The sequence below is a fragment of the Streptomyces sp. NPDC005202 genome, assembly GCF_040608235.1.
GTDB lineage: Bacteria > Actinomycetota > Actinomycetes > Streptomycetales > Streptomycetaceae > Streptomyces.
Genome location: NZ_JBEXHW010000004.1, coordinates 373,657 through 430,204 on the forward strand (window position 1 = coordinate 373,657; position 56,548 = coordinate 430,204).

Genomic DNA, 56,548 nt, shown 5'->3' on the forward strand with positions numbered 1-56,548 from the left:
ACGCCGGACTGTTCCCCGGCAGCTTCTGGCACCTCGGCGGCGACGAGTACCAGGCGCTGACCGTGCGCAACCCCGAGGCCTCCTATCCGCAGTTGGCCGCCGCCGCGCGGGCCGCCTACGGCTCCGGCGGGACCGTGGCCGACTTCACCACCGGCTGGCTGAACGACCGCGCCGACACCGTCCGCGTCCACGACCGCACCCCGCGGGCCTGGAACGACGGCTTCTTCCGGGGGACGTCGGTGCAGCCCGCCAAGGAGATCGAGGTCGCCTACTGGACCGGCAAGGAGATCGGCGCCCGCCAGCCCGTCGAGTACCTCGGCGCCGGCCGCAAGGTGATCAACTACAACGACGAGTACCTCTACTACGTCCTCGGCCAGCCGCAGACCTTCGTCTATCCGACGGGACAGCGAATCTACGAGCAGTGGACCCCGCGCGTGCTGCGCGGCACACAGGCGGTGCCCGCCCGGTACGACGCCCAGATCCTCGGCGGCTCCTTCGCGGTGTGGTCCGACCGGGCGTACGCGCAGACCCAGGACCAGGTGGCCGCCGGCATACGCATGCCGCTGCGGGCGACGATCCAGAAGCTGTGGGACCCGGGGAAGCCGGCGCTGTCCTGGGCGGAGTTCAAGGCGCTGGCGGGCCGGCTGGGCTGACCGTACCCGCCGAGGAGTGAGCCTGGCTGAAAACCTCCGCTCACCCCTGCTCGCCCGGCTCCGTCCGGTGCCCCTGTGACACTACCGGGCGGTCGCACGCAGTAAGGGGAAATGCGGGCTCCGTAAAGGTCGGCGCCCTGGCGAGGGAGGCGTGGATGAGCCTGGTGGAACTGATCGCGCAGGCCGACGAACGCGGACTGGCCGCCAGCGGGTTGGCTTGTTTGGATCGGTGTGTCCCCCTGCTCGGCGGTGACGACGAGGTGCTGCGGCCGCTGTGGGCGAGCCTCGCGGACGGCGCCGGCGGCGACTGGGCCGACCGGCTGGAGCAGGCGCGCGGCGCGCTGGACGCGGCCGGCCCGGAGGAGCCCGCGGAGGACGAGGCCGCGCTGCTGGCCCGCCGGATGCTCGCCGCCGCGCCTGCCGCCCGGGCCGCCGCCGAGGTGCGGGTGTGGGCCGACGACGCCTGCTCGGTCGCCTCGCTCCAGATCCACCGGCTCCTCGACCCCGCCGAGGACGCGGCCCCGGTCGACTCCCGCCGCGAGGGCCGTACGGAGGGCATGTCCCCGCTCGTCGCCGCCGAACTGCGCCGCCAGATCACCGTCCTGGAACTCCTCGCCGGCCACGGCCCCGCCGGGCTCCGCCAGGCGCTGGAGGTGGCGACGGAGGGGCGCAGAGTGCTGCGGGCCGTGGTGTCGCGCCGGGCCCGCGGGGCGGGCGTAAACCCCGGCCCCTGAAAGAGTCCTGTGACCGTCCTGCGGGCGAGGTGCGGCGGTCCTGCACTGGTTGCGGAAAGCGGCCGGATCCGGGTGACGGAATGCCCGCTGACCTCGCTCTTCCCTACGTGACCCATGTGACAGCGCAGGATGTGACGACTCAGCAGCAGACCAGGCCGCACGCCGCCGTGAAACCGGTGCGGTGGGCGGCGGACACCGTGGCGGCGATGCGCGAGGGGGCGCGGCTGCGCCTGGACTACTCGGCGCAGAGCCTGTGGCGCGTCGACCGGATGATCGAGGAGATACGCCGGGAGGGCACACCGTACGCCGCCGTGGAGAGCGTGCTGCGCGGCTTCGGCGCGTACGCCGGTGAGGTGATCGTCCGGCAGACCGGCGCCGAGTGGTGGGCGACCGGCGGCGAACACTGGGTCCGCACGCCCGACGGGCGGCTGTGGGACCCGATCGACGAGGCCCGGCGCTGTTTCGCGGGGCACGGGTCCCTGCGGTTGCTCTGCCGGGACGCCATGGGCGCGGCCCCGAGCTGAGCCCGAGGGCGCGCGGCTCGCCCGCGCCTCCGCTGCCCGGGAGCCGTTCGTCGTGGCTCATCAGCGGCCTCGGAACCGATGGGTGTCGAAGGGGGCGAGCCCTGCTGCGAACTCCGCTCCGGGGCGGGGACCGCCACTGACAACGGGCGTGGGTGGGCGGGCAGACCGGCCGTTCACGAACCGCGCCTTCCGCCGGCACCACACCTTGGCGAACCGGAGCGGGCGTCACCGCCGCAGCGGAAGAACGGGCTGACCACGGGCGCCCCGGCGTCACGCCCACGGCCCCGCGCATGCACTGCCAAGGCAACGGCCGGGGCCGCCACCCCCCACAGGAGAGGCCCCGGCCGTCGCGCGGTACGGGCCGCGCGGCGGCCCGTACTTCCTACAGCGCCATGAGTGCGTTTTCTGTCACACCTCACCCCACATCAGTTAGTTGCGCGTTGTACGGTCATGGACGAGCACGGGTTCACGCCGTAACGTGCCTTTCGCGCCGGGCGCGGACGGTGCATGATCACCGCAACCACCGGCGGCTTGGCGGCCGCAACGATCGACTGAGGAACCACGGGTGCTGGGGGACGACGCGGAGCTGACCGCCGCGGTGCTTGCGGCACAGGACGGGGACGAAACCGCGTTCCGGACTGTGTACCGCGCCGTGCACCCGCGGCTGCTCGGATACGTGCGGACGCTGGTCGGCGACCCGGACGCCGAGGACGTGGCGTCGGAGGCCTGGCTGCAGATCGCCCGTGACCTGGAGCGCTTCAGCGGGGACGCCGACCGGTTCCGCGGCTGGGCCGCCCGGATCGCCCGCAACCGCGCGCTCGACCACATACGGATGCGCGGCCGCCGCCCCGCGATCGGCGGCGACGAGACGGAGCTGACCGGCAAGGCCGCCGAGTCGGACACCGCGGGCGAGGCCATGGAGGCCCTCGCCACCGACAGCACCCTCTCGCTCATCGCCCAGCTCCCGCAGGACCAGGCCGAGGCCGTCGTGCTGCGCGTGGTCGTGGGCCTCGACGCCAAGACCGCCGCCGAGGCGCTCGGCAAGCGGCCCGGCGCCGTGCGCACCGCCGCGCACCGCGGTCTGAAGCGGCTCGCGGAGCTGCTCGGTGACGATGCGGAAGCGGCCGACGTGCTCGATGCGCTGCCGCACCCGAGAGAACCGCGAGGCCGCGCGGTGACGTCCGCCGGTGTGACGCATATGCGCGCCCGGACGCAGAGGGACATGTGATGGCCGACGAGCAGTACAGATGGCTGGACCGCGACACGGCGGAGCGTTTGCTGCGCGGCGAGTCACTGGACACCGTCGATGCCGCCGCCCGTGACCAGGCAGAACGGCTCGCCAAGACGCTGAACGCCCTGTCCGTCGAGCCCCCCTCGGTCGACGCCGAACTCCCCGGCGAGGCGGCCGCGCTGCGCGCCTTCCGCAAGGCGCGCGCGGAGCGGGCCGATGCGCACACGGCCCTCGGCCCGCACGCCCCGGCCGGGTCGGCCGACGCGGGAGTCGTCCGCATCGCCGCCCACGCCTCCGGAACCCGGCGCCCCCACTGGGGCCGCTCCGTACGCCTCGCGCTGTCCGCCGCGCTGGCCGTCGGTGCGGTCGGCGGGGTCGCCGCGGCGGCCACGACCGGGGTGCTGCCGACGCCGTTCCGCAGGGATGAGCCAGGCCCCGCTGCCTCCGCCTCGGCCGCGGTGACGCCCGACCGCCCGCTGGTCTCGCCCTCGCCCGGCGGCACCCTGGGCGGCGGCTCCGGCTCGCCGGCGCCCGGCGGCACCCCGGGCGGTTCCTTGGTCGGGGGCGCTGACCGCGACACGGCCCGCGGCAGCGCGGGCACCGGCGACGACACCGCCTCCGGCGACGGTGACAGGTCCGGCACCTCCGGCGGCGGGTGGAGCCGCCTCGCTTCCACCTGCCGCGATCTGAGGGACGGCAAGGGGCTGGACTCCGACCGCAAGCGTGTCCTGGAGAGCGCGGCGGGCGGCTCGTCACGCGTGTGGAAGTACTGCAAGGGCATCCTGAAGGCGGCCGACGCCCGCTCCGGCGACGACGGCAAGGGCAACGACAGCAACGACGGCAACGACGGCAACGACGGCAAGGACGGCAAGGACGGCAAGGACGGCAAGGACAGGGACGGCCAGGGCGGGGGCGGCGGTCAGGGCGACCAGGGAGGCCAGGGCGGTGACGACGACGGCCACGACATAGGCGGCAACCGCCCCGGCAAGGGCGTCGCCATTCCCTCGTCCCCGGCCTTCGGCCCCGTGCTGCCAAGGCAGACGTCCGCCTCTCCGGCCCCCTCGCCGAGCCCGACGTACAGCGCGTTCTGACCCTGCGCTGCCCCCAGAGGCCTGTGACCTGCGGTTTTGCCAGTCGCCCAAATTTTTTCGCGCCGGGTGTGACGTTTTCGGCCGCCGTGGCGCAGTAATGAGTGAGCCGACTGGTCATCGGCCGTCGCACAGAGCCGGGGTTCCCCCCGTACCCACGGCTCGTGCATCTGGCGCGGGCGGGACACGTTCCCCCGGTCCCGCCCGCGCGCCGCATCCCTGCCTCCCGGCGGGTCGGGCGTCACCAGGAGACGACGACCTTGTCGCCGACCCTCACCTGCGCGAACAGCTGCGCGATCGCCGCCTCGTCCCGCACGTTGACGCAGCCGTGCGAGCCACCGGCGTAGCCGCGGGCCGCGAAGTCGTACGAGTAGTGCACGGCCTGCCCGCCGCTGAAGAACATCGCGTACGGCATGGGGGAGTGGTAAAGCGTCGACACGTGGTGGCGCGACTTCCAGTAGACGTGGAACACACCCTCCCGGGTGGGCGTGTACTGCGTGCCGAACCGGACCGCCATCGTCGAGACGGTCCGCCCGTCGATCATCCAGCGCAGCGTCCGGCTGGTCTTGTCGATGCACAGCACCCGGCCGGTCAGACAGCGCGGGGCCGGCGGCGCGGCCGGCTGTCCGCCCATCAGGTACAGCTCCCACGTGCCCGGCTCGTGCGTCATCCTCAGCAGCCGCTGCCAGGTGACGGTGTCGGTCCTCCCCGTCTGCGGCAGGCCCCGCTTGCCCTGGAAGCCCTTGACGGCCTGCTCGGTCAGGTCGTCGTACGTCCCGGTGGGGCCGTCGAACAGCCAGTCGACCTGGCGCAGCCGGGCCTGGAGTTCACGCACGTCGCGGCCGGTGTCGCCACGGGACCACAGCACCGGCGCGACCGGCGCGCCGGTGCGGCTCGGGGCGGTGCTCGGCCTGCTTCCGGCGGGGGCGCGGCTCGTGGGCGGCCGGGTGGTGGGGATCTCGATGTGCACCGGCGAGCGGTGTTTGCCGTCGGAGTCCGGGCCCTGCACCGTACAGCCGTACACCGCGGCCAGCGCGACGGCCGCGGCGATGGCGGCGGTCGATCTCCTCATGCCCCCGATACGCATACCGCCCCCCGCTGTCTCACCGGTGCCCACTAGTACACCGGGATGTCTCCCCACGCGTGACGGGCGGCGAACCACGGTGCAGGGTGGGGAGCACACGGTGCAGGGTGGGGAGCACACGGTGCAGGGTGGGGAGCACACGGTGCAGGGTGGGGAACACATGGATGAACCGGTCTGTGAGCAAGGTCCCAGCGTGGGGCACTCCACCCGACGCACGGCCGCAGCTACAGTCCGTGGCAAGGGTCGGCTGTACTGGCGAGTAACCAAGAACGCGGAGGCACACACCATGGCGCGCGAGTCGGAGTCCGGGCTGCCCATCGAGCCGGTCTACGGACCGGACGCCCTTGAGGGCTGGGACCCGGCCGAGAAGCTGGGCGAGCCGGGGTCGTACCCGTTCACCCGCGGCGTGTACCCCACGATGTACACCGGGCGCCCCTGGACCATGCGCCAGTACGCCGGCTTCGGCACGGCGGTGGAGTCCAACGCCCGCTACAAGCAGCTGATCGCCAACGGCACGATGGGCCTGTCCGTCGCCTTCGACCTGCCCACCCAGATGGGTCACGACTCCGACGCGCCCATCGCGCACGGCGAGGTCGGCAAGGTGGGCGTGGCCATCGACTCGATCGACGACATGCGGGTGCTGTTCGACGGCATTCCGCTGGACAAGGTCTCGACGTCGATGACCATCAACGCGCCGGCCGCCCTGCTGCTGCTCCTGTACCAGCTGGTGGCGGAGGAGCAGGGGGTGCCGGCAGGCCAGCTCACCGGCACGATCCAGAACGACGTGCTGAAGGAGTACATCGCGCGGGGAACATACATCTTCCCCCCGAAGCCCTCCCTCCGTCTGATCGCGGACATCTTCAAGTACTGCAAGGCCGAGATCCCGAAGTGGAACACCATTTCGATCTCCGGCTACCACATGGCGGAGGCGGGTGCCTCCCCCGCGCAGGAGATCGCGTTCACGCTGGCGGACGGCATCGAGTACGTCCGCACGGCGGTCGCGGCCGGCATGGACGTCGACGACTTCGCCCCCCGTCTTTCGTTCTTCTTCGTCGCCCGTACGACGATCCTGGAGGAGGTCGCCAAGTTCCGCGCGGCCCGCCGGATCTGGGCGCGGGTGATGAAGGAGGAGTTCGGCGCGAAGAACCCCAAGTCGCAGATGCTGCGCTTCCACACGCAGACGGCGGGCGTGCAGCTGACGGCCCAGCAGCCGGAGGTGAACCTGGTCCGTGTCGCCGTCCAGGGCCTGGCGGCGGTGCTCGGCGGCACCCAGTCCCTGCACACCAACTCCTTCGACGAGGCGATCGCCCTCCCGACCGACAAGTCCGCGCGCCTGGCCCTGCGCACGCAGCAGGTCCTGGCGTACGAGACGGACGTGACCGCGACGGTCGACCCCTTCGCCGGGTCCTACGTCATCGAGAAGATGACGGACGACGTCGAGGCGGCCGCCCTCGAGCTGATGCAGAAGGTCGAGGACCTCGGCGGCGCGGTCAACGCCATCGAGCGCGGCTTCCAGAAGAACGAGATCGAGCGCAGCGCGTACCGCATCGCCCAGGAAACGGACAGCGGCGAGCGGGTGGTCGTCGGCGTCAACCGCTTCCAGCTCGACGAGGAGGAGCCGTACGAGCCCCTCCGCGTCGACCCGGCCATCGAGGCCCAGCAGGCGGAGCGGCTCGCGAAGCTGCGCGCGGAGCGGGACCAGCCGACGGTGGACTCCGCCCTGGCGGCCCTGAAGAAGGCTGCCGAGGGCGAGGACAACGTCCTGTACCCGATGAAGGACGCCCTGCGCGCCCGGGCGACGGTGGGCGAGGTGTGCAACGCGCTGCGGGAGGTCTGGGGGAACTACGTGCCGTCGGATGCGTTCTGAGCTGGGCAATTCGTCCGTGCGGGTGACCGGGGGGCGGAATCCGCACGCCCTCGGTGCGCTCGTGGGCCCCGAAATGGAGGATGCCGTGCTGTCCTGCAACACGAGCTGACGTTGGGCGAGGCCGCCGACCTGCTCTCCCGTGCACTGCCTGGGCACCGCGTGGAGATTCTCCAGGGGAGGCTCACTGTGACACCGCCGCCGGACGGCTCGTGACGGCACATACTCCGACCCCCAGCGCTTCAAGCGCGGCCAGAGCGTGACCGTGCCGGAAACCGTCGGCGTCCGCGTCGCACTCGCGGTGGACACCCTCATCGACGGCTGACCGCGCCGTCTCGCCACCCGAAACCCGGAATCGGAGTGTCGTACCCGCGTGCGACACTCCTTTTCATGTTCGGCGTCATCGATCTCCCCACCTACCTGGCGGGCCTCCTCCTCATCGTCCTGCTCCCCGGGCCCAACTCCCTGTACGTGCTCTCCGTCGCCGCCCGACGCGGCATCCGGGCCGGGTACACCGCCGCGGCCGGGGTGTGGTGCGGGGACACGGTGCTGATGACGCTGTCGGCCGCAGGAGTCGCCTCGCTGCTCAAGGCGAACGCCGTGCTCTTCGGGATCGTGAAGTACGCCGGGGCCGGATATCTGACGTGGCTCGCCATAGGCATGCTGCGGGCCGCGTGGGGGATGTGGCGCACCCGGCACGAGCGGGTCGCCGCCGACGAGGCTCCGGCCGCCCCCGCTCCCGCCGAGGAGCGGCCCTACCGCCGCGCCCTCGTCATCAGCCTCTTCAATCCGAAGGCGATCCTGTTCTTCGTCGCCTTCTTCGTGCAGTTCGTCGACCCGGGCTACGCCTACCCGGCCCTCTCCTTCGTCGTGCTCGGCGCCTTCGCCCAGCTGGCGAGCTTCCTCTACCTCAGCGTGCTGATATTCAGCGGTACCAGGCTGGCCGCCGCCTTCCGCCGCCGCAAGCGCCTGTCGGCGTGGGCGACGTCGGCGGCGGGTGCGCTGTTCCTGGGCTTCGCGGTGAAGCTGTCCCTCGCCAGCGCGTAGGCGGAAGCCCCCTTGGTGGTCGCGGGAATCGAGGCGCGGTATGGGATCGACTGAGCAGGTCGGTCCGTCCGCTTCGGTCAGCCCGCTCCGGTCAGCGCGCCGTCGAGCGCCGGCCGGAGCGGGCGTTGCGCAGCGCGCGGGTGAGGACCGGCGGCAGCAGGTCGGCGACGATCCGGCGGCTGCGGCTGCGGCTGCGGCTGCGGCTGCGGGGCCGGCCCGAGGCCTGCTGCGGGACGGCCGGCGCGGACGGCGGCGCGGGCTGCTGCCGTACGGTCGGCTCGGCCGCAGCGGGTTCGGCGTCCGCGTACCGGGAGGGCGGGAAGGGCGGGGCCTGCATGCCCTTGGACTTGAGGCGGACGATGCGGTGCCCGGCCGCCTGCTGCACGCTCAGGTGACAGTCCTCCCGGCCGCGCACCATCGCCAGCAGCTCCTCCTGTACGGGCCCGGGATCGTCCCAGGTGCCGTACAGCTTCTGCGTGCTCAGACAGATGGGGCGCAATCCCCTGGTGAGCACGGCCTCCCAGACGGCGACGGAGACGCCGGGCGTGTGCTCCGAGCGGAAGTCGTCCAGGACGACGACACCGCCGGGCAGCAGCGCCTCGCGGGCGGCGCCGATGTCGTCGTACACGTGCTCGTACAGGTGCGAGGCGTCGATGTGGACGAACCGGCAGGAGCGGGGCGCCACTTCGGCCGGCACCAGCGAGCTGGGGCCCTGCAGGACGCGGGGCAGCTCGTCGTGGAAGGCGAGGTAGTTCTTCTCGAACGCCCGCCGGGTGAGCGCCCCGTACGACTTCGCCGACTCCGCCCGGTTGGCGTCGTCGGGCGCGTCGCCCTCGAAGAGGTCGCACACCGTGTAACGCTCGCCCGGTCGCAGACGGCGGCCGAGGAAGATCGCGCTCTTGCCCATGTACACCCCGACTTCCAGCAGGTCGCCCCGCACTCCGGCGGACTCCTGCCGGTGCAGGAACCAGTCGAAGAGCGTCTGGTCGAGGACGGGGAACCAGCCGGGTACGTCGTCGAGCCGGCGGGGCGGTCGGGTCGTTTCTGGTGCGGCGGTCATGAGGTCGGAGCACTCCCTTGCGCGGACGGACCTGTGCGGAACTGCACAGCGCCTGCCCGGAGGAGCTCGGCCAAACGTGCGCCCAGGTGAACTGCGGGCCAATTCCTGTGCGTCATGTGTGCGGCGTGCCCTTCGGTTCGGGTGCGGACCACGCGGGACCCGCCGACAGTTACGTGGTGCGGCTGACGAGCCGGCCGTCGTGCCTGCCGCCGATCTCGAAGACACCCGTCTCCAGCAGCAGCGAGGTGTCCTCGTCGATGACCAGGTGGCTGCGCCGGTCCGCGACAGCCAGCTCGACCGCCGTTCCCCGGCGGCCGGCGCTGTCCCTGGCCGGGCCGCGCAGCCGGACACCGGGAATCTGAGCGAGCAGGTCGTACAGCGCGGCGCGCGGCCGGGGGCTTGAGGGGGCGCGGGAGAGCAGCGCGTCGATGCCGTTGAAGAGGGCCTCCCGGACGCCCGGTTGCGGCCTGCTACCGACGAGGCGGGCCTTGAGGGCGGCCGGTGTGGTGGGCAGCGTGCGCAGCTCGTCCCAGGTGATGTCCTTGCCCGCGACGCTCCAGCTCCTCCTGCGGCCGTACGGAGGACGGCCGCACCCGGTTATGGACGGGCGGGTACGGGAGCGTTCGGCCCGGGAGACGGTTTTCGGACAGTCGGCGGGCCGCCGACTACAGCCGCGGCTTCGACAGCGCCGTGCGCAGCTTCGGCGTCAGCCGCTCCTCCACGTACCGGTTCAGCAGCCAGGCCAGCAGCAGCATCGCGGCGACCGTCAGCAGGAAGGTGCCGTACGACGGTATGCCCAGGTCCCGGTGCAGGGCCTTGATGACGACCCAGCCCAGGTGTTCGTGGACGAGGTAGAAGGGGTACGTCAGTGCGCCCGCGACCGTCAGCCAGCGCCAGTTCGCCCAGCTCAGCCAGCCGAGCGCGATCGCGGCGACGGCGAGGAATCCGAGGGTGACGACGAGGACGATGCCGTAGGAGCTGCGGTAGGAGAAGGCGTGGACGCTTGGGGCGTGCCACAGGCGCTGGACCGCGTAGTGCTGGCCGATCAGCCAACTCACGGCCACGATGCCCCAGGCGTACGCGTCCCGCCGGTCCCGGTGGACGAGGTAGAGGCCCACGCCGCCGATGAAGAACGGTGCGTACTCGGGCATCAGGACGATGTCGAGCAGCGGCTGCTTCGCGCCCTGCGCGATGGCCGCGGCGAGTGTCCAGCCGGCGCAGAACAGGATCACGCGCCGGCGGTTCGCGCCCGGCAGCACGATGCACAGCGCGAACAGGGCGTAGAAGCGGATCTCCGCCCACAGGGTCCAGCACACGCCCAGCACCCGGTCCACGCCCAGCGGCTGCTGCAGCATCGTGAGGTTGACCAGCGCGTCGCTCGGCGACACCGCCTTGTACGTCACCACCGGCAGTGCGAAGACCGCCGTGACGAGGATGATCGCCGCCCAGTACGCGGGCAGCAGCCGGGAGGCGCGGGAGGCGAAGAACGAGCGCAGCGGCCGGCCCCAGCCGCTCATGCAGATGACGAAGCCGCTGATCACGAAGAACACCTGCACACCCAGGCAGCCGTACGCGAACAGCAGGTGCAGCATGGGGAACTGGTGCTTCGGCGAGGTGCCCCAGGCCTGCGCGACCTCGCCGTCCCGGCCGCCGTAGTGGTACGCCGCCACCATCAGCGCGGCCACCAGTCGCAGCCCGTCGAGCGCGCGCAGCCGGGTCTCCCGGCGCTTGGGCGGCTTCGGCGGGTCCGGCGGCAAAGGCGTGTCGGCGGCGGGCGGCAGGACGGTGCGGACCATGGCGCCCGTTGAGGTCCCTCGGGTGTCCTCGGGCGTGTCGATCACAGGCTTCCCCTCAATGGGACTCAGACGGTCCACAGCACCCTAGAACGCCTGTCTGACGTGTGGGTGTTGACAAAGGAGTCCTTCGACGGGCCGTCCGCAGGAGTTCACCTGGGTGTCGTTTCGGTGTCCGGGGTTCTTCGGAATCGCCGCAGGAATCACGGGCCGGGTCATGGCGACCCGGCCCGTGTCGAGGAGTGTGGCAGTCGAGGAGCGCGGCTCAGCGGCCCACCGCACGCCCCAGCGAGCGCGCACGGCGGGCCACCCGCCGTACCGTCGCGTTGCGCGGGATGAAGGCCAGCTGCGCGGGGACGGCGCCGGGCAGGGCCAGGGAGGTGAGGCGGCGGCGTTTGAAGTAGCGCCGGGTGCGCGGGGACAGGTGCCGCGACAGATACCTCTCCGCGTCCGCACGCAGATCCGGGTAGATCTTCGGCTGCATCGCGTAGGAGACGGCCCGCACGAGGCCGGTCAGCGCCTCCACGTCCATGCCCTGCCGCTGCTCGGTGACCGCCGCGCCCTCGCCCAGGTCGGGCAGCAGCGCGTCGACGATGGTCACCGGCACACGGTTGCTGTTCTCGTACGGCGTCAGCCGCTCCAGGAGCGTGCCGGTGCCGGTGCGGGCGACCGGCAGGCCGTACAGCGCGGACGCGGTGAGCAGCGCGGTGGAGAAGCAGCCGACGACCAGCGCGGGACGCATCCGCTGGTAGAGGACCTCGGCGAGGACCGGGGTGTCGAGCACGGTGAGCTCTGCGCCGAGCTTCTCGGCCTCCTTCTCCAGGGCGCGTGACCAGCGGGCCGGGGCCGAGGGGTGCGGTTTGAACACCACGCGCGTGTGGCCGAGGTGCACCGCGCCCTTCAGCATCCGCACGTGCAGCTCTTCCTCCTCCTCGGCGGTGAGGATGCCGAGCGCGGAGAGGTACTGGCCGAGCAGCAGGGCCGGTTCGTCGACCCGGGGCAAGTCGTCGCCGGTGTCGACGAGTTCGGCCAGCACCTTCACGAAGGCGTCCGTCGGCACGAGCTCCGGCTCGACGCCGAACTCGGTGAGCAGCACGGGCTTCAGGCCCGGCACCAGGTCCAGGTGCAGCAGCCGGTCGATGCGGGTGCCGACCAGCGGGTCGATCTTGTTGCGGGTGGGGCCGTAGCTCATCAGGCCGTCGGCGTAGACGGTGATGGGCGCGCCGGTGAAGATCTGCGCGACGCCGAGCGCCGGGTTGACCTGGATCGACTCGACGGCCAGCGCCACGTCGTCGTCGCCGAGATTCCACAGCAGCCGCAGGTGCCGCTCCCACAGCGGGACGTCGTCCAGGCGCGGGGCCCAACCGCCCGGGTGGAAGGGGGAGATGGTCTCGTTCCACGACACCACGTCGTCGAACCGCTCCCGCAGCCGCTCGAAGCCCGGCATCTCGTCCAGGCCCGGGGTCGTCTCGGGCGTCGCCGCGTTGTTGCAGACCAGCAGGATGCGGCGGTCGGCGGGCCGGAAGCAGTCGGAGTCGAGGGCGGCGGCGAGGGTGGCGGTGCCGTACAGCGTCGACGCCAGGAAGATCTGCGTGGTCACGCGGCGACCCCCGTGGCGGCCGGACGGCGGCGCAGTCTGCGCAGCCGCGTCGCGCGCTGGACGTCCATGGAGTCGAGCGCCTCGTCGAGGATGTCCTGCGGCATGCGCCGCAGGGCGCCCGCGCTGAGCGACTTCAGTTTCCGTGCCACCGGCGGCTCGAACCTTTCGATGGAACCCAGATGATGGGAAATGATGGCGCAATATGTACGGACGGCCTTGGGCAGGAGTTTGTCCGCGTCCCGGTCCTGGGCCGTTTCCTCGATGACCTGGTCGAACGCACGAATGAAATCCAGTTGGCGCACATCCCCGATCTGGGTGAGCGAGGAGGCGACACCGCGCCGGTAGTAGACGCCGAGCAGGCCCACCGTGGCGAAGGATTCCGCCTCCCGGTGCAGCTTCCAGATCCACGGCCGGTCCTCGGCCGTGCGCAGACCGTCGGTGAAGTGCAGCAGCCCACGGTCGACCAGCCGGCGGTGATAGATGCCCGCCCAGGCGTACGCGTAGTCGACCGACGTGGACCGGTCGGCCGGCAGGATCGCCTCCCGCGGGTTCATCACCACACCCCGCCGGCCGTGCGGGACGCGGTGGATGGTGCGCGCCCGGGCGGTGCACTGCACATGGTCGGTGCGCACGAAGTCACAGCCCAACTCCTCTATGGCGGCGAGCAGTTGGGGGTAGTAACCGGGGGCGAGCCAGTCGTCGCCGTCCAGGAACGTCAGGTACTCGCCGCGCGCCTTGTCGATCCCGGTGTTGCGGGCGGTCGCCAGCCCTCCGTTCTGCTCGTGTCTGACATGCACCGCACCCGGCAGCTCGCGCTCCGCGCGCGCGAGAATGTCCGGTGTCTCGTCGCGCGAGCAGTCGTCGACGAGAATGAATTCGAAGTCCTCACGTGCGTTCGCACGCAGGCTCTTCAAGGTGTCGGGCGCGTATTGCTGCACGTTGTAGAACGGCACGATGACGGAGAGCTTGACCACGCAGGTGACGTTAAAGGGCAGCCCGTCATCCGTCTTTACCTCCAGCTTGATGCTCGGTGAACGACGCGTGGCGAAGCCGTGAACCCGACCTTTTCGTGGGCCGATCCGGGCCCGATTCGCCATTCGTCGATGTGCTGTTAACCGTTTGTTGCATTCGGGTTGGGCGGAACCTAGGAATGCCTTCCTACGGTCTTCGACGTGCCAGCAAGTGCAACGAAGGCCCTGCGAGTCGCCGTCCTCGCGGATTCCGACACCCGGTGGAAATGGGGCGCGCTCACCGCGAACCGCATCGCTTCCGGCGGAGCCCGCGACTCCTCCGAACCGGACATCCGGCTCGACGGCTACCTCCTGCGGGGCCGAGCCACCCCCACCGCCCGCCAGCTGAAGGAAGTCGGCGTCCGCGCGGACTCCCTGCGCGAGGTGACCGCGGTCGAGTTCCTGCGCGCCATGGCCGAGAGCGCCGCGAGCGAGGAGCCGTACGACGTCCTCGTCCTCGCCCTCGTGGGCGGCGGCGTGCAGGCGATGCTGCACGGACTGAAGCGGGTGTGGGAAGGCCGGAAGGAGCGGCCCGTCGTCGTCACCGGTTACGTCGGCGTCGTCTACGAGAAGCTCGCCGACGGCCTGCTGCTGCGGCACGGCGCCGACCTGGTGCTCGCCAACTCCCGCCAGGACGCGGACCGTTTCCGGGCCGTGTACGAGGGGGTGGGCGCCGACGCCTCGGCGGTCACGGAGGTGGCGCTGCCGTTCCTCGGCGGCGCGCCCTACACCGGTGAACACGACCCGTACACCGTGGTGTTCGCCGCGCAGCCCTCCGTCCCGGAGAGCCGCAAGGACCGTACGTACCTGCTGAACCGGCTGATCCAGCACGCGCGGCTGCACCCGAACCGCGAGGTGCTGCTCAAGCTGCGCTCCAAGCCGGGCGAACACACCACGCACATCGAGGAACTGCCCTACCAGAAGCTGGCGCAGAAGACCGACCTGCCGCCCAACTTCCGCCTGGTGTATGGACACATGGGCGAGGTCCTGGACCGCACCGACCTGCTGGTGACGGTCAGTTCCACCGCCGCCCTGGAGGCGCTGCACCGCCGCATCCCCACCGTCGTCCTCACCGACCTGGGCGTGCGCGAGGTGCTCGGCAACCACCACTTCGTCGGCTCCGGCTGCCTCGCCTCCTGGGACCAGCTGGACGCCGGACACCGCCCGGCGCCCGACGAGGAGTGGGTGGCCCGGCAGGGCGTCGCCGCCGACGGGTCGTACACCACGGCCTTCGACGCGGCCCGCAAGCGGATCGCCGAGCTGCTGGACCGGCCCGGGGGGCTGCCGCCCCTCACCCCGTACTACACACCCGCGACGGCGCCCGGCTACCTGCCCGGAATCCTCGCCCGTCACCACCTCGGTCCCGACGGCTCCCCGCTGCCGGGTGCCCCCGCCGCCGACAGGGAGCCGGGCCCGGTCCGGCAGATCGTCCGCCGCGCGGCCCGCGGCGCCTACCGCCACGGCGTGCAGCGCGTGGCGCCCGTGATCCGACGGCTGGGAGAGCTGTGAGCGACCGGATCGCACGTCAAGGAGTGGAGCCCATGTCCAACCCGGTAGCGGGCCACGGCGCCCCGGTGCGCCGCGTGCTCGCGGTGATTCCCGCGCGCGGCGGCTCCAAGGGCGTGCCCGCGAAGAACCTCGCCCCCGTCGGCGGGCTGCCCCTGGTGGCCCGCGCCGTGCGCGAGTGCCGCGCGGCCCGGCTGGTGACCGACGTCGTGGTCTCCACCGACGACCAGGCCATCGCGGCCGCCGCCCGCCAGGCCGGCGCCGAGGTCGTGCTGCGGCCCGCCGCCATCGCCGGCGACACCGCCACCTCCGAGGCCGCCGTGCTGCACGCCATGGACGCCCACGAGGCGCTGCACGGCGTCCCGGTCGACGTCGTCCTGCTCGTGCAGTGCACCAGCCCGTTCCTCGTCCGTGAGGACGTCGACGGAGTGGCGGCCGCCGTTGTCGAGAACGGCGCCGACACCGCGGTGACCGTGGCGCCCTTCCACGGCTTCATCTGGCGGGACGCGGCCGACGACCCGGCAGTGGTCGAGCCCGCGCGTGCCGACGAGGCCGGCGGCGGCACGAAGGTCACCAACTCGACGGCAACCGAGGGCGGTTACGGCGTCAACCACGACAAGTCCTTCCGTCCGCGTCGCCAGGACCGCCCCCAGGACCTGCTGGAGACCGGCGCCGCCTACGCGATGGATGCGGCCGGCTTCCGCGAGCACCGGCACCGCTTCTTCGGCCGTACGGAACTCGTGCGCACCGACCCCGCGCGCGTCCTGGAGATCGACGACCCGCACGACCTCGCCCGCGCGCGGGCGCTGGCCCCCCTCTTCGACGCGGACCGGCCCGGTTCGCTCCCGACCGCCGACGACATCGACGCGGTCGTACTCGACTTCGACGGCACCCAGACCGACGACAGGGTGCTGATCGACTCCGACGGACGGGAGTTCGTCTCCGTGCACCGCGGGGACGGCCTCGGCATCGCGGCCCTGCGCAAGAGCGGCCTGAAGATGCTGATCCTGTCCACGGAACAGAACCCGGTCGTCGCCGCCCGCGCCCGGAAGCTGAAGCTCCCGGTGCTGCACGGCATCGACCGCAAGGACCTCGCGCTGAAGCAGTGGTGCGAGGAGCAGGGCATCGCGCCGGAGCGCGTGCTCTACGTCGGCAACGACGTCAATGACCTCCCGTGCTTCGCCCTCGTCGGCTGGCCCGTGGCGGTCGCGAGCGCCCACGACGTCGTGCGCGGCGCCGCACGTGCGGTCACCACCGTCCCCGGTGGCGACGGCGCGATCCGAGAGATCGCCAGCTGGATCCTCGGCCCCTCTCTCGATTCCCTCACCAAGTAAGGACATCTCCTGCCATGAGCACCAACTCCCGTATCCGCACCCTGGGTTCGCGTGAGGTCGGCCCCGGCCGCCCCGTCTACATCACCGGCGAGATCGGCATCAACCACAACGGCGACATCGAGAACGCCTTCAAGCTGATTGACGTGGCCGCCGAGGCCGGCTGCGACGCCGTCAAGTTCCAGAAGCGCACCCCGGAGATCTGCACCCCGCGTGACCAGTGGGACATCGAGCGCGACACCCCCTGGGGCCGGATGACCTACATCGACTACCGCCACCGCGTGGAGTTCGGCGAGGACGAGTACCGCCAGATCGACGAGTACTGCAAGCAGAAGGGCATCGCCTGGTTCGCGTCCCCGTGGGACACCGAGGCGGTCGCCTTCCTGGAGAAGTTCGACGTACCGGCGCACAAGGTGGCCTCCGCGTCCCTGACGGACGACGAGCTGCTGCGCGCCCTGCGCGCCACCGGCCGCACGATCATCCTCTCCACCGGCATGTCGACGCCGAAGCAGATCCGCCACGCGGTCGAGGTCCTGGGCAGCGAGAACATCCTGCTCTGCCACGCCACGTCGACCTACCCGGCCAAGGCCGAGGAGCTGAACCTCCGCGTGATCAACACGCTGGAGCGGGAGTACCCGAACGTCCCGATCGGCTACTCCGGCCACGAGACCGGCCTGCAGACCACGCTGGCGGCGGTCGCGCTGGGCGCGGTGTTCGTCGAGCGCCACATCACCCTGGACCGCGCGATGTGGGGTTCGGACCAGGCCGCCTCCGTGGAGCCGCAGGGCCTCCAGCGCCTCGTCCGCGACATCCGCACGATCGAGGCGTCCCTGGGCGACGGCGTGAAGAAGGTCTACGAGTCCGAGCTCGGCCCGATGAAGAAGCTGCGCCGTGTCGCCGGCGTCGTCGCCGAGGCGGAGATCGCCGCGGCGGCGGGCGAGCCGGTCGCGGTGTGAGACCCAGCCACTTACGACGGGACGGTCGTACGTCGATGAGCCCCCGCGCCGGGTCGGCCGGCACCACCCCCCACAGCTCCCGCACCCTCGCCTTCGTCGAGAGCCCGGTACAGCTGCTCAACGTGCTGGAGTGGGCGCACGCCCACGCCCTCGAGGCAGACTGGACGGCCTCGGGTGCGGAGCTGGTCCCGGCCCAGACGCGGCGCACCGCGGACCCCGGTCCGCCGCCGGCCGGCGCGGGGCTCACCCTCGTCGTCCTGTCCCCGACCGACCCGATGACCCGCGGCCAGCTGCGGCGCATGTCCGAGCTGGCCCGCGACGAGGGTCACGAGGTCCGCTGGGAGGAGGCACGGGGCGGGACGACGGCGCCGTTCCACACGATCGGCGGCCTGACCCCGCTGCTGCGCAGAGCCGACCGGGTGGTGATGGGCGACCCCTTCTCCCGCTACGTCCAGCTGCTGCTGACCATCACGAAGGCCCGCGACCTGGTCGTCGTGGACGACGGCACCGCGACGATGGAGTTCGTCGCCCAACTGGCCCGCGGCGAACGCCTGGTCCGCTGGCACCGCAAGGGCGGCCGCCCGGGTCCCCGGGACCTCCTCTTCGCCCCGGTGTCGTCGTCGGCCCGTCGCCGCCTGACGCCACGGGAGGGCCGCCGGGTGGAGATCTTCTCGTCGATGCCGATCGACGAGACCCCGGACGGCGTGACGGTCACCGCGAACGACTTCGGCTGGACCCGCGCCCGCTTCGGCCCGCCCCGCATCACGGGGAGCGCGGACATGGTGGGCACATCCCTCGTCGAGACGGGCGTGGTGGACGGCGAGCGGTACCTGGCGGCCGTCCGCACCCTGGCCAGGGCACACGGCGCGACGCGCTACTTCGCGCACCGCCGCGAACGCGCGGAGAAGCTGCACAGGCTGGCCGCGGAGACGGGACTGGAAGTCGTCCGCCCCGACCTCCCCCTGGAACTGATCGCCCGCCGGGGCCCCATCGGCCGTACGATCCTCAGCTTCCCCTCCACGGTCGTCCACACGCTCCCGCTGGCCCTGGCCGGCACCGAGGTGAAGGTCGCGGTCTGCGACATCGACCCGACCTGGCTGACGGAGCACGCGTCCCCGCGGGCACAGGGCTTCCTGTCGGGGGTGACGGGAACGGCCCGGGACGTGCACCGGTTGGCGGCGGTCAGCGTGGTGTAGCCGCCGAACCGGACGCCGGACCGACCGTTGAGCGGGTTTCCGGGGCCGGCGGAGGCGGCTTGCGGGCCAGGATGAAGGCCCGCGGGCGTTTTTCGTCCTCGTTCGGTTCGCGGAGGATCTTCGCGTGGAGCTCGAAGCCCGCCTCGGCCAGGGTGCCGGCCACGGCGTCGGGGGCGCGGAAGTAGTAGTCCAGCGACATGTCGTGGCCGAAGCGTTCGGAGAGGTGCAGGTGGTCGTCGTCGCCTGCCTGGAAGGCGAGGAGTACGCAGCCGCCCGGCAGGAGGGTCCTGTGGAACTCGGCGAAGGTGGGCGGGAGGCGGTCGGTGGGGATGTGGATGATCGAGTAGAGGGCGGCTATGCCGGCCAGGGTTTCGTCCTGGAGGTCCAGCGACGTCATCGAACCCACGTGGAAGCGGAGACCCGGGTGCGTTCGGCGGGCCAGGGCGACCATGCGGGGGGAGAGGTCGACGCCGAAGACCGGCAGGCCGAGGGCGTGGAGTCGTGCGGTGACGTGGCCGGGGCCGCTGCCCAGGTCTGCTACCGGGGAGGGGGCAGTGCGGGTGGCGGTCGCGGTGGTGCGGACCAGGTCGGCGAAGGCGGTGAGGAGGGCTCGGTCCAGGGGCTTGTCGGCCAGGCCGTCCGGGAAGCGGTCGGCGTAGTCGTGGGCCATGGCGTCGTACGAGGCTCGGGTGGCGTGCAGGAAGTCCGGGGTCGAGTCGGCGTTCGAAGCGCTCACGCAGGCGCACCCTACCGGCGTGGCCGTGGCGCCGCCCGCTCCTCGGGGATTGTCGCGCCCCGTGCGCCGCACGCTCCCGGGGGTGAGGGGTATGCGCAGGCGGAGGCCGGCGGGTGGTTTGAGGCCCGCCGTACCCCAGTAGGCCGAACTTCGTCAGCGTCCCGGGCATCCGTTCCTCGCCGCAGCCGCAGCCGCAGCCGCAGCCGCAGCCGCAGCCGAGCCGAAGCCGAAGCCGAAGCTGCAGCGGCCGCCACAGCCGCTTGCCTCCATGGCGTGGGTACGGGCCCTCGCCCCGGGCCTCACGGCTGCCGCCACCCGCCGCCGCGCCGTCCGGCAGGTGAGCAGATCGGTGTGGCTCGGGCGGCACGTGGTATGCGTGGAGGAGGAAAAAGTGGGAGGGTGTCGGAGTGTGACCGAGGTCACTCTCCGTCGGGTTTCATGATCCACTCGCTCGGAAAGCCGGGCGAGTTTACCCATCCCAGTTGATACCCATGCGTCGGGCGGCCGGTTTTCTTCCCCTAACGGGCTGAAGTTTTGTTGATCGCGGGTCAGTTGACCGTCCAGGCGTCCTACCCTTCAGAGGGTGAAGCAACTGATGTCCCCAGAGTCCGAGGCCGATCTCCCGGGTGATGCCGTTCTCCCCGGCACGCTGTCCGAGGCGCTGCGCGCCGAGCTCGTCGCGTTCCGACGCGACCTGCACATGCACCCGGAGCTCGGCAACCAGGAGTTCCGCACCACCGCCGCGATCAAGGAGCGGCTGGAGAAGGCCGGGCTGAAGCCGCGTGTGCTCGCCGCCGGGACCGGACTCGTCTGTGACGTCGGTGCGGACACGGGGGAATGGAGCGGCGGGGCGGACATGCTCGCCCTGCGCGCGGACATCGACGCCTTGCCCATCCCCGACACCAAGAGTGAGTGCCCGTACCGGTCCACCGTGCCCGACCGTGCCCATGCGTGTGGGCATGACGTGCATACGACCGTCGTCATGGGTACCGGGCTCGTGCTCGCCGAGCTGCACCGGCAGGGGCTGCTGCCCCGGCCCGTGCGGCTGATCTTCCAGCCCGCCGAGGAGGTGCTGCCCGGTGGCGCCGCCGACGCCATCCAGTGCGGGGTGCTGGACGGCGTGGGGCGGATCATCGCCGTGCACTGCGACCCCCGGGTGGACGCCGGGAGGATCGGGTTGCGGCAGGGGGCCATCACGTCGGCGTGCGACCGGCTCGAGGTCGCGCTCGACGGGCCCGGCGGGCACACCGCCCGGCCCCACCTGACCACCGACCTCGTCACCGCCACCGCCCGGGTCGTCACCGACGTGCCCGCGCTCGTCGGCCGGCGGGTCGACACGCGCGCCGGGCTCGCCGTGACCTGGGGACGGATCGAGTCCGGGCACGCCCCGAACGTCATCCCGCAGCACGCAGAGCTCTCCGGCACCGTACGCTGCCTGGACCTCGACGCCTGGCGGCAGGCGCCCGACATCGTGGTCGCCGCGATCGACGAGGTCGCCAACCTGCACAAGGCCAAGTCGGAGATCACCTACGTGCGCGGGGTGCCGCCCGTCGTCAACGACCCGGTGGTGACCGAGCTGCTGCGGGACGCCATGGTGGCCCGGCGTGGGGAGGGGTCCGTCGAGGGCACCGAGCAGAGCCTCGGCGGCGAGGACTTCTCCTGGTACCTCGAACGCGTGCCCGGCGCCATGGCCCGGCTGGGCGTGCGGACGCCGGGGGAGCGGACCGTGCGCGACCTGCACCAGGGCGACTTCGACGCCGACGAGTCCGCGATCACCGTGGGCGTGGAGCTGTTCACGGCCGCCGCGCTGCTGCATCCGACCCGCTGACGGATCTCGGCCTACCGCCAAATGGCACGCGGAAAGGTGCTGGTGGAGGGGTGCCCTGATCGGTGCCCCTTCGTCCGCCTGTGTCACCCGGCCGTAATCGGCGGCACGCAAACGTAACCGGATGTCGGCACGGTTCGATAACGGCCCGGAGAAACCCCGTTCCCCTCCACTTCTACGCGCGTTACTGTGCGCCGAAATCGCCACCTGAGGCGGCACATGGGGAAGCGGGCCGGCGACGGTGCCGTGGGGATGAAGGGTGCTTGCTGTGCGTCTGAACTCTCGGAGGACCAGGTTCTCCCAAGCCGCGGTGACCGTAGCGGTCATCGCACTCGCCGCCGCCGGGTGCGGCAAGTCCAGCACTGAGTCGTCCGGCGGCTCCTCCGAGTCCGGCAAGTACTCGGGCAAGGGCATAGGTCTCGCGTACGACATCGGCGGCAAGGGCGACCAGTCCTTCAACGACGCCGCGTTCGCCGGGTTCCAGAAGGCCGAGAAAGAATTCAAGATCGGCGGCCGGGACGTCGAGCCGAACGACAACGAGTCCGACGCCGACAAGGTGCAGCGGCTCGAGCAGCTCGCCAAGGCGGGCTACAACCCGATCATCGGCGTCGGCTTCGTGTACGCGCCGGCCGTCAAGGAGGTCGCGGCCAAGTACCCGAAGGTGACCTTCGGCATCATCGACGACGACAGGGTGAAGGCGAAGAACGTCGCCGACCTGGTCTTCCACGAGGAGCAGGCCTCCTACCTCGCCGGTGTCGCCGCCGCCAAGGCGACCAAGAAGAACCACATCGGGTTCATCGGCGGCGTGGACATTCCGCTGATCCACAAGTTCGAGGCCGGGTTCGACCAGGGTGCCCGGTCCGTCAACCCGAAGATCAAGATCGAGTCGCAGTACCTGACCCAGACGGCCCAGGAGGGCGGCTTCTCCAGCCCGGACAAGGGCAAGGACGCGGCGAGCGGCCAGATCGAGGCGGGCGCCGACGTGATCTACCACGCGGCCGGCCTGTCCGGTCAGGGCGTCATCCAGTCCGCGGCCGAGCACAAGGTGTGGGCCATCGGGGTGGACTCCGACCAGTACCAGCAGGCCGCCCTCGCCAAGTACAAGGACTGGATCCTCGGCTCGGCCCTCAAGAACGTCGGCGGTGCGGTGTACGAGCTGACGAAGTCCGTCGTCGAAGGCAAGCCGCTGAGCGGCGAGGTGCGCGGCGACCTCAAGTCGGGCGGCGTCGGTTTCGGCGACTCCAACCCCAAGTACAAGGCGATGAAGGACGTCGTCGCCGCCGTGGACAAGGCCAAGCAGGAGATCATCGACGGCAAGGTGACCGTCAAGACCCAGTGAGTGGTCTCCTGAGCCGCCCAGCGCCGACGAGGGAGCCCCCGGCCGATGCGGGCCGGGGGCTCCCTCGTTCACGGTCGTCCGCGAGCGCTGAGCTCGCTCGGTGAGACCGACGGATCAGACCGGTTCGTCCGTCTCGATGTAGATCTTGTACACGCCGACGCCGGAGCTTACCGGGTCGGTGGTGCAGACAGCCTTCGACGTCTCGCCCTTGCGGGTGTTGACCCACTTGCCGTAGACGGTGGACGTGGTGCCGCGCGGCCCGACGCACACCACCTCGACGCGGTGGTTGCTGAAGCCGGTGATGCCCCCAGTGCACTTGCCGTAGCCGGTCGCGCCGTCCGCCGACACCCAGGTCGAGCAGGTCGACGCGGCCATGGCGGGTGTCGCGATACCGACCACGGTGCCCCACAGGACGATGCCGGTGCCGACCGCGGTGGCGGCGAGCTTCTTGAGTTTCACGATCCTCCCCTGGATCCCCAAGAGATACCGCAGGCGGGTCTGACTTGCGGGGATGCGCATCTCGATCACGGACTCTGCCGAGGGACACCGGTGAAAAGATCAAACCTGGGAAGGATCTTGAAGGCGCGGAAGCCTGGTACTTGACACCGCGCCGATGCGCGGCCGGCGACCGCGTGTTTGCAGAGCGGACGACTTCCGCGCTTCGGGGAGTTGCTTGCGCGAGGGATCAAAACGGTCGGATAACACTCTGGCAAGGTGGGGTTCTCTGGTATGTCTACGCGCGTTACGCTGCGGCGGAACCAGCGCCTGGTATGGGCGCTTGCACAAAGGAGTCTCGTTCCATGCGCCGGGTGTCCCGTATCGCGGTTGCAGGCGCTGCAACCGCAGCCCTTGCCGTCACCATGTCTGCCTGTGGCAGCAGCAGCTCGTCCAGCTCTTCCGCCGGGGGCGGCAAGAGCAAGGGCATAGGTCTCGCGTACGACGTCGGCGGCAAGGGCGACCAGTCCTTCAACGACGCCGCGTACGCGGGCCTGACGAAGGCCGAGAAGGACTTCGGGGTGAGCGGCCGGGACATCGAGCCGCAGGACGGCGAGTCCACCGCCGACAAGGTGCAGCGGCTCGAGCAGCTCGTCAAGGCGGGCTACAACCCGATCATCGGGGTCGGCTTCGTGTACGCGCCGGCCGTCAAGGAGGTCGCGGCCAAGTACCCGAAGGTGACCTTCGGCATCATCGACGACGACAAGGTCCAGGCGAAGAATGTGGCGGACCTGGTCTTCCACGAGGAGGAGTCCTCCTACCTGGCCGGTGTCGCGGCGGCCAAGGCGACCAAGAAGAACCACATCGGCTTCATCGGCGGCGTGGACATCCCGCTGATCCACAAGTTCGAGGCCGGCTTCGTCCAGGGTGCCCAGTCGGTCAACCCGAAGATCAAGGTCGAGAAGCAGTACCTGACGGAGACGGCCGACCAGGGCGGCTTCTCCAGCCCCGACAAGGGCGAGAACGCGGCGAACGGCCAGATCGACGCCGGTGCGGACGTCATCTACCACGCGGCCGGCCTGTCCGGTCAGGGCGTCATCAAGTCCGCTGCCGAGCACAAGGTGTGGGCCATCGGGGTCGACTCCGACCAGTACCAGCAGGCTGCCCTGGCGAACTACAAGAACTACATCCTGACCTCGGCCCTCAAGAACGTCGAGGGTGCCGTCTACAACCTCGCCAAGTCGGTCATCAAGGACGGCAAGCCCGAGACCGGCGTGATCCGCGGCTCCCTGGCCAACGGCGGCGTCGGCCTGGCCGACTCCAACCCGGCCTTCAAGAACAACGCCGACCTGCAGGCCGCGCTGAAGAAGGCCGAGGAAGGCATCAAGAACGGCACCATCAAGGTGAAGTCCTCCTGACCCGACCGTGTCAGGTGCCGGTAACGACCGGTCGGTCCAAGGCATGGCCAAAAGAGCGCTGTAATGGCAGCGTTACGGCCACCCGAACGGGGCGCCGGGAGGATGACCTTCCCGCGCCCCGTTCGCGCGGCAGAATGCTCGGAACGGATCGAGTGCGATCAGGTCCGGGCACTATTTAAAGCAGGGGCGCTACGCGCGTAGAGCGGCCCCTTTCCCGAGGAGAGTGCGCCATCGACGCGTCCAGCAGCCCTCCGCTCACCGCTCAGTCGACAGTCGCGGTAGAGCTGGCGGGCATCACCAAGCGATTCCCGGGTGTCGTCGCCAACCACGACATCCACCTGACGGTCCGCAAGGGAACCGTGCACGCCCTGGTCGGCGAGAACGGCGCCGGCAAGTCGACCCTGATGAAGATCCTCTACGGCATGCAGAAGCCGGACGAGGGCACCATCGCGGTCGACGGCGAGCAGGTGACCTTCCACAGCCCCGCCGACGCCATCGCCCGTGGCATCGGCATGGTTCACCAGCACTTCATGCTGGCCGACAACCTGACCGTGCTCGAGAACGTCGTGCTGGGCAGCGAGAAGCTGTACGGCATCGGCGGCGGCGCCCGCAAGAAGATCAAGGGGATCTCCGAGCGCTACGGCCTGAACGTCCGCCCGGACGTCCTTGTCGAGAACCTCGGCGTCGCCGACCGGCAGCGCGTCGAGATCCTCAAGGTGCTCTACCGCGGCGCCCAGACCCTCATCCTCGACGAGCCGACCGCCGTGCTCGTCCCGCAGGAGGTCGACGCGCTCTTCGGCAACCTGCGCGAGCTGAAGGCCGAGGGCCTGTCCGTCATCTTCATCTCGCACAAGCTGGGCGAGGTCCTGTCGGTCGCCGACGAGATCACCGTCATCCGGCGCGGTACGACCGTGGGCACCGCCGTCCCCTCCGAGACCACCCCCCGCCAGCTCGCCGAAATGATGGTCGGCAGCGAGCTGCCCACCCCGGAGACCGCCGAGTCGACGGTGACGGACAAGCCCGTGATCGAGGTCAAGGGCCTCACCGTCTACGCCAGCGGGCCCCCCGCCCTCGGGGAGCTCGCCGAGCCCACGGGCACCGGGCTGCTCACGGAGGAGGTGGCCGAGGCCGACGGGGTGCGCCGCATCCTCGACGACGTCACCTTCACCATCCACGCGGGCGAGGTCATGGGCATCGCCGGCGTCGAGGGCAACGGCCAGACCGAGCTCATCGAGGCGCTCATAGGCCTCAAGTCGGCCCACTCCGGCAGCATCTCCTTCCTCGGCCAGGACATCACCGCCTGGCCCACCCGCAAGCGCCGCGAGCACGGCATCGGCTACATCCCCGAGGACCGCCACCGGCACGGCCTGCTCCTCGAGGCCCCGCTGTGGGAAAACCGTATCCTCGGCCACGTCACCGAGCGCCCCAACGCCAAGGGCTTCTGGCTCGACCCGAAGGGCGCCCAGGAGGACACCCGCCGGATCGTCGAGGCCTACGACGTGCGCACCCCGGGCATCGACGTCACCGCCGCCTCCCTCTCCGGCGGCAACCAGCAGAAGCTGATCGTCGGCCGCGAGATGAGCCACAGCCCGAAGTTCCTGATCGCCGCGCACCCCACCCGCGGTGTGGATGTCGGCGCGCAGGCCGCGATCTGGGACCACATCCGCGAGGCCCGCCGCGAGGGCCTGGCGGTGCTGCTGATCTCCGCCGACCTGGACGAGCTGATCGGTCTGTCGGACACCCTGCGGGTGATCTACAACGGCAGGCTGGTCGCCGACGCCGACCCGGCCACCATCACCCCCGAGGAACTGGGTTCGGCCATGACGGGTGCCGCATCCGGTCACCTGGAGCACGTAGAGAACGCCACAGAAGGCGACGCAGACGCCGGTCCGGAGGACGAGGCCCGATGAAGAAGTTCGACAAGGAGCGGGTGCTCCTCGCGGTGGCCGGTCCGGTCATCGCGCTCGTCGCGGCGATCCTGCTGACCTCGGTCGTGCTGATCGCCTCGGGCAAGAGCCCGATCGAGCCGTACACCCTGATGCTGCAGCAGGCGACGTATTCCGACGTCCAGGTGCTGATCATCAACCAGGCGTCGATGTACTACCTGGCGGCGCTCGCGGTGGCCATCGGCTTCCGCATGAACCTGTTCAACATCGGCGTCGACGGCCAGTACCGCCTCGCCGCGATGATGACCGCCGTGGTCGGCGCCAACATCGCCCTGCCGGCCTTCCTGCAGATCCCGCTGCTGCTGATCGTCGGCATGCTCACCGGCGCCTTCTGGGCCGGCGTCGCGGGCGTCCTGAAGGTCACCCGGGGCGTGAGCGAGGTCGTCGCCACGATCATGCTCAACGCCATCGCCACCAGCCTCATCGGCTACCTGACCCTCTCCGACGTGTGGGGCGTGCAGGTCGGCAACAACATGACGACCGGCATCATGAAGAAGTCCGGCTGGTTCCCGGGCATCGACCTCGGCGCGGACGTCGGTGAGATATACGGCCTGGTCTTCCTCGCCATCGCCATGGGCGTCATCTACTGGATCGTCCTCAACCGCACCCGCTTCGGCTTCGACCTGCGCGCCACCGGTGAGTCGGAGACCGCAGCCGTGGCCTCTGGCGTCGACGCCAAGCGGATGGTGCTCACCGCGATGCTGATCTCCGGAGCGGTCGCGGGCCTGTCCGGCCTGCCGTTGCTGCTCGGCGACGCCCACACCTACAGCCTGAGCTTCCCGACCGGCCTGGGCTTCACCGGTATCACCATCGCCCTGCTCGGCCGCAACAACCCGGTCGGCATCGCGTTCGCCGCGCTCCTGATCGCCTTCCTCGACAAGGCCTCTCCCGCCCTCGACTACGCGACCCCGGTGGCGTACGAGAAGGAGATCGCCACGATCATGCAGGGCCTGATCGTCTTTGCGGTCGTCATCTCCTACGAGGCCGTACGGCAGTGGGGTCTGCGCCGCCAGCAGAAGCGGGTCGGTGCGGAGCTCGCCGCGGCCGCCCAGAACAACTCCGAGAAGAAGGAGGTGGCGGCCCGATGACCACCGCGACCATCGCGAAGCCGCAGGCCAAGCAGCCCGGCAAGGGCAGCCGCCGGGTCTCCCTTCCGGTACTCCTGCTGATCATCGCGGGCGTACTCGTGCTGACCTCGATCGTCCGCCTGATCACCGGCGCGGACGGCATCACCTCGACCGGCCAGATGTCCACCGCGCTGCGCCTGGCGGTGCCGATCGGCCTCGCGGGCCTCGGCGGTCTGTGGTCCGAGCGCGCGGGCGTCGTCAACATCGGCCTCGAGGGCATGATGATCCTCGGCACCTGGTTCGGCGCCTGGGCCGGCTACCAGTGGGGCCCGTGGACCGGTGTCGTCTTCGGCGTCATCGGCGGTGCGCTCGGCGCGGTCCTGCACGCCATCGCCACGGTGACCTTCAACGTCAACCACATCGTCTCCGGTGTGGCGATCAACATCCTGGCCCTCGGCACCACCCGCTACCTGTCGAAGTTCACCTTCGAGAACGCCCCGCAGGGCTCCTCCAAGCAGTCCCCGCCCATCGACTCGCTCGGCAGTTTCGACATCCCGGGCCTGTCCAGCGCGCTGGACACGCTCAACGGCAGGCACTGGTTCCTGGTCTCGGACATCGCCGGCCTGCTCGGCGGTCTGATCACCGACCTGTCGCCGCTCACCGTCATCGCGGTCGCCCTCGTACCGGTCACGTGGTGGGTGCTGTGGCGCACCGCCTTCGGTCTGCGCCTGCGCTCCTGCGGTGAGAACCCGGTGGCGGCCGAGTCGCTGGGCGTCAACGTCTACAAGTACAAGTACATCGCCGTGATCATCTCCGGCGGCTTCGCCGGCCTCGGCGGCGCGTTCCTGTCCATCGTGGCCTCGAACGTCTACCTGGACGGACAGACCGCCGGCCGCGGCTACATCGGTCTCGCCGCGATGATCTTCGGCAACTGGATGCCGGGCGGCCTCGCCCTCGGCGCGGGCCTGTTCGGCTACACCGACAGCCTCAACCTGCGCGGCGGCACCACCAACGTGCACGCGCTGATCCTGCTGCTGGCGATCCTGCTGGTGTTCGGGGTGGCGTACCTCGCCTGGAAGAAGAAGTACGTCCCCGCCGTGATCACGGCCGTGGTCTCGGCCCTGATGTTCGCCTGGTACGTCGGCACGAACGAGGTTCCGAAGCAGGTCGTGACGGCGACCCCGTACATCGTCACCCTGCTGGTCCTGTCGCTGTCCGCGCAGCACCTGCGGATGCCGAAGGCGGACGGCCTGCCGTACCGGAAGGGACAGGGCAAGTGACCTCCCCCGCGGACGTCGACTGGGAGGCGCTGCGTGCGGTGGCGCGGGACGCCATGTCCCACGCGTACGCCCCGTACTCGGGCTACCCGGTCGGCGCCGCGGCTCTGGTCGACAACGGACGGATCGTCTCCGGCTGCAACGTCGAGAACGCCTCGTACGGCATCAGCCTGTGCGCCGAGTGCGGGCTGGTGTCGGAGCTGCAGCGCACCGGGGGCGGCCGCCTGACGCACTTCACGTGCGTGGACGGCAACGGCGACATCCTCGTGCCGTGCGGGCGCTGCCGCCAGCTGCTGTACGAGTTCGGCGGCCCGGACCTGCTGCTGGAGACCCCGGCGGGGATCCTGCCGCTGTCGGAGATGCTGCCCCAGGCCTTCGGCCCGGACCATCTCACCAAGTAACTCCCGTGCGGCCCCTCTGAGTTGCCCTTCGCGGCTCAGGGGGGCCGCACACCTTCGCAACCTCGGAAGGAACGCCATGGCCATGGACGCCATCTCCGTCATCCGCACCAAGCGGGACCGCGGCGAGCTCAGCGACGAGCAGATCGACTGGGTCGTCGACGCGTACACCCGCGGAGAGGTCGCCGACGAGCAGATGTCCGCACTCGCGATGGCCATCCTGCTCAACGGCATGAACCGCCGGGAGATCGCCCGCTGGACGGCCGCGATGATCGCCTCCGGCGAGCGCATGGACTTCTCTTCCCTGTCCCGGCCGACGGCGGACAAGCACTCCACGGGCGGTGTCGGCGACAAGATCACGCTCCCGCTGGCCCCGCTGGTCGCGGCCTGCGGCGCGGCCGTCCCGCAGCTGTCGGGCCGGGGCCTCGGCCACACCGGCGGCACGCTGGACAAGCTGGAGTCGATCCCGGGCTGGCGGGCGCTGCTGTCGAACGAGGAGATGCTGTCCGTGCTGGACAACGTCGGCGCGGTGATCTGCGCGGCCGGCGACGGCCTGGCGCCCGCCGACAAGAAGCTCTACGCGCTCCGTGACGTGACCGGCACGGTGGAGGCGATCCCGCTGATCGCCTCCTCCATCATGTCCAAGAAGATCGCGGAGGGCACGGGCTCGCTGGTCCTGGACGTGAAGGTCGGCACGGGCGCCTTCATGAAGACGATCGAGGACGCGCGGGAACTGGCATCGACGATGGTCGGCCTGGGCACGGACCACGGGGTGAAGACGGTCGCGCTGCTGACGGACATGTCGACCCCGCTGGGCCTGACGGCGGGCAACGCGCTGGAGGTCCGCGAGTCGGTCGAGGTCCTGGCGGGCGGCGGCCCCGCGGACGTGGTGGAACTGACTCTGGCGCTGGCCCGCGAAATGCTGGACGCGGCCGGCGTGAAGGACGCGGACCCGGCGAAGGCCCTGGCCGACGGCTCGGCGATGGACGTCTGGCGCCGCATGATCGCGGCCCAGGGCGGCGACCCGGACGCCCCCCTGCCCACGTCGAGGGAACAGCACGTGATCAAGGCCGCGACGTCGGGCGTCCTGACCCGTCTGGACGCGTACGACATCGGCATCGCGGCATGGCGTCTGGGCGCCGGCCGCGCCCGCAAGGAGGACCCGGTGCAGGCGGCGGCAGGCGTCGAGATGCACGCCAAGCCGGGCGACACGGTCACTGCGGGCCAGCCCCTGCTGACCCTCCACACCGACACGCCGGAACGCTTCGAGTACGCGCTGGAGGCGGTGGAGGGCTCGTACGACATCGCGGCGCCCGGTACGGACTTCACGCCGTCCCCAGTGGTGCTGGAACGTATCGCCTGACCTGGGGTTTCCCCTTTCGGGTGAACGGGATCGGTGGACCTCCGCCGGTCCCGTTCGGCATGCTGGGATCGGTGACGCACCGATAGGAGACCGCCATGAGCGCACTCACCGTCAGCCACGACCCCGAGCAGAGCTGGGACGACCTCGTCCGGTTCTGGGAGGAGATGGAATGGCCTGAGGGCAGCAAGGTGGAGATCATCGAGGGGATCATCACCGTGTCACCTGCTCCCGCGTACCGCCACAACGTGATCGCGGCACGCATCCAGCGTCGCCTCTACTCCGTGATCCCCGAGAACTGGGAAATCTTCCAGACACTGGCGATCGCCGTGCCGTCACGTCTGGGCATGCTCATCCCGGACATCGTGGTGGCCCCGGTGCGGGAGGGCGCGGACACGGACACCCACATTCCGGCCGCCCTCGCCGAACTCGTCGTCGAGGTCACCTCCAAGGCCAACGCCCGCCACGATCGCATCAGTAAGCCCGCCGCCTACGCCACCGCAGGGATCCCGCTCTACCTCCTCGTCGACCGCTGGGCCCCCGAAGGCCCCACGGCGACGCTCTACGGAGAACCGAAGGGTGACGTCTACCGCCCCCTCAGCGCCGTCAAGTTCGGCGAGGTCATCAAGCTCCCCGCGCCCTTCGATCTCGTCATCGACACCAGCGAGTTCCCCGAAGCCTGAGTCACCCGAGCAACGCCGCCACCACGACGAGCACCGCAACCGAAGCAACCGTCGACAGCAGGATCGCTTCCCGGGCCAGCGACTCACCGACCCGATAGCGGCTCGCGTACGTGAAGAGGTTCTGCGCGGCGGGCAGGGCCGAGGTCACCACCACGTCGAGCAGGGGCGCCCCGTGCAGGCCGAAGACCCCCGTCGCCAGTGCCCAGGCCGTCACCGGCTGGCCCACCGACTTCAGGGCGACCGAGAGCAGCACGGGGAAGCGGTCGGAGCCGCGCAGCGGCAGAGTGGTGCCGCACAGCGAGATGCCGAAGGCAAGCAGAACCGCGGGCTCGAAGATGCCCCCAAACACCTATCAGTCGCAAGGCTACCGCCCTCAATCCGGTTTCACCGAGGGGGGCTTAGAGCCATGCCACGGAAGCGCAACCGCGCCAGTCTCGGGACCGTGCGCCGCGCTGTTGCCGAGCTGCGGAACCGTGGCCTGGTCGCGCGAAGGGGACGTTCGTTCTCTGATTTGCGGCTGGGGGCATGTCCGCGGGCACCGACATGTTCCCGATCAGGGTCAGCGGATCCATGACCGGGCTCGGTACCTTCACCCCGATCGCTGAGACGCCACCCCGGACAGCTGACCCCACCGCGATCGGGTTGCGCAACGGCGTGAGCAGGCACCGCCACAGCGGGCCCTTCTCGCCCCCGTGCCGGAGAGGTCCAGCACGGTGAGCGCGATCGGCGTGACCATGATCTGCTGGAACAGCAGGACCGGGGCCACCAGCGAGGCGTCGCCCAGGACGTACACCGCGATCGGGATGCCGAGGTTGCCCGAGTTGACGTAGCTGGAGCACAGGGCGCCGATCGTGGTGCGGCCCACGCCCCAGTGCCGTAGCGCGCCGACCGCCACGAAGACGCCCGCGGCCGCCGTGCTCATCGCCGTCACCAGCAGCCGGCTGGAGAAGATCACCGACAGGTCGGCCCGGGCGAGCGTGGTGAACAGCAGGGCCGGGGACGCCACGTGGAAGGCCAGTCTGGTCAGGACCTCACGGCCCTGGTCGCCGAGCGAGCCGCGCCGCCCGATCACATAGCCGATGCCGATGACGACGGCGATGACCGCGAATCCGCTCAACACCCCCTGCACTCGGCCTCCTTGGCGGGCAGGAGGCCGTCGGGTATCCAGGGCGGTGCTGATCCGTGGGGCATACAGCCAACCCTCCGGGGCCGGAGGGCAGCGGGTCAATGTGATCCATTGTGGGTCCGGCACGGCCCGGCACGACGCCGGTCCCGGCGTACGCGATGAGTTGTGCCCGCCCGGACCGTCTACCGATCGTGGATGCCAGGACACCGCGCGTGCTCGTGCTCCTCGGCCCCGTCACCCGGGACGAGGTGGCGGGGCTGTGCGACGAGGTGCGGGTGCTGCTGGAGGCCGGCGGCGCCGGGGCCGTGGTGTGCGACGTGGGTGGGCTCGGGCCGCCGGGGCTCGGCGTCGTCGACCTGCTGGCGCGGCTGGAGCTCACCGCCCGGCGGGCCGGGAGCCGCATCCGGCTGCGCGACCCCGACCCGGCGCTACACGCCCTCCTCGACCTCGTCGGCCTCCGCTTCGAGACGCAGGGGCAGCCCGAACAGCGGGAACCAGCGCTGGGTGTCGAGGAAGCAGTGGAACCCGGTGATCCGGCCCTCTGAGATCTCCAGGACCTGCACCGCCCACGGGGTGAAGCCGCCCTTCTCCGGGTCCGGCTTGTAGTGGGCGAAGCCGGGCAGGCCGTTGGCCTGGACCGGCAGCAGACGGGAGCCCGCGCAGGAGGCGCCGAGCGTGGTCATGAAGCCGGTGATGTCCGCCGGGCCGGTCAGCCACAGGTCGAACGGCGGCATCGTCATGATGGCGTCCTCGTGCAGCAGGGCCGTCAGTGCCGTCATGTCGTACCCCTCGAACGCCTTCACGTAGCGCTCCAGGAGCTTTTGCTGCTCCTCGTCCAGCGGGTCCGACACAGCCGCGTCTGCGCCCTTGTCGTCCCGCTCGGCGAGCGTCGCGCGCGCCCGCTGCAGGGCGCTGTTGACCGACGCGACCGAGGTGCCGAGCAGCTCGGCGACCTCGCTCGCCCTCCAGGCCAGCACCTCGCGCAGGATCAGCACTGCCCGCTGCTTGGGCGGGAGCTGCTGCAGGGCGGCCATGAAGGCGAGCCGCACGGACTCCTTGGCGACGGCCGCCTCCGCCGGGTCCTCGACCGTCGGCAGCACACGGGCGTCGGGCGCCGGCTCCAGCCATGTGTGGTCCGGGCGGGGGGAGAGGGCCGCCCGGGCGAGGGGGGTCGACTCGGTCAGGTCCATCGGCCTGGCGCGCTTGTTGCCGGCCGTCAGCATGTCCAGGCAGACGTTCGTCGCGATGCGGTAGAGCCAGGAGCGGAGGCTGGAGCGGCCCTCGAACTTGTCGTAGCTGCGCCAGGCTCGGACGAGGGTGTCCTGGACCGCGTCCTCGGCCTCGAAGGACGAGCCGAGCATGCGGTAGCAGTAACCGGTCAGCTCGACCCGGTGCTTCTCCAGTTGTGCGTCGAGGTCCGTCGTCGCCGTGCCGTTGGTCATCGTCCACCCACCCCTGTGGCCGCTCCCGTCCGGTGCGCGTCATTGCGCCCAGCACTTCGGAAGCTACCGCAGGGCACTGACAATGGCGCCCGGAGTGAGGAAAGGGCCAGGTCGGCCCAGGGGGTTACGCCGTCACCGGCTCCCGTCGCGCGGCGACCCGCGCCGCCCTCGACCCGAACACGTTGATCGTCACGACGCCCAGGACCGCCAGCAGACCGACCCCGACCGTTCCGGCCCAGCCCTCCGCGTGGAAGGCCGTGGCGCCCAGCGTGCTGCCCGCGCTGGAGCCGATGTAGTAGGCGGACTGGTAGAGGGCGGAGGCCTGGGCGCGGCCGTGGGTGGCCGTCTTGCTGACCGCCGAGGAGGCGACCGCGTGGCCCGCGAAGAAGCCCGCCGTGATCAGGACCAGGCCGAGCAGGACCAGGGGGAGGGAGCCCACCAGGGAGAGCAGCAGGCCCGTCGCCGTAGTGGCGCCCGCCAGGTAGAGCGCGCCCCTGCGGCCCAGGCGGCCCACCAGCCTGCCCGCCGCCGACGCCGAGACCGTACCCACCAGGTACACCAGGAAGATCGATCCGATGATGCCCTGGGGGAGCGAGAAGGGCGCTTCCGTCAGGCGGTAGCCGATCACCGTGTAGACGCCGCCGAACACCGTCATGAACAGCGCGCCGATCGCGTACAGACGGCACAGCAGCGGATCGGCGAGGTGGTCGCGGACCGTGCGGGCCAGGACGCGGGGGCGCAGCGAGCCCGGCTTGAAGTGCTGCGGTGCGGGGAGCAGCAGGCGGAAGGCCACCGCACACACCACCGCGATCACACCGATGACCCCTACGGCGACCCGCCAGCCCCATTCCTGGGCGACCCAGCCGGTGATGACCCGGCCGCTCATGCCGCCGACGCTGTTGCCCGCGACGAAGAGGCCGATCGCCGTGACCAGCGCCTTGGGGCGGACCTCCTCTGCCAGGTACGCCTGCGCCGAGGCCGGGAGCCCTGCCAGCGCGGCGCCCTGAAGCGCCCGCAGCGCGACCAGCGCGCCCAGCGACGGGGCGAAGGGCACCAGAAGGCCGACCGTCACCGCGACCGCCAGCGACCCGGTCATCACCGTACGCCGTCCGAACCGTTCCGACAGCGCGCTCATCGGCAGGACGAACACCGCCAGGCCGCCCGTCGCGGCCGCCACGGTCCAGCTCGCCTCGCTCGCCGCCACCCCGAACTCGCCGGAGACCAGCGGCAGCAGCGCCTGCGTGGCGTACAGCAGCGCGAAGGTCGCGACACCTGCGAGGAAGAGGGCAAGGCTCATCCGGCGGTAGCCGGGCCCGCCCGGCGTCATACGGGAGTCGGCTGCGTCGACGGCAGGGACAGTGGGTGCGGCGCCCACGCCGGTGGACGCCCCGGTATCGGCGGGAGACATGCTTCGACCGTAGGAACCCCGCGGTTCATCCGTCCAATGCATGAACTCCCCATAATCGTTCCCGTGGTGCATCAGCAGAGGTCACGAGGTCGCATGTCACCGTCCAGTTACACAGAATCCATCGAAGAGAACGTCGAGGACATCGCCGTCCTGCTCGCCCCCCGCCTCGCCTATTTCGCCGGCGTCGCCCGCACCGAGCACGTCACCCGCGCCGCCCAGGAGATGCAGGTCCCGCAGTCCACCCTCTCCCGGGCCATGGTCCGGCTCGAGCAGGACCTCGGCGTCGACCTCTTCGCCCGCCGGGGCCGGACCGTCTCCCTCACCCCCGCCGGACGTACCTTCCTCGGCTCCGTCGAGCGCGCGCTCGCCGAGATCGAGCGCGCCGCCGACGAGGTGCGCGCCGACGCCGACCCGGCCGGCGGCAAGGTCGCCTTCGGCTTCCTGCACACCATGGGCGCCGAGACCGTGCCCGGGCTCATCCAGGCGTTCCGCGCCGACCACCCCCGCGTCCGCTTCAGCCTCGTCCAGAACTACGGCGAGGCCATGCTGGAGCGGCTGCGCGCCGGCGAGCTGGACCTGTGTCTGACCTCCCCCGTCCCGGACGCCCCCGACCTCGTCGCCCGCCGCCTCGACGAGCAGAAGCTGCGCCTCGTCGTCCCGGCCGACCACCGTCTCGCCGCCCGCCGGCGCATCCGTCTCGCCGAGGCCGCCGACGAGACCTTCGTGACCCTGGAGCCCGGCTACGGGCTGCGCCGCATCACCGACGACCTGTGCCGCCAGGCCGGTTTCAAACCGCGGATCGCCTTCGAGGGCGAGGAGGCCGAAACGCTGAGGGGCCTGGTCGCGGCGGGCCTGGGCGTCGCCCTCCTCCCGCCGCCGGCCGTCCCCCGCCCGGGGGTCGTCGAACTGACCGTCACGTCCCCGCGCGCGGTGCGTGAGATCGGGGTGGCCTGGCTGGACGGCCACCCGGATACTCCGCCGGTGGCCGCCTTCAAGAAGTTCCTGCTGTCGAGACGCGGCAATCTGCTGCCGTGAAGGGGGGCGGGGCTGTGACATCACGCGGCTCCGCCGCATGGACGCGACCAGCCACGAACGACCGGCAGCCGAAAGATCACCCGAGCCGCCACCCCTATCGCCTCAACGTCTGCCCGAACCCGGCAGCCAACGGCATCCGCAGCCCCAAAGGAGGCGGAGCCGCCAACGCATCCTGGACCGGCCGCGAGAACGCCCGCCCGAACAGCGCCCCCATGACGAAGTCCGAGGCCAGAGCGAGGACTTCGTCACGGTACTGATGCAACCTGTGCCCGTCGGCATGGACTTCGAACCGGCACACGTCCCGGTTCGCCTTCTTCGCCCGCGCCGCCAGCCGGAAGGACAACTCGGGGTCGGTGCGTTCGTCGTTGGTGCCGTGCACGATCAGCACCCGGCGCCCGACGAGCTGCTTCACCGGTTCGGGTGGCGCGGCCACGTCCTCCTCGGGCAGCCAAGGGGCGATGGCGACCACGGAGTTGACGGCCTCGTGCCCGCCCGCGTGCAGCGCGGCCCGGCCGCCCATGTCGATGCCGGCGAGGCAGACGGGGACGTCGCCGTAGCGTCGTACGACCTCGTCGACGGCCCAGGCGGCGTCGCGGGCCAGATGGGCCTCGCTTCCGTTCCAGCCGCGGTAGCGGTAGTGCACCACGTGGGTGGCCAGGCCCTCGTCGCGTCCCGCGCGGGCCAGGCGCCGCCCCAGTGCGCGCACGGAGGCGGTCGCCAGCACGGGTGACGGTCTGCGGCCCGAGGTCTCCTCGCCGCCGGGGAGCAGCAGCACCACTCCGCTGACTGCTGCCGGCTCCGGGCCGAGCGTCCTCCCCAGCCGGGCCCTGCGAACCGGCGTCGCTTCCTGTGCCATGACAGAACAGTGTCAGAAGCGCCGGTGTACGCCACCCTTCCGTGCGGTCACCGTTACGTATCGACGGATGTGTACAGGGGGCGATCTACGCGCGTAGGAGTTAGAGTGCGAAAATGACGAGCCAGACTGCCCACATGGGGAACACCCCGAGCTCGGATCAGATCCGCCGGGCGCCCAAGGTTCTGCTGCACGACCACCTCGACGGCGGTCTCCGTCCCGGGACCGTCGTCGAACTCGCCCGCGCCACGGGCTACTCGGCACTCCCCGAGACCGACCCGGACAAGCTGGGCCTCTGGTTCCACGAGGCCGCCGACTCCGGTTCGCTAAAGCGGTACCTGGAGACCTTCTCCCACACCGTCGGCGTGATGCAGACCCGGGACGCCCTCGTCCGGGTCGCCCGCGAGTGCGCCGAGGACCTCGCCGAGGACGGCGTCGTCTACGCCGAGGTGCGTTATGCACCTGAGCAACATCTTGAGGGCGGGATGGGCCTGGAGGAGGTCGTCGAGGCCGTCAACGAGGGTTTCCGGGAGGGCGAGCGGCTCGCCTGGCAGAACGGCCACCGGATCCGCGTCGGTGCCCTGCTCACCGCCATGCGGCACGCGGCCCGCGCCCTGGAGATCGCCGAACTCGCCAACCGCTACCGCGACCTGGGAGTCGTGGGCTTCGACATCGCCGGTGCCGAGGCCGGTTACCCGCCCACCCGGCACCTCGACGCGTTCGAGTACCTCAAGCGCGAGAACAACCACTTCACCATCCACGCCGGCGAGGCCTTCGGCCTGCCGTCCATCTGGCAGGCACTGCAGTGGTGCGGTGCCGACCGGCTCGGGCACGGGGTGCGCATCATCGACGACATCCAGGTCCTCGAGGACGGCTCGGTCAAGCTCGGGCGGCTGGCGTCGTACGTCCGGGACAAGCGCATCCCGCTGGAGCTGTGCCCCAGCTCCAACCTCCAGACCGGCGCCGCCTCCTCGTACGCCGAGCACCCCATCGGGTTGCTGCGCCGACTGCACTTCCGGGCCACGGTGAACACGGACAACCGGCTGATGTCCCACACCAGCATGAGCCGGGAATTCGAGCACCTTGTCGAGGCATTCGGTTACACGCTCGACGACATGCAGTGGTTCTCTGTCAACGCGATGAAATCAGCGTTCATTCCTTTCGATGAACGACTGGCGATGATCAATGACGTGATAAAGCCGGGGTATGCGGCGCTGAAATCCGAATGGCTGTTTCGACAGACCGCGTCTACCAGCGGTTCTGTGGCCTCGGAGGGCTGATCGGGGGATGCGGGATGCGGGTGGGCTTCACAACCCGTCCGCATTTCGATGTTTGCGGCAGGCAGCTCGGGATGTTTACGGTCGTGGACCGCTCGGTTCCCATCCATTCAAGGACGCGTTTTCATGAAGCAGTCTGCCGCCAAGACCCTCGGTGTCGCCGCCCTCGGTGCCGCCTTCGCCGCTGCCGGTGCGGGCGCCGCGAACGCGGCCCCGGCCGTACCCGACGCCTCCCAGGCGCTGGGCACCGTCACCAAGTCGCTCCCGTCCAAGACGGGGCTGGCGGCCGCGCAGCCGGTCGCCGAGAAGGTCCTCGCCGGGGACGCGGCCAAGTCGGGCGCCGGCCTGCTCGGCGGACTGCCGGTGCAGGCCCTGCCCGCGAACGGGCTCCCGCTGGGCTGAGCCGCACCGCCGCCAACGCGCCGCCGGGGCGCACCCCGTCTTCCGGGGTGCGCCCCGGCGGTGTTCGTATGCGCGGCGCTTACCAGGCCGTCCGCGCCTTGTCCTCCGAGGGCAGCAGGATCCACAGCGCGATGTAGACCAGGAACTGCGGGCCCGGCAGCAGGCAGGAGAGCAGGAAGATCACGCGCATCGTCATCGCGGAGGTGCCGAAGCGCCGAGCCAGCGCTGCGCACACTCCGCCGATCATGCGGCCGTGGGTCGGGCGGGCAAGGGCGGTCATCGGGGCTCCTTCGTGAGCGTCTGTCCGAGGCATCCCGGTTGGCTGCCTCGTCTGACCTCCACGCTACGGAGACGAAGGGGGAAAGGCGTCGCTCCACGGGGCGATCCCGACCCTTGCAATCGTCGGGGTCCGACCCTGAGCCGGCTCCTCCTTCCGTACGGCCGTCCGGTGCCGGCGCTCGGCCCTGCGGCGGAGCCTGGAGCGGCCCGCGGGGACGACCGCGACGTGCGCGAGGGCCACGCCCACGGTGTTCAGCAGCGGCGAGTCGACGTCCACGACCCGGCCGGGCACTCCGGTCTGCAGCAGGGCGATGCCCAGCGAGATCAGGGCGCCCGCCGCGACCGTACGGACCAGGGACACGATCGGTGAGGCGCAGAGTCTGCCGTGCGCCATCGGCAGCAGCACGCCCAGCGGCGCGAGCAGCCCGAGCCCCTCCCCGATGCGCCGGGCCGCCTCGGGCAGGCCCAGCGCAAGATCGGCCCGGATGGTGGCGAACGGACGTAGGTTGGCCGGCATCACCCAGGGGACATCCAGCGGACGCAGCGTGAACCAGGCGACGAGCGCGAGGTGGGCGACGAGGAGGACACCCCCTGTCACACGGACGTGGATCGCGGCGCTGCCGCCGATGGAGCCTTGACGCTGCACGCCCCCCAAGACGCGCCCCCCGGCAGGATCGGTTCCCCTTTTTTCGTGGCTCGATTTTTTTCGTGGCTCGATTCGCTTCCGGGGCGCCGAAGCAGTGTCGAGAGGGCGACCGTGCTCAGCTCCTCGGGCCTCCGCGCTCCCTCAAGCCCTCGGCTTCGCGCGAGAAGTGGACCCCCATTGCCCTCTCGACACCGGCGCACTCCTTCGGCTCACTCGCCGTAGGTTGCCCTGGGTCAGCTGCCGGACACCTCGGTCGACGGCGGTTTGGCGCTGCCCGGCCGGGAGCGGACCTCGCTCGTGCACTCGTACCGTCGCAGCGGCTTGCCGGCCGGTCCGCCCAGGATCACCGAGCCGTCGCCCTCGGCGGCCGCCGAGTCGGAGAACGTGCATACGATCTGGGCGAGCGCGTACGACGTCAGGTCGCTCGGCGTGGTGCTCAGCCGCAGCGCGTCCTCCGGGTCCCCGGGGGCCGGGCCGCTCACCGTCATGCCGCCGCGCACATCCGTGGTGTACCCGGCCTCCTTCTCGCTGACCGACGGCGTCTCGGCGAGCTGGTCGAGCAGCCCCTGCGCCACGATCACGCGCCGCTTCGCGTCCGCAGTACCGTCCGGCACGCGCACGGTCCGGTCGACGGTCACCAGCGACGAGCCGCACAGCAGGAAGACCTGGACCGGGACTCCGCGCGAGGACTGCGTGGAGATGTCCGGCTCGGTCAGGGAGCACGGCACACGGGAGGGTGCGGCACCGAAGTCCGTCGGCACCTCGGTCGCCCGGATCCCGCAGCCGGTGAGCAGCGCGGCCAGCACGGGGAGCGCCAGCAGGCGGCGTACGTTCATCGGGCGTCCCCCTTCGAGCCGTTGCCCTTGCCGTCGCCCTTCTCCTTCTCCTCGGTCTCCCGGGCGAGCTCGGAGGCGTCCCGCGGCAGCCGCAGGGTGAACACCGCGCCGCCCTCGGGCGAGTTGGCGGCGGTGATGCCGCCGCCGTGGATGTGGGCGTTCTCCAGCGCGATGGACAGGCCGAGGCCGCTGCCCTCGGAGCGCGGCCGGGAGGCGCTCGCCTTGTAGAACCGGTCGAAGACGTGCGGCAGGACGTCCTCCGGGATGCCGGGCCCGTGGTCCCGCACCTCGATGACGATCTCGTCGTCCGCCTCCCGCACGGAGACCCGCACCGGTGAGCCGCCGTGCTTGAGCGCGTTGCCGATGAGGTTCGCCAGGATGACGTCCAGACGGCGCGGATCGAGGCGGGCGTGGATGCCGCGTTCGGCGTCCAGGTCCACCGCGTCCAGCCAGGCGCGGGCGTCGATGCAGGCGGTGATCTGGTCGGCGATGTCGACGTCGTCCAGGACCAGCCGGGCGGTGCCCGCGTCGAAGCGGGTGACCTCCATCAGGTTCTCGACCAGGTCGTTCAGCCGCCGGGTCTCGCTGACGACGAGCCGTACCGCGGGCTCGATCATCGGGTCGATGCCGCCGCTCTCGGACTCCAGCTCCTCCTCCAGCACCTCCGTGACGGCGGTGATGGCGGTCAGGGGCGTGCGCAGCTCGTGGGACATGTCGGCCACGAAGCGGCGGGAGGCGTCGTCGCGCGCGGCCATGTCGGCGACCCGCTTCTCCAGCGCCTCGGCCGCGTTGTTGAACGTCCGGGAGAGGTCGGCGAGTTCGTCGGTCCCGGACACCCTGAGCCGGGTGTCTAGCTTGCCCTCGCCGAGCCGGCGCGCGGCGACACCCAGCCGGTGCACCGGCTTCAGTACGGTCGTGGCGGCGGCCTGCGCCAGCAGCGCGGCGCCGATCAGCGCGAGCCCGGTGGCGATGCCGAGCGACCAGGCCAGCGAGTTGAGGTCCTTGGCCTCCGGCTCGAGCGACTTGAGCATGTAGCCGGTCGGTCCGCCCCCGATCACCTGCGTGCCGGCCACGAGATACGGGGTGCCGTGCTCGACGATCCGCTGCCAGTACAGGTGGTACGGCGACTTGTTGCCGGCGGAGACGTCCTGCTTGTTGTTCACCGCGGCACGCAGCGACTTGGGCACCTTTTCCAGTGAGAAGCCGTTCAGGGCGCCGGAGTTGCCGTACACCGTCTTGCCGTCGGCGTCCTGGGCGACCAGCAGCACGCTGAAGCGCTGGCTGCTGCTCGCCATCTGACCGGCCGTGTGCTGCAGCTCGTCCTGCGTGGGGTGCACCGGCAGGGCGCTCGCGCGGTTCTGCATCTCCTGCTGGAAGTCGCGCAGCACCGCGTCCTGGGTGCGGGTGAGCACCGCCTCGCGGTTGAGCCAGTACGCGATCCCGGACGCGGACACGGCAGCGGTCAGGGCCACCAGCCCGAAGACGACGACCAGCCTGAGCCGCAGACTGGTGAACCGCAGCCGGGACAAAGCTCCCTTACGGCCCGCGGCCCAGCCGCGGACCCCCCCTTGCACGTCGGTCACTGAGGCGCATCCAGGCGGTAACCAACGCCACGCACCGTACGGATCAGCGTCGGGGACGACGGTACGTCCTCGACCTTGGCGCGCAGCCGCTGCACACAGGCGTCCACCAGCCGCGAGTCACCCAGGTAGTCGTGCTCCCACACCAGCCGCAGCAGCTGCTGCCGGGACAGCGCCTGGCCCGGCCGCCGGCTCAGTTCGAGCAGCAGCCGCAGTTCGGTGGGGGTCAGCTGGAGGTCCTGGCCGTTCTTCGTCACCGTCATCGCCGCACGGTCGATGACGACGTTGCCGAAGGTCGCCGCGTCGTTCGCCTCCCGTTCCCCGCGCCGCAGCACGGCCCGGATCCGGGCGTCGAGCACCCGGCCCTGGACCGGCTTGACGACGTAGTCGTCGGCGCCGGACTCGAGGCCCACCACCACATCGATGTCATCGCTGCGCGCGGTCAGCAGAATGATCGGCAGCTGGTCGGTGCGCCGGATGCGCCGGCACACCTCGAACCCGTCGATGCCGGGCAGCATCACGTCCAGCACGATCAGGTCCGGCCGCTGCTCGCGCAACAGCTTCAGACCGTCCTCACCGCTGGCAGCGGTGGCCACCCGGTGTCCCTGGCGCGTCAGTGAGAGCTCCAGGGCCGTCCGGATGGCGTCGTCGTCCTCGATCAGCAACAGGGAAGGCACGGGGGTCATTCTGACCCATGCCGGGGCGGGGTTTCGACACTTGGAGCGCTCCCACACATCTCCCGCAAATGATCAACGACGGACATACGTCTGCGTAGCCGTACCGCTCCTGTCGGTGACTGAACTGTGCCGCGGCTGCGAACGACCCCTGTGACACGCCTGTGACAGTCGGCGGACACGGCCATGAAGTCCCCCCTGCAAGCTTTTGGGCACAGGCAAGGAAGCAGGTCCGAACACCGGAAGTCCACGACGGGGGCGCGGGAGATGAGCACTTCGCACAGCACCAGCACCAGCGCAGTCGTCACACGTCTGCACGACGTGACCCGGGGTTCCGAGCAGTCCGGTGCCGTGAGCGGGCGGGGGTGCGCTCGCGGCACCGGGCGTCAGCACACCGCGTACATGACGGTGGTTGACGCACACACGGGGGAAGCTCACGGGGGAGCCGCGCACGGGGAGGGCTTGGGGGAGCGTCGCACCCTGTCGGAAGCGGAGTTCACCGCCTACGTCCAGGAGCGCCGCGCCTCCCTGTACGCAACCGCCTACCACCTCACCGGCGACCGCTTCGAGGCCGAGGACCTGCTGCAGAGCGCGCTGCTCTCGACGTACAAGGCGTGGGACCGGATCAGCGACAAGGCGGCCGTCGGCGGATACCTCCGCCGCACCATGACGAACCTGCACATCAGCGCCTGGCGGCGCCGCAAGCTCAACGAGTACCCGACCGAGGAACTGCCGGAGACGCCCGGCGACACGGACGCGATGCGCGGCACCGAGCTGCGCGCGGTCCTGTGGCAGGCGCTCGCCCGGCTGCCCGAACTCCAGCGCACCATGCTGGTCCTGCGCTACTACGAGGGCCGCACGGACCCGGAGATCGCGAAGATCCTCGGCATCAGCGTCGGCACGGTCAAGTCCAGCATCTGGCGCTCGCTGCGCCGGCTGCGCGAGGACGAGGTCCTCAGCTTCGGCCGTGACGAGGAGGAGTCCTTCGGCGAGCTCGTCGCCTGAAGGTCCGGGGGGAACGGGGGAGGTACGGGGGAGCAGTACAGGGGGGTCCACGGGGGACAACGGGGGAAGAAAACGGGGGACCACGGGGGAGGAAGAAGAGGAGGTCCGGGCGGACGGGGGGTTCGCCTCGGGCCTCCTTTTCGTTTCGCGATCTCCTCGGTGCGCCCGCGGGGCCAGTGTCCGCGTGCGCCTACTTCCTCCGCCTCCCGGCCCGCTTGTCCGCCTCCCGGCGCGCAAGGACCGCCTGCGCCCGCTCGACACCGCGTGGGCCGGCCGGGACGGCTACGCCGCCGTCGTCCGTGCCGTCACACGGCGGCCCGCCGCCGCGGCCGCCAGGCGGTCCATCGCCTCGTCACGGTCGCAGGGGTACGCGCCCAGCGCCGTCTGCCGGGCCACGATGGAGCGTTCCGCGCGCATCAGGCGCCAGCCGCGGCGCAGCAGGAACGGTACCGACTTGCGGCCCTCCTTCAGGTCCCGCAGGAAGCGCCGGCGGAACGTGGTGACCGCCCCGCGCGTCAGGCACAGCGCGTCGGCCAGGACGCCCAGCTCCCGGCAGCGTTCCACGATCTCGGCGGCGAACACGCCCTCCGCGATGAACAGCGGCGACCGGCCGATGTGCAGCGTCTTCTCGCCGCTACGGGCGCTCAGCGCGATGTCGTACACCGGCACGGTCGCGCTGCCCGTGGCGCACAGCCGGGCTATCGCCTCGACCGCGACGTCCGCGTCCCAGGACTGCGGGTGGTCCCAGTCGATGTCCGAAGTCCCCGCGACCAGCGGCAGCGTCGGGTCGTCGCCCTCCTTGTAGAAGTCGTCGAGGCGCAGCACGGGCAGCCCGGAGCGGGCGGCGACGAGGGACTTGCCCGAGCCCGAGGGGCCGCAGAGCAGCACGACGCGGGCGGGTGGCGGGGGATGAAGGCTCACGGAACACCAGTTTGACGCATGGTGGACCGCCTGCCGACCCCCCGGGTCGGCTTTGAAGCGTGCGTCGCCTCTCAACTACCCTGTGTGCCCTTGTCGTTACTCGGCGCATCAGAAGGCGCGCGCCTCTCCCGGACGGAGGGGAGGCGCGGCTCTCCGTTCGTGGCCCGGCCGTCAGTACGACGAACCGGACGCGCCCAGCGACCCCGTGGGGTGCCAGACCGTCTTCGTCTCCAGGAAAACCGTCAGGCGCTCGATGCCGGGAGTCGCGAAGTAATCCACAGGCTGTGGACGAAGAACGCGCTTAAGGTTGTCCGCCGCCGCGATCTCCAGCTCCTTCGCCAGGACGTCGTCGGCACCCGCGAGGTCGATGGCGTTGACGTCCTGGTGCGCGGCGAGCGGCGCCGCGATCTCCGCCGTACGGCCGGAGAGGACGTTGACGACACCGCCGGGCAGGTCGGAGGTGGCCAGCACCTCGCCCAGGGACAGGGCGGGGAGCGGGGCCTTCTCGGACGCCACGACGACCGCCGTGTTGCCGGTGGCGATCACCGGGGCGATCACCGAGACCAGGCCCAGGAAGGACGACTCCTGCGGGGCCAGGACGGCTACGACGCCGGTCGGCTCCGGGGTGGAGAGGTTGAAGTACGGGCCCGCGACGGGGTTGCCGCCGCCGACCACCTGGGCGATCTTGTCGGTCCAGCCCGCGTACCAGACCCAGCGGTCGATCGCCGCGTCGACCACGGCCGCCGCCTTCGCCTTCGACAGGCCCTCCGCGTCGGCCACCTCACGGACGAACTGGTCGCGGCGGCCCTCCAGCATCTCGGCGATGCGGTAGAGGATCTGCCCGCGGTTGTACGCCGTCGTGCCCGACCAGGCGCCGAACGCCTTGCGCGCGGCGACCACGGCGTCCCGGGCGTCCTTGCGGGAGGCCTGCGGCGCGTTGGCCAGCCACTTGCCCTTAAAGTCCGTCACCTCGTACACCCGGCCGCTCTCGGAACGCGGGAACTTCCCGCCCACGTACAGCTTGTAGGTCTTGAAGACGGAAAGCCGCTCCGCGGTCTTCTCGACCTTCTCGGACTTCTCAGACATCGAGGTACGCCTCCAGGCCGTGGCGGCCGCCCTCGCGGCCGAAGCCCGACTCCTTGTAGCCGCCGAACGGCGAGGTCGGGTCGAACTTGTTGAACGTGTTGGACCAGACGACACCGGCGCGCAGCTTGTTCGCGACGGCCAGGATCCGCGAGCCCTTCTCGGTCCAAATGCCGGCGGACAGGCCGTACGGGGTGTTGTTGGCCTTGGCGACGGCCTCTTCGGGCGTGCGGAAGGTGAGGACCGACAGCACCGGGCCGAAGATCTCGTCACGGGCGATGGTGTGGGCCTGGGTGACGTTCGTGAACAGCGTCGGGGCGAACCAGTAGCCGCTCTCGGGCAGTTCGCAGGCCGGCGACCAGCGCTCGGCGCCCTCCGCCTCGCCCTGCTCGGCGAGCGCGGTGATCCGGGCCAGCTGCTCGGCGGAGTTGATCGCGCCGATGTCGGTGTTCTTGTCGAGGGGGTCGCCCAGGCGGAGGGTCGACAGGCGGCGCTTGAGGGAGTCGAGCAGCTCGTCGTGGATCGACTCCTGGACCAGCAGCCGGGAGCCCGCGCAGCAGACCTGGCCCTGGTTGAAGAAGATGCCGTTCACGATGCCCTCGACGGCCTGGTCGATCGGGGCGTCGTCGAAGACGATGTTGGCGCCCTTGCCGCCCAGCTCCAGGGTGAGCTTCTTGCGCGTGCCCGCGACGGTCCGCGCGATCTCCTTGCCCACGGCCGTCGATCCCGTGAACGCGACCTTGTTCACGTCCGGGTGCGCGACGAGGGCGGCGCCCGTGTCGCCGTATCCCGGAAGGATGTTGACGACGCCCCTGGGCAGGCCCGCCTGGCGGCAGATGTCCGCGAAGAACAGCGCCGACAGGGGGGTCGTCTCGGCGGGCTTGAGGACGACCGTGTTGCCGGTCGCCAGCGCCGGGGCGATCTTCCACGCCAGCATCAGCAGGGGGAAGTTCCAGGGGATGACCTGGCCGGCCACGCCCAGCGGCTTCGGGTTCGGCCCGAAGCCCGCGTGATCGAGCTTGTCGGCCCAGCCCGCGTAGTAGAAGAAGTGCGCGGCGACCAGGGGGAGGTCGGTGTCGCGGGCCTCCTTGATGGGCTTGCCGTTGTCCAGCGTCTCCAGGACCGCGAGCTCGCGGCTGCGCTCCTGGATGATGCGGGCGATGCGGAACAGGTACTTGGCGCGCTCGGTGCCGGGCAGCGCGGACCACTTCTCGAAGGCCTTGCGGGCGGCCTTCACCGCGCGGTCCACGTCCGGCTCACCGGCCTGCGCGACCTCGGAGAGGACCTCCTCGGTGGACGGGCTGATCGTCTTGAAGACCTTGCCGTCGGCCGCCTCGGTGAACTCGCCGTCGATGAACAGGCCGTAGGACGGGGCGATGTCGACGACCGAGCGTGACTCGGGCGCCGGTGCGTACTCGAATGCGGATGCCAGGTTTTCCATGGTCATGGGGTCTCAGTCCACCGTCACGTAGTCGGGGCCGGAGTAGCGGCCGGTGGCCAGCTTCTGACGCTGCATCAGCAGGTCGTTCAGGAGCGAGGAGGCGCCGAAGCGGAACCAGTGGTTGTCCAGCCAGTCCTCGCCGACGGTCTCGTTGACGAGGACGAGGAACTTGATCGCGTCCTTGCTGGTGCGGATGCCGCCGGCCGGCTTCACGCCGACCTGGACGCCGGTCTGCGCCCGGAAGTCGCGGACGGCCTCCAGCATGAGGAGGGTGTTCGCGGGCGTGGCGTTCACCGCGACCTTGCCGGTCGACGTCTTGATGAAGTCGGCGCCCGCCAGCATGCCGAGCCAGCTCGCGCGGCGGATGTTGTCGTACGTCGACAGCTCGCCGGTCTCGAAGATGACCTTCAGGCGGGCGGACGTCCCGCAGGCCTCCTTCACGGCGACGATCTCGTCGTACACCTGCAGGTACTTGCCTGCGAGGAACGCCCCGCGGTCGATGACCATGTCGATCTCGTCGGCGCCGGCGGCGACGGCCTCACGGACGTCGGCCAGCTTGACGGCGATCGGGGCGCGGCCCGCCGGGAAGGCGGTGGCGACCGAGGCGACCTTCACGCCCGAGCCGGCGACGGCCTCCTTGGCGACGGCCACCATGTCGGGGTAGACGCAGACCGCGGCCGTGGCGGGGGTCGTCCGGTCCGTCGGGTCGGGGTGGACCGCCTTGGCGCCGAGCGCCCGGACCTTGCCCGGGGTGTCCGCGCCTTCCAGCGTCGTCAGGTCGACCATCGAGATGGCGAGGTCGATGGCGTACGCCTTCGCGGTCGTCTTGATGGAACGGGTGCCGAGGGAGGCGGCCCGCGCCTCCAGGCCGACCGCGTCGACGCCGGGCAGCCCGTGGAGGAAGCGGCGCAGCGTGCTGTCGGACGCGGTGACGTCACTGAGAGCGATGGGGGTACCTCCCACACGTTCAGCTGTGGGCGAGGGTGCAGAAGAGGAGGTGGGCATGGTCACCACCCGAGCATATCTACGCGCGTAGCGGCTGTACACCCCCGGAGCTCATCCCATCCACGGGCACGGCGGCTGAGCGCGCCGGAGGCGTCGGGCAGAATCGGGACCATGACGACCCCCGAGCACGAGTCACCAGCGCCGCAGCCGCCGACCCCCGAGGTCAGGGAACGGATCTACCGGTCCTCCGGAGGCATCGCGGGCGGTGTCCTGCTGCTCGCCATCGTCGCGTGGCTGGGCTTCGACGCCCTGTTCACCGGCCACGGCCGCACCCCGTGGCTGGCGCTCGCCGCAATGATCCTCGTCGTGCCGCTCGTGGTCGCCTTCACCCTGCGCCCGGCCGTGTACGCCAACGACGAGCGGCTGCGCATCCGCAACCCCTTCCGCGTGATCGTGCTGCCCTGGGGGCAGGTCGCCGCGCTGCGGTCCGGCTACTCGAACGAGGTCGTCGCCAAGTCCGGGACCAAGTACCAGCTGTGGGCGGTGCCCGTGTCGATGCGGGCCCGGAAGAGGGCGGCACGGCAGGAGGCGCGGGCCGCCGCGGGGGAACGCGGGGCGGACAGGGCCGGTGCGCGGACCGGTGCCTTCGGCCTCGGTGGTCCGGGGCGCGGCCTGCGCGGTGGCGCCGCCACGCAGAGCGGGCCCGCCCGCGCCGAGACCGACCGGATCATGGACGATCTGCGCGAGCTCCAGGAAACCCGGGAGAACGCCGAGACGGCCCAGGGCGAGGTGACGGTCCGCTGGGCCTACGAGATCGTGGGACCGGCGCTCGCCGGGGCGGTGGTGCTGGCGATCCTGCTGGCGGTGGCGTGACGCGCCGGTCGCGTGCCCTGGGCTGACCGGCCCGAGCAGGCCCATGGTGGACGGCCTCCCGCGGCTGCTGGAGCGTACGGCCGATGGGTGCCCGACGGGCGCCCGATGGGGCCCCTGAGCCGGGGGGCACCCGATCCCGATCCGTACGGCTCAGATGCCGGCCGCCGCCGACAGGTCCCGCTTGAGCGACGCCAGCAGGTCGGTGGCCTTGGCGCGGGCCGCCGGGAGGTCGGCGTGCGTTGCGACCGGGACCACCACTTCCAGGTAGCACTTCAGTTTGGGCTCCGTGCCGCTGGGGCGGACGATGACGCGCGCGCCGTCGAGGGTGTAGCGCAGGCCGTCCGTGGGCGGCAGCTTCTCCGTGCCCTGCGTGAGGTCCTCGGACCGGGTGATGGGCAGGCCCGCGAGCTCGGTCGGCGGCTGCTCCCGCAGACGGCGCATCGCGTCGGCGATGAGGGAGAGGTCCTGGACGCGGACCGAGAGCTGGTCGGTGGCGTGCAGGCCGTGCTCGACGGCCAGGTCGTCGAGGAGGTCGAGGAGGGTGCGGCCCTCCGACTTGAGCTGCGAGGCGAGCTCGGTGACCAGGAGGGCCGCGGTGATGCCGTCCTTGTCGCGTACGCCGTCGGGGTCGACGCAGTAGCCGAGGGCCTCCTCGTAGCCGTAGCGCAGGCCCTTGACGCGGGCGATCCACTTGAAGCCGGTGAGGGTCTCCTCGTACGGCAGGCCCGCCTTCTCGGCGATGCGGCCGAGGAGCGAGGAGGAGACGATCGACTCGGCGAAGGTGCCGGTCGCTCCGCGCTGGACCAGGTGGGCGGCGAGCAGGGCGCCGACCTCGTCACCGCGCAGCATGCGCCACTCGCCGCCGTCCTTCACGGCCACGGCGCAGCGGTCGGCGTCCGGGTCGTTGGCGATGACCAGGTCCGGGTCGGTCTCGCGGGCCTTGGCGAAGGCCAGGTCCATCGCGCCTGGCTCTTCCGGGTTGGGGAAGGCGACGGTCGGGAAGTCCGGGTCGGGGTCGGCCTGCTCGGCGACGAGGGTCGGCTCCGGGAAGCCGGCGCGGGCGAAGGCGGCGAGGAGGACGTCCTTGCCGACGCCGTGCATCGCCGTGTAGACGGGGCGGGCGGTGCGCGGGGAGTCAGGGGCGAGGACGGCGTCCGTGCGGGCGAGGTAGGCGTCGAGGACGCTGTCGTCGAGGGTGTCCCAGCCGGCGTCCGGGCGGGGAACGGTGGTGAGGCTGCTGATCGCGTCGATCTCGGCGGCGATCTCCGCGTCGGCGGGCGGGACGATCTGGGATCCGTCGCCGAGGTAGACCTTGTAGCCGTTGTCGCGGGGCGGGTTGTGGCTGGCGGTGACCTCCACGCCGGCGACCGCGCCGAGGTGCCTGATGGCGAAGGCGAGGACGGGGGTGGGGAGCGGGCGGGGGAGGACGGCGGCGCGCAGGCCGGCGCCGGTCATGACGGCGGCGGTGTCGCGGGCGAAGTCGGTGGACTTGTGGCGGGCGTCGTAGCCGATGACGACGACTCCGCCGGTCCGGCCCTTCTTCTTCAGGTACGCGGCGAGGCCGGCGGCGGCACGGATGACGACGGCACGGTTCATGCGCATGGGGCCGGCGCCGAGTTCGCCTCGCAGGCCCGCGGTGCCGAACTGGAGGGTGCCGCTGAAGCGCGCGGCGAGCTCCTTGACGTCCCCGGCGTCGATGAGCTGGGCGAGTTCCTCACGGGTCTCCGCGTCGGGGTCCTCGGCCAGCCACGCCTTGGCCCGTGCGATGAGATCGTCGTGCACGTTCGGTCAGCCTCCCGTGTGGTGTTGGGGGTGCGGTGTGTTGTTAGGTGCGGGTGGTGTCGGTGGTGCCGGTGGTGCGGGTGGGTGGTGCCGGTGGTGGTGCTGTGGTGCCGGTGGTGCGGGCGGGTCGGGGTGTGTTGCGACCAGGGGCGGTGGGTGGGTAGGGGCCGTGGGGGTGCGCCGAGCCCGCCGCCGGACGGGCGTACTGCTGCCCGCTGCCATGGCCGCCGGGCCTGGCAGAGACGAAGTACACGGCGGGCTGCGACGCACCCCCACGGCCCGCTCCCGTGGTCGGGCGGCATTCCCACCATCGTGGCACCGGAGTACCCGACGCAGCGTGTTCAGCCGCGGCCGGTCGTGGCCTGCGCAGCCCCGGGCCGTCACCCCGCCCAGCCGCCGACGGCCGTCACCGCGCCCAGCCGCGGATGGCCGTCGTGCTCGTCAAGCCGCGGGCAGCGGATGGGGGCGGCGGTACCCCCCTGCTCGAAGAGCCCCGGGGGAGGCACCCCGTGGCGCCGGGTTGCGCGGGCCCGGCCCTCAGCCGCAGCGCACGTGCCTGACAGCTGCTCAGTCGGCCCCAGTTCACGGTGCCTTACAGGCGGCCGAGCACCTGAGCCAGCAGCGAGCCCATCCGGGTCGCCGAGTCACGGCCCGCCTGCAGAACCTCCTCGTGGTTCAGCGGCTCCCCGGTCATGCCGGCGGCGAGGTTGGTCACCAGGGAGATGCCCAGCACCTCGGCGCCCGCCTCGCGCGCGGCGATCGCTTCCAGGACCGTCGACATGCCCACCAGGTCCGCCCCGATGACGCGGGCCATGCGGATCTCGGCCGGCGTCTCGTAGTGCGGGCCGGGGAACTGGGCGTAGACGCCCTCCTCCAACGTGGGGTCGATCTCCTTGCACAGGGCGCGCAGGCGGGGGGAGTAGAGGTCGGTGAGGTCGACGAAGTTGGCGCCGACGATGGGCGAGGTCGCCGTGAGGTTGATGTGGTCGCTGATCAGGACCGGCTGGCCGGGACGCATGCCCTCGCGCAGGCCACCGCAGCCGTTGGTCAGGACGACGGTCTTGCAGCCGGCGGCGACGGCCGTACGGACGCCGTGCGCGACGGCGGCCACCCCGCGGCCCTCGTAGTAGTGGGTGCGGCCCAGGAAGACCAGCGCGCGCTTGTTCCCGATGGCGTACGAGCGGATCTTGCCGCCGTGGCCCTCGACCGCCGGCGGCGGGAACCCGGGCAGCTCGGTGACCAGGAGCTCCGCCTCGGGCTCGCCGAGGGCGTCCACGGCCGGTGCCCAGCCGGAGCCCATCACGAGGGCGACGTCGTGGGTCTCGGTGCCCGTGAGTTCGCGCAGGCGCGCGGCGGCGGCGTCGGCGGCGGCGTGGGGGTCGCCCTGGCGGTCGTCCGGAAGAAGAGATGCGTTCACGCGGATGAGGGTAGCCGGTTCTGGCCTACGCGCGTAGATGATGGAGGTCACGGGTTTGCGATCGTTGTCTTGTCGTTTCCGACGAAAGCCGGTGCCCCGGGGCCGAGTCGGATCAGCCCTCGTCCGGGATTCGGATCAGCCCTCGTCCGGGATGAGGACGTCCTTGTCGTTGAAGACCTCGACGATGAAGATCAGCAGTCGGCCCCGGCTGACCGTGTACTCCACCAGGATGTTCTGCGTGAGCCGGATCGTGCGGTCGTCCCCGGTGGAGCTTATGGGGCGGGAAACCGAAAGGAAGGGGTCCCGGGCCAGGAGAGAGATGCCCTTGTCGAACGAGGTGCGCTGCTGGTCGTCGAGTCGGTCACGGGCTGCGGCGGCCTGCTCGGTGTAGTAGACGTCGTACGTGACGATGGGGGCCATGGCGCTCTCCCGTTCGTGCGTCGATCAGCCCAATTTAGGGGACGGACCGCCTCAGCAAGGCCTCTTGCGCAGCTCCATCACGTAATCGTGTGGCGCCCCGGCCGACTCGGCGGCGTCGGCGATCTCCCCCAGGTAGCGGGCTGACGGCAGCCCGCCCTCGTAACCGTTGAGCACGTACACCCACGCCGGCTCCTCGCCGTCCAGCGTGTGCGCCCGCACCCGCATCCGCCGGTAGACGTCGAGGCCGACGCCCTCCCAGCGGTCCAGAAACTCCTCATCCATGGGGGCGATGTCGTACAGCGCGACGAAGACCTGCGAGATCGGGTCCTCGACGATCGTCGCGAGGGCGCCCTCCCAGCCCATGTGCTCGCCGCCGAAGGTCAGGCGCCAGCCGTTCAGCCAGCCCGTGGCGCGCAGCGGCGAGTGCGGGGCGCGGCGGGACATCAGCCGCGCGTCGAGAGTGCCGGCGTATGCGGCGTAGAGCGACATGGGTCGAGCGTACGGCAGCGGCTCCCGCGACTCTTCGGTCCCAGAGGTGTCAGAGAGTCCCAGAGGTAACGGAATGGGCCCGCCATGGCCCCCGGGCAGGACCACCTTGAAGAGTGCGGGACAATGGGGTACGTGACTCGGATCGTGATCATCGGTGGTGGACCCGGCGGATACGAAGCGGCGCTGGTGGCCGCGCAGCTCGGCGCGGAGGTGACCGTCGTCGACTGCGACGGTCTGGGCGGGGCGTCGGTGCTGACCGACTGCGTGCCGTCCAAGACGCTCATCGCGACGGCCGAGGTGATGACCACCTTCGACTCGTCATACGAGGAACTGGGCATCATCGTCGCGGACGACACCCCGCCGCAGGAGCAGGCCGCCCGGGTCGTGGGGGTGGACCTCGGCAAGGTCAACCGACGGGTCAAGCGGCTGGCGCTCGCGCAGTCGCACGACATCACCGCGTCCGTGACGCGGGCCGGTGCGCGGGTCATGCGCGGGCGCGGGCGGCTGGAGGGCATGCAGGCCCTCGACGGCTCCCGCAAGGTCGTCGTCACCGCCGCCGACGGCAGCGAGGAGACGCTCACCGCCGACGCCGTCCTCATCGCGACCGGCGGTCACCCCCGCGAGCTGCCCGACGCCAAGCCGGACGGCGAGCGCATCCTGAACTGGACCCAGGTCTACGACCTCACCGAGCTTCCCGAGGAGCTCATCGTGGTCGGATCGGGTGTCACCGGTGCCGAGTTCGCCGGTGCCTACCAGGCGCTCGGGTCGAAGGTGACCCTCGTGTCGTCACGGGACCGCGTGCTGCCGGGTGAGGACCCGGACGCCGCCGCCGTCCTCGAGGACGTCTTCCGCCGCCGCGGCATGAACGTCATGGCCCGCTCCCGCGCCGCCTCCGCCAAGCGCGTCGGCGACCGGGTCGAGGTCACCCTCGCCGACGGCCGGGTCATCACCGGCTCCCACTGCCTGATGGCCGTCGGTGCCATCCCCAACAGCGCGGGGCTCGGCCTGGAGGAGGCCGGCGTCAAGCTGCGCGAGTCGGGCCACATCTGGACCGACAAGGTCTCCCGCACGACCGCTCCGGGCGTGTACGCCGCCGGTGACGTGACCGGTGTCTTCGCTCTCGCGTCCGTGGCCGCCATGCAGGGACGTATCGCCATGTACCACTTCCTCGGCGACGCGGTGGCCCCGCTGAACCTGAAGACGGTCTCCTCGAACGTCTTCACCGACCCCGAGATCGCCACCGTCGGCTACACCCAGGCCGACGTCGACGCCGGCAAGATCGACGCCCGCTGCGTCAAGCTCCCCCTGCTGCGCAACCCGCGCGCCAAGATGCAGGGCATCCGGGACGGCTTCGTCAAGATCTTCTGCCGTCCGGGCACGGGGATCGTGGTCGGCGGTGTGGTCGTGGCGCCGCGCGCCTCGGAACTCATCCACCCCATCTCGATCGCCGTCGACAACAATCTGACGGTCGAACAGATCGCGAACGCCTTCACCGTGTACCCGTCCCTTTCGGGGTCGATCGCCGAGGTGGCTCGGCAGCTCCACACCCGCAAGACGGCCGCTGAGGCCTGACGTCCGGATCCGACTCCCCGCTGGTCACGGGGAGTTGTCGACCATGCGTACGGCATAGGCGGCGAGACTAGGCCCCTATACCACCTCCCACCCTGCCGTGCGAACAACTTCTGTTATTCGGCGCAAACTGCTGAAAGCAGACGGTCGCTGGGGTTACTGTCAGTTTCGTGTTCGCTGCTGAACGTCGCCAATTGATCCTCGAAATGGTGCGAGCGAACGGTGCCGTGTCGCTCCGTGAGCTCGCCCGCGTCGTCCAGACCTCCGAAGTGACCGTACGGCGGGACGTGCGGGCACTGGAGGCAGAAGGACTCCTCGACCGCCGCCACGGCGGTGCGGTACTGCCGGGCGGGTTCACGCGGGAATCCGGCTTTCCGCAGAAGTCGCATCTCGCGACCGCGGAGAAGACGGCCATCGCCGACCTCGCCGCGGGCCTCGTCGAAGAGGGCGAGGCGATCGTCGTCGGGGCCGGTACGACCACGCAGGAGCTGGCGCGCCGGCTCGCCCGGGTTCCCGGTCTGACGGTCGTCACCAACTCCCTCCTGGTCGCCCAGGCGTTGGCCCACGCCAACCGCGTGGAGGTCGTGATGACCGGCGGCACGCTCCGCGGCTCCAACTACGCCCTCGTCGGCTCCGGTGCCGAGCAGTCGCTCCACGGGCTCAGAGTCTCCAAGGCCTTCCTCTCCGGAAGCGGCCTGACCGCCGAACGCGGCCTGTCCACGTCCAACATGCTGTCGGCGTCCGTCGACCGGGCCCTCGTCCAGGCCGCCGCGGAGGTGGTGGTCCTCGCCGACCACACCAAGCTCGGTACGGACACGATGTTCCAGACGGTGCCCACGGACCTGATCACCCGTCTGGTGACGGACGAGCCCCAGGCCCACGACGACCGCGCGGCCACCGAGCTGCAGGCCCTCGCCGATCAGGGGGTGCAGATCGCCGTGGCCGGCGCGTCGGGAAACCCGGGGGGTGAGCAGCCCCCGGGGCGCGACCGCCGCCGGGACGTACCCCCCCTCCCCAGCCCCCGCCGCAGCCAGGTTCCCGGCCCCGGCCTCCGCTCGGCCACGACCCTGGGCGACCAGCCCGCGGGAACGGAGCGGGCACGGGTGGCGGATCTCCGGAGGCGGTGACGGGGCTCGGGGCTCGGGATGCGGGGGCTGTCGCGATCACCGCGACACCGCCGATGGCCATGGTGGTGTACGGGAATGTGAGGGCGGGGCCTGGGCCGCCGCCACCGGGAACGGGGAAAACGAGGCGCCCGGCGGACTGGTGCAGACAGTCCGCCGGGCGCCTCGGCATCCGTGCGTGTTCCGGTGTCAGTCCTTGATCTCGCAGATCGCGGCGCCGGACGTGATCGAGGCGCCGACCTCGGCGTTCAGGCCCTTGATGGTGCCGGACTTGTGGGCGTTGAGCGGCTGCTCCATCTTCATGGCCTCCAGGACGACGACCAGGTCGCCCTCCTTGACCTCCTGGCCCTCCTCGACGGCGACCTTGACGATGGTGCCCTGCATCGGCGAGGCGAGGGTGTCGCCGGAGGCCACGGGGCCGGACTTGCGGGCCGCGCGGCGCTTGGGCTTGGCGCCCGCCGCGAGGCCGGTGCGGGCCAGCGACATGCCCAGCGAGACCGGGAGGGAGACCTCCAGGCGCTTGCCGCCGACCTCGACGACGACCGTCTCGCGGCCCGGCTCCTCCTCCGCCTCGGCCTCGGCCGGGGAGGCGAAGGGCTTGATGTCGTTGACGAACTCGGTCTCGATCCAGCGGGTGTGGACCGTGAACGGCTCGTCGGAGCCGGTCAGTTCGGGAGCGAACGCCGGGTCCCTGACCACCTTGCGGTGGAAGGGGATGGCGGTGGCCATGCCCTCGACCTGGAACTCGTCCAGGGCGCGG

The 56,548-nt window shown here is 71.0% G+C and carries 52 protein-coding genes and 2 pseudogenes (2 of these 54 running past the window's edge); 28 read left to right on the top strand and 26 right to left on the bottom strand.

Translation table 11 applies throughout. The annotated features are described in order from the left end of the window. The 5 genes from ABZV31_RS10845 to ABZV31_RS10865 form a co-directional block, all read left to right on the top strand. Positions 1–653, top strand: partial view of a glycoside hydrolase family 20 protein gene (locus tag ABZV31_RS10845; protein WP_355891226.1) — the end only. The gene continues 952 nt to the left of window position 1, outside the view; 653 of the gene's 1,605 nt are visible here — the last part of the coding sequence; the start codon falls outside the window, past its left edge; it ends in the stop codon at positions 651–653. Positions 654–808: 155 nt separating this feature from the next. Then, positions 809–1,387, top strand: a complete 579-nt coding sequence (locus ABZV31_RS10850; protein WP_355890997.1) for a hypothetical protein — start codon at positions 809–811, stop codon at positions 1,385–1,387. Positions 1,388–1,518: 131 nt separating this feature from the next. After that, entirely contained in the window at positions 1,519–1,911 is a 393-nt protein-coding gene (locus ABZV31_RS10855; protein WP_355891000.1) for a hypothetical protein, read from the top strand. A gap of 565 nt (positions 1,912–2,476) precedes the next feature. Beyond that, positions 2,477–3,139, top strand: a complete 663-nt coding sequence (locus ABZV31_RS10860; protein ID WP_355891003.1) for an RNA polymerase sigma factor — start codon at positions 2,477–2,479, stop codon at positions 3,137–3,139. Next, positions 3,139–4,233, top strand: coding sequence for a hypothetical protein (locus ABZV31_RS10865; protein WP_355891006.1), 1,095 nt, complete (start codon positions 3,139–3,141; stop codon positions 4,231–4,233). The genes ABZV31_RS10860 and ABZV31_RS10865 overlap by 1 nt, the downstream gene beginning before the upstream one ends. 238 nt (positions 4,234–4,471) lie before the next feature. Here ABZV31_RS10865 and ABZV31_RS10870 read toward each other — a convergent pair whose 3' ends face one another. Further along, positions 4,472–5,302 (bottom strand): L,D-transpeptidase family protein, encoded by an 831-nt coding sequence (locus tag ABZV31_RS10870; RefSeq protein WP_355891009.1) that lies wholly within the window; start codon positions 5,300–5,302, stop codon positions 4,472–4,474. A 298-nt stretch (positions 5,303–5,600) separates the two neighbouring features. Between ABZV31_RS10870 and ABZV31_RS10875 the strand changes: the two genes are divergently transcribed. Continuing rightward, positions 5,601–7,181: a methylmalonyl-CoA mutase family protein gene (locus ABZV31_RS10875; protein ID WP_355891012.1), complete on the top strand. Its 1,581-nt coding sequence runs from the start codon at positions 5,601–5,603 to the stop codon at positions 7,179–7,181. Between the two features lie 387 nt (positions 7,182–7,568). After that, positions 7,569–8,225 (top strand): leucine efflux protein LeuE, encoded by a 657-nt coding sequence (leuE, locus tag ABZV31_RS10880; RefSeq protein WP_355891015.1) that lies wholly within the window; start codon positions 7,569–7,571, stop codon positions 8,223–8,225. A gap of 91 nt (positions 8,226–8,316) precedes the next feature. On the opposite strand, the gene ABZV31_RS10885 is transcribed toward leuE, so the two are convergent. The 4 genes from ABZV31_RS10885 to ABZV31_RS10900 form a co-directional block, all read right to left on the bottom strand. Next, positions 8,317–9,285 (bottom strand): class I SAM-dependent methyltransferase, encoded by a 969-nt coding sequence (locus ABZV31_RS10885; RefSeq protein ID WP_355891018.1) that lies wholly within the window; start codon positions 9,283–9,285, stop codon positions 8,317–8,319. A gap of 665 nt (positions 9,286–9,950) precedes the next feature. Beyond that, entirely contained in the window at positions 9,951–11,126 is a 1,176-nt protein-coding gene (locus ABZV31_RS10890) for an acyltransferase (RefSeq protein ID WP_355891021.1), read from the bottom strand. Positions 11,127–11,343: 217 nt separating this feature from the next. After that, the gene (locus tag ABZV31_RS10895) at positions 11,344–12,678 is read right to left on the bottom strand and encodes an alpha-2,8-polysialyltransferase family protein (protein ID WP_355891024.1); all 1,335 of its coding nucleotides are present in this window, start codon (positions 12,676–12,678) and stop codon (positions 11,344–11,346) included. Continuing rightward, the gene (locus ABZV31_RS10900; RefSeq protein WP_355891027.1) at positions 12,675–13,652 is read right to left on the bottom strand and encodes a glycosyltransferase family 2 protein; all 978 of its coding nucleotides are present in this window, start codon (positions 13,650–13,652) and stop codon (positions 12,675–12,677) included. Before ABZV31_RS10900 ends, ABZV31_RS10895 begins: the two co-directional genes overlap by 4 nt. A gap of 198 nt (positions 13,653–13,850) precedes the next feature. Here ABZV31_RS10900 and ABZV31_RS10905 point away from each other — a divergent pair, with 198 nt between their 5' ends. The 4 genes from ABZV31_RS10905 to ABZV31_RS10920 are packed head-to-tail and all read left to right on the top strand — an operon-like array spanning position 13,851 to position 18,677. After that, entirely contained in the window at positions 13,851–15,197 is a 1,347-nt protein-coding gene (locus ABZV31_RS10905) for a DUF6716 putative glycosyltransferase (protein WP_355891030.1), read from the top strand. Between the two features lie 32 nt (positions 15,198–15,229). Beyond that, complete coding sequence (locus ABZV31_RS10910; RefSeq protein WP_355891033.1) at positions 15,230–16,528, top strand: N-acylneuraminate cytidylyltransferase; 1,299 nt, start codon at positions 15,230–15,232, stop codon at positions 16,526–16,528. Between the two features lie 14 nt (positions 16,529–16,542). Continuing rightward, a complete protein-coding gene (locus ABZV31_RS10915; protein ID WP_355891036.1) occupies positions 16,543–17,481 on the top strand; it encodes an N-acetylneuraminate synthase family protein in 939 nt (312 codons plus the stop codon). A 35-nt stretch (positions 17,482–17,516) separates the two neighbouring features. Continuing rightward, positions 17,517–18,677 (top strand): hypothetical protein, encoded by a 1,161-nt coding sequence (locus ABZV31_RS10920; protein ID WP_355891039.1) that lies wholly within the window; start codon positions 17,517–17,519, stop codon positions 18,675–18,677. On the opposite strand, the gene ABZV31_RS10925 is transcribed toward ABZV31_RS10920, so the two are convergent. Then, entirely contained in the window at positions 18,664–19,413 is a 750-nt protein-coding gene (locus ABZV31_RS10925; protein WP_355891042.1) for a class I SAM-dependent methyltransferase, read from the bottom strand. The genes ABZV31_RS10920 and ABZV31_RS10925 overlap by 14 nt on opposite strands. A gap of 595 nt (positions 19,414–20,008) precedes the next feature. Between ABZV31_RS10925 and ABZV31_RS10930 the strand changes: the two genes are divergently transcribed. Together ABZV31_RS10930 and ABZV31_RS10935 are read left to right on the top strand one after the other, a co-directional pair. Beyond that, positions 20,009–21,241 carry an amidohydrolase gene (locus ABZV31_RS10930; RefSeq protein ID WP_355891044.1) on the top strand — a complete coding sequence of 411 codons (1,233 nt, stop codon included), beginning with the start codon at positions 20,009–20,011 and terminating at the stop codon, positions 21,239–21,241. A gap of 307 nt (positions 21,242–21,548) precedes the next feature. Then, on the top strand, positions 21,549–22,577 hold the full coding sequence (locus tag ABZV31_RS10935) for a BMP family ABC transporter substrate-binding protein (RefSeq protein ID WP_355891047.1): 1,029 nt from the start codon (positions 21,549–21,551) through the stop codon (positions 22,575–22,577). A 114-nt stretch (positions 22,578–22,691) separates the two neighbouring features. Here the strand turns inward: ABZV31_RS10935 and ABZV31_RS10940 are convergent, their stop codons facing one another. Further along, the gene (locus ABZV31_RS10940; RefSeq protein ID WP_355891050.1) at positions 22,692–23,036 is read right to left on the bottom strand and encodes a hypothetical protein; all 345 of its coding nucleotides are present in this window, start codon (positions 23,034–23,036) and stop codon (positions 22,692–22,694) included. A gap of 341 nt (positions 23,037–23,377) precedes the next feature. Between ABZV31_RS10940 and ABZV31_RS10945 the strand changes: the two genes are divergently transcribed. From ABZV31_RS10945 to ABZV31_RS10975, 7 genes are all read left to right on the top strand, one after another. After that, on the top strand, positions 23,378–24,430 hold the full coding sequence (locus ABZV31_RS10945; protein ID WP_355891053.1) for a BMP family ABC transporter substrate-binding protein: 1,053 nt from the start codon (positions 23,378–23,380) through the stop codon (positions 24,428–24,430). Between the two features lie 230 nt (positions 24,431–24,660). Beyond that, complete coding sequence (locus ABZV31_RS10950; protein ID WP_355891229.1) at positions 24,661–26,340, top strand: ABC transporter ATP-binding protein; 1,680 nt, start codon at positions 24,661–24,663, stop codon at positions 26,338–26,340. Then, positions 26,337–27,464 carry an ABC transporter permease gene (locus tag ABZV31_RS10955; RefSeq protein WP_355891056.1) on the top strand — a complete coding sequence of 376 codons (1,128 nt, stop codon included), beginning with the start codon at positions 26,337–26,339 and terminating at the stop codon, positions 27,462–27,464. Before ABZV31_RS10950 ends, ABZV31_RS10955 begins: the two co-directional genes overlap by 4 nt. Further along, positions 27,461–28,723: an ABC transporter permease gene (locus ABZV31_RS10960; protein WP_355891059.1), complete on the top strand. Its 1,263-nt coding sequence runs from the start codon at positions 27,461–27,463 to the stop codon at positions 28,721–28,723. Before ABZV31_RS10955 ends, ABZV31_RS10960 begins: the two co-directional genes overlap by 4 nt. Next, entirely contained in the window at positions 28,720–29,121 is a 402-nt protein-coding gene (locus ABZV31_RS10965) for a cytidine deaminase (RefSeq protein ID WP_355891062.1), read from the top strand. The genes ABZV31_RS10960 and ABZV31_RS10965 overlap by 4 nt, the downstream gene beginning before the upstream one ends. A 76-nt stretch (positions 29,122–29,197) precedes the next feature. Beyond that, positions 29,198–30,481: a thymidine phosphorylase gene (locus tag ABZV31_RS10970; RefSeq protein WP_355891064.1), complete on the top strand. Its 1,284-nt coding sequence runs from the start codon at positions 29,198–29,200 to the stop codon at positions 30,479–30,481. Positions 30,482–30,576: 95 nt separating this feature from the next. Beyond that, entirely contained in the window at positions 30,577–31,161 is a 585-nt protein-coding gene (locus ABZV31_RS10975; protein WP_355891067.1) for a Uma2 family endonuclease, read from the top strand. A 1-nt stretch (position 31,162) separates the two neighbouring features. On the opposite strand, the pseudogene ABZV31_RS10980 reads toward ABZV31_RS10975, so the two are convergent. Together ABZV31_RS10980 and ABZV31_RS10985 are read right to left on the bottom strand one after the other, a co-directional pair. Further along, positions 31,163–31,489: pseudogene (locus tag ABZV31_RS10980) on the bottom strand (AEC family transporter); the annotation flags it as partial. 202 nt (positions 31,490–31,691) lie between these two features. Further along, a pseudogene (locus ABZV31_RS10985) lies at positions 31,692–32,290 on the bottom strand (AEC family transporter); the annotation flags it as partial. Positions 32,291–32,445: 155 nt separating this feature from the next. Between ABZV31_RS10985 and ABZV31_RS10990 the strand changes: the two are divergent. Beyond that, entirely contained in the window at positions 32,446–32,832 is a 387-nt protein-coding gene (locus ABZV31_RS10990; RefSeq protein WP_355891232.1) for an STAS domain-containing protein, read from the top strand. On the opposite strand, the gene ABZV31_RS10995 is transcribed toward ABZV31_RS10990, so the two are convergent. Together ABZV31_RS10995 and ABZV31_RS11000 are read right to left on the bottom strand one after the other, a co-directional pair. Continuing rightward, positions 32,716–33,729, bottom strand: coding sequence for a sigma-70 family RNA polymerase sigma factor (locus ABZV31_RS10995; RefSeq protein ID WP_355891070.1), 1,014 nt, complete (start codon positions 33,727–33,729; stop codon positions 32,716–32,718). The genes ABZV31_RS10990 and ABZV31_RS10995 overlap by 117 nt on opposite strands. 124 nt (positions 33,730–33,853) lie before the next feature. Beyond that, on the bottom strand, positions 33,854–35,137 hold the full coding sequence (locus tag ABZV31_RS11000) for an MFS transporter (RefSeq protein ID WP_355891073.1): 1,284 nt from the start codon (positions 35,135–35,137) through the stop codon (positions 33,854–33,856). 63 nt (positions 35,138–35,200) lie between these two features. Here ABZV31_RS11000 and ABZV31_RS11005 point away from each other — a divergent pair, with 63 nt between their 5' ends. Then, positions 35,201–36,172 (top strand): LysR family transcriptional regulator, encoded by a 972-nt coding sequence (locus ABZV31_RS11005; protein WP_355891076.1) that lies wholly within the window; start codon positions 35,201–35,203, stop codon positions 36,170–36,172. Between the two features lie 94 nt (positions 36,173–36,266). On the opposite strand, the gene ABZV31_RS11010 is transcribed toward ABZV31_RS11005, so the two are convergent. Further along, on the bottom strand, positions 36,267–37,028 hold the full coding sequence (locus ABZV31_RS11010) for an alpha/beta hydrolase (RefSeq protein ID WP_355891079.1): 762 nt from the start codon (positions 37,026–37,028) through the stop codon (positions 36,267–36,269). 113 nt (positions 37,029–37,141) lie between these two features. Here ABZV31_RS11010 and ABZV31_RS11015 point away from each other — a divergent pair, with 113 nt between their 5' ends. Together ABZV31_RS11015 and ABZV31_RS11020 are read left to right on the top strand one after the other, a co-directional pair. Then, positions 37,142–38,305, top strand: a complete 1,164-nt coding sequence (locus tag ABZV31_RS11015; RefSeq protein ID WP_355891082.1) for an adenosine deaminase — start codon at positions 37,142–37,144, stop codon at positions 38,303–38,305. 123 nt (positions 38,306–38,428) lie between these two features. Next, positions 38,429–38,704, top strand: coding sequence for an ATP-binding protein (locus ABZV31_RS11020; protein ID WP_355891085.1), 276 nt, complete (start codon positions 38,429–38,431; stop codon positions 38,702–38,704). Between the two features lie 79 nt (positions 38,705–38,783). Here ABZV31_RS11020 and ABZV31_RS11025 read toward each other — a convergent pair whose 3' ends face one another. The 5 genes from ABZV31_RS11025 to afsQ1 all read right to left on the bottom strand — a co-directional run bounded on the left by ABZV31_RS11025 (position 38,784) and on the right by afsQ1 (position 42,722). Beyond that, positions 38,784–38,984 carry a PspC domain-containing protein gene (locus ABZV31_RS11025; protein ID WP_355891088.1) on the bottom strand — a complete coding sequence of 67 codons (201 nt, stop codon included), beginning with the start codon at positions 38,982–38,984 and terminating at the stop codon, positions 38,784–38,786. 63 nt (positions 38,985–39,047) lie between these two features. Beyond that, the gene (locus tag ABZV31_RS11030) at positions 39,048–39,629 is read right to left on the bottom strand and encodes a VanZ family protein (protein ID WP_355891091.1); all 582 of its coding nucleotides are present in this window, start codon (positions 39,627–39,629) and stop codon (positions 39,048–39,050) included. 233 nt (positions 39,630–39,862) lie between these two features. Next, entirely contained in the window at positions 39,863–40,465 is a 603-nt protein-coding gene (locus ABZV31_RS11035; RefSeq protein WP_355891093.1) for a hypothetical protein, read from the bottom strand. Further along, a complete protein-coding gene (locus ABZV31_RS11040; RefSeq protein WP_355891096.1) occupies positions 40,462–42,048 on the bottom strand; it encodes a HAMP domain-containing sensor histidine kinase in 1,587 nt (528 codons plus the stop codon). The genes ABZV31_RS11035 and ABZV31_RS11040 overlap by 4 nt, the downstream gene beginning before the upstream one ends. Next, on the bottom strand, positions 42,045–42,722 hold the full coding sequence (afsQ1, locus tag ABZV31_RS11045) for a two-component system response regulator AfsQ1 (RefSeq protein ID WP_355891099.1): 678 nt from the start codon (positions 42,720–42,722) through the stop codon (positions 42,045–42,047). The genes ABZV31_RS11040 and afsQ1 overlap by 4 nt, the downstream gene beginning before the upstream one ends. A 264-nt stretch (positions 42,723–42,986) precedes the next feature. Between afsQ1 and ABZV31_RS11050 the strand changes: the two genes are divergently transcribed. Next, positions 42,987–43,724 carry a SigE family RNA polymerase sigma factor gene (locus ABZV31_RS11050; protein WP_355891102.1) on the top strand — a complete coding sequence of 246 codons (738 nt, stop codon included), beginning with the start codon at positions 42,987–42,989 and terminating at the stop codon, positions 43,722–43,724. Between the two features lie 282 nt (positions 43,725–44,006). Here ABZV31_RS11050 and ABZV31_RS11055 read toward each other — a convergent pair whose 3' ends face one another. The 4 genes from ABZV31_RS11055 to deoC form a co-directional block, all read right to left on the bottom strand. Beyond that, a complete protein-coding gene (locus ABZV31_RS11055; RefSeq protein ID WP_355891235.1) occupies positions 44,007–44,612 on the bottom strand; it encodes a uridine kinase in 606 nt (201 codons plus the stop codon). 204 nt (positions 44,613–44,816) lie between these two features. Beyond that, positions 44,817–45,731, bottom strand: a complete 915-nt coding sequence (locus ABZV31_RS11060) for an aldehyde dehydrogenase family protein (RefSeq protein WP_355891105.1) — start codon at positions 45,729–45,731, stop codon at positions 44,817–44,819. Further along, complete coding sequence (locus ABZV31_RS11065; RefSeq protein WP_355891238.1) at positions 45,724–47,160, bottom strand: aldehyde dehydrogenase family protein; 1,437 nt, start codon at positions 47,158–47,160, stop codon at positions 45,724–45,726. Before ABZV31_RS11065 ends, ABZV31_RS11060 begins: the two co-directional genes overlap by 8 nt. Before the next feature lie 21 nt (positions 47,161–47,181). Next, the gene (deoC, locus tag ABZV31_RS11070; protein WP_355891241.1) at positions 47,182–48,174 is read right to left on the bottom strand and encodes a deoxyribose-phosphate aldolase; all 993 of its coding nucleotides are present in this window, start codon (positions 48,172–48,174) and stop codon (positions 47,182–47,184) included. Positions 48,175–48,285: 111 nt separating this feature from the next. Between deoC and ABZV31_RS11075 the strand changes: the two genes are divergently transcribed. Next, the gene (locus ABZV31_RS11075) at positions 48,286–48,987 is read left to right on the top strand and encodes a PH domain-containing protein (RefSeq protein ID WP_355891108.1); all 702 of its coding nucleotides are present in this window, start codon (positions 48,286–48,288) and stop codon (positions 48,985–48,987) included. A 150-nt stretch (positions 48,988–49,137) separates the two neighbouring features. On the opposite strand, the gene ABZV31_RS11080 is transcribed toward ABZV31_RS11075, so the two are convergent. The 4 genes from ABZV31_RS11080 to ABZV31_RS11095 form a co-directional block, all read right to left on the bottom strand. Beyond that, a complete protein-coding gene (locus tag ABZV31_RS11080) occupies positions 49,138–50,769 on the bottom strand; it encodes a phospho-sugar mutase (protein WP_355891110.1) in 1,632 nt (543 codons plus the stop codon). A 592-nt stretch (positions 50,770–51,361) separates the two neighbouring features. Next, complete coding sequence (locus ABZV31_RS11085; protein WP_355891113.1) at positions 51,362–52,186, bottom strand: purine-nucleoside phosphorylase; 825 nt, start codon at positions 52,184–52,186, stop codon at positions 51,362–51,364. Positions 52,187–52,321: 135 nt separating this feature from the next. Next, the gene (locus tag ABZV31_RS11090) at positions 52,322–52,606 is read right to left on the bottom strand and encodes a hypothetical protein (RefSeq protein ID WP_355891115.1); all 285 of its coding nucleotides are present in this window, start codon (positions 52,604–52,606) and stop codon (positions 52,322–52,324) included. 51 nt (positions 52,607–52,657) lie between these two features. Beyond that, positions 52,658–53,095 (bottom strand): gamma-glutamylcyclotransferase, encoded by a 438-nt coding sequence (locus ABZV31_RS11095; RefSeq protein WP_355891118.1) that lies wholly within the window; start codon positions 53,093–53,095, stop codon positions 52,658–52,660. A gap of 123 nt (positions 53,096–53,218) precedes the next feature. Here ABZV31_RS11095 and ABZV31_RS11100 point away from each other — a divergent pair, with 123 nt between their 5' ends. Next, positions 53,219–54,667 carry an NAD(P)H-quinone dehydrogenase gene (locus ABZV31_RS11100; protein WP_355891121.1) on the top strand — a complete coding sequence of 483 codons (1,449 nt, stop codon included), beginning with the start codon at positions 53,219–53,221 and terminating at the stop codon, positions 54,665–54,667. Between the two features lie 167 nt (positions 54,668–54,834). Next, entirely contained in the window at positions 54,835–55,791 is a 957-nt protein-coding gene (locus tag ABZV31_RS11105; RefSeq protein ID WP_355891124.1) for a DeoR/GlpR family DNA-binding transcription regulator, read from the top strand. 186 nt (positions 55,792–55,977) lie between these two features. Here ABZV31_RS11105 and ABZV31_RS11110 read toward each other — a convergent pair whose 3' ends face one another. Beyond that, positions 55,978–56,548: the end of an acetyl/propionyl/methylcrotonyl-CoA carboxylase subunit alpha gene (locus ABZV31_RS11110; protein ID WP_355891127.1), read on the bottom strand. Its footprint extends 1,202 nt past the window's final position; 571 of the gene's 1,773 nt are visible here — the last part of the coding sequence; the start codon falls outside the window, past its right edge; its stop codon occupies positions 55,978–55,980.

Bases quoted from the DNA above. Each gene is read 5' to 3' on its own strand.
- ABZV31_RS10850 (WP_355890997.1), top strand. From the start codon at position 809: ATGAGCCTGGTGGAACTGATCGCGCAGGCCGACGAACGCGGACTGGCC.
- ABZV31_RS10865 (WP_355891006.1), top strand. From the start codon at position 3,139: ATGGCCGACGAGCAGTACAGATGGCTGGACCGCGACACGGCGGAGCGT.
- ABZV31_RS10870 (WP_355891009.1), bottom strand. From the start codon at position 5,302: ATGAGGAGATCGACCGCCGCCATCGCCGCGGCCGTCGCGCTGGCCGCG.
- ABZV31_RS10875 (WP_355891012.1), top strand. From the start codon at position 5,601: ATGGCGCGCGAGTCGGAGTCCGGGCTGCCCATCGAGCCGGTCTACGGA.
- leuE (WP_355891015.1), top strand. From the start codon at position 7,569: ATGTTCGGCGTCATCGATCTCCCCACCTACCTGGCGGGCCTCCTCCTC.
- ABZV31_RS10885 (WP_355891018.1), bottom strand. From the start codon at position 9,285: ATGACCGCCGCACCAGAAACGACCCGACCGCCCCGCCGGCTCGACGAC.
- ABZV31_RS10910 (WP_355891033.1), top strand. From the start codon at position 15,230: ATGTCCAACCCGGTAGCGGGCCACGGCGCCCCGGTGCGCCGCGTGCTC.
- ABZV31_RS10915 (WP_355891036.1), top strand. From the start codon at position 16,543: ATGAGCACCAACTCCCGTATCCGCACCCTGGGTTCGCGTGAGGTCGGC.
- ABZV31_RS10920 (WP_355891039.1), top strand. From the start codon at position 17,517: ATGAGCCCCCGCGCCGGGTCGGCCGGCACCACCCCCCACAGCTCCCGC.
- ABZV31_RS10930 (WP_355891044.1), top strand. From the start codon at position 20,009: ATGTCCCCAGAGTCCGAGGCCGATCTCCCGGGTGATGCCGTTCTCCCC.
- ABZV31_RS10945 (WP_355891053.1), top strand. From the start codon at position 23,378: ATGCGCCGGGTGTCCCGTATCGCGGTTGCAGGCGCTGCAACCGCAGCC.
- ABZV31_RS10955 (WP_355891056.1), top strand. From the start codon at position 26,337: ATGAAGAAGTTCGACAAGGAGCGGGTGCTCCTCGCGGTGGCCGGTCCG.
- ABZV31_RS10960 (WP_355891059.1), top strand. From the start codon at position 27,461: ATGACCACCGCGACCATCGCGAAGCCGCAGGCCAAGCAGCCCGGCAAG.
- ABZV31_RS10970 (WP_355891064.1), top strand. From the start codon at position 29,198: ATGGCCATGGACGCCATCTCCGTCATCCGCACCAAGCGGGACCGCGGC.
- ABZV31_RS10975 (WP_355891067.1), top strand. From the start codon at position 30,577: ATGAGCGCACTCACCGTCAGCCACGACCCCGAGCAGAGCTGGGACGAC.
- ABZV31_RS10990 (WP_355891232.1), top strand. From the start codon at position 32,446: ATGAGTTGTGCCCGCCCGGACCGTCTACCGATCGTGGATGCCAGGACA.
- ABZV31_RS10995 (WP_355891070.1), bottom strand. From the start codon at position 33,729: ATGACCAACGGCACGGCGACGACGGACCTCGACGCACAACTGGAGAAG.
- ABZV31_RS11000 (WP_355891073.1), bottom strand. From the start codon at position 35,137: ATGTCTCCCGCCGATACCGGGGCGTCCACCGGCGTGGGCGCCGCACCC.
- ABZV31_RS11010 (WP_355891079.1), bottom strand. From the start codon at position 37,028: ATGGCACAGGAAGCGACGCCGGTTCGCAGGGCCCGGCTGGGGAGGACG.
- ABZV31_RS11015 (WP_355891082.1), top strand. From the start codon at position 37,142: ATGACGAGCCAGACTGCCCACATGGGGAACACCCCGAGCTCGGATCAG.
- ABZV31_RS11020 (WP_355891085.1), top strand. From the start codon at position 38,429: ATGAAGCAGTCTGCCGCCAAGACCCTCGGTGTCGCCGCCCTCGGTGCC.
- ABZV31_RS11025 (WP_355891088.1), bottom strand. From the start codon at position 38,984: ATGACCGCCCTTGCCCGCCCGACCCACGGCCGCATGATCGGCGGAGTG.
- ABZV31_RS11035 (WP_355891093.1), bottom strand. From the start codon at position 40,465: ATGAACGTACGCCGCCTGCTGGCGCTCCCCGTGCTGGCCGCGCTGCTC.
- ABZV31_RS11050 (WP_355891102.1), top strand. From the start codon at position 42,987: ATGAGCACTTCGCACAGCACCAGCACCAGCGCAGTCGTCACACGTCTG.
- ABZV31_RS11060 (WP_355891105.1), bottom strand. From the start codon at position 45,731: ATGTCTGAGAAGTCCGAGAAGGTCGAGAAGACCGCGGAGCGGCTTTCC.
- deoC (WP_355891241.1), bottom strand. From the start codon at position 48,174: ATGCCCACCTCCTCTTCTGCACCCTCGCCCACAGCTGAACGTGTGGGA.
- ABZV31_RS11075 (WP_355891108.1), top strand. From the start codon at position 48,286: ATGACGACCCCCGAGCACGAGTCACCAGCGCCGCAGCCGCCGACCCCC.
- ABZV31_RS11090 (WP_355891115.1), bottom strand. From the start codon at position 52,606: ATGGCCCCCATCGTCACGTACGACGTCTACTACACCGAGCAGGCCGCC.
- ABZV31_RS11095 (WP_355891118.1), bottom strand. From the start codon at position 53,095: ATGTCGCTCTACGCCGCATACGCCGGCACTCTCGACGCGCGGCTGATG.
- ABZV31_RS11100 (WP_355891121.1), top strand. From the start codon at position 53,219: ATGGGGTACGTGACTCGGATCGTGATCATCGGTGGTGGACCCGGCGGA.